Below are 54,632 nucleotides of genomic sequence, written 5' to 3'. Positions count from 1 at the left end.
TCTATTGCGCTGTTTTTCGACGGGATACTCTCCGGACGTCGCTGACCCATTCAGCGATCGGGCTTGGTAACCCGGTGGAATAAGGCGCAACAGCGCACCCGACACGACTCAGGCGAAACCCGTCCGAGCCCCTGTGTTATGGCAGCTGTGCGTGGGACGCTTTCGGGCGTGCCGGTTTCCTTGATTCCCCGGTTTACCAACCTGCGCACAGCTGCCACCCATTCGCTTGGTATCGGATGCGGCAGCTCTCGAAATCAAGGGAACTGACAATGAACAATCCATCTGATCTTAAAACCATCGGCTTCACCCCCTTCCTCTACAACTCGGATCAAGCGTTCTTCAACGTCCGCTCCGGCATCCCGATCATCGATGCCTTGTCGCAATCCTCCGACCTGCTATCCCTCGCCAAATCCTTCGCAGAAGACGCTGCCTTCATCAGAGACACCGACCGCCATGCCTGGGCCGCGCATTACCTGACGGTGATGGGCAAAGCCTTGATTGATGATGTGATTCAGGCGTTGATCCCACGACCTGCGCGCACGAAGACCGAGCCTGAAGCAGAGATACCTGAAAGCTTGTAGAGGTTTGAAGATCAAAAGATCGCAGCCTTCGGCAGCTCCTACATTGGAATGCGAAACCTGTAGGAGCTGCCGAAGGCTGCGATCTTTTGATCTGAAGTTGCCGCCCACAAAAAACCCCCCGCCAGCCACAAGGCTGACGGGGGCTTCTGCTATAACGCGAAGTTACATTTCTACCTGCGTCCCCAACTCAATCACCCGGTTCAGCGGCAGATTGAAGAACCTCAGGTTGCCGTTGGCGTTCTTCAACATGAACGCAAACAGCGCCTCACGCCAACGGGCCATGCCTTCGAGTTTCGAGGCGATCACCGTTTCGCGGCTGAGGAAGTAGGTGGTACGCATCGGGCTGAAGTCCAGGTCATCCAGATGGCACAGCTTCAGCGCCTGCGGCACGTCCGGCTCGTCGGTGAAGCCGAAGTGCAGGATCACCCGGAAGAAGCCTTCGCCGTAGGAGTCCACTTCAAAGCGCCGCGCTGGCGGTACACGCGGGATGTCTTCGTAGACCACCGTCAGCAACACCACTTGCTCATGCAGCACCTGGTTATGCAGCAGGTTGTGCAACAGCGCGTGCGGCACGGCGTCGGAGCGCGCGGTGAGGAACACCGCAGTGCCCTGCACCCGGTGCGGTGGTTGCACGCGGATGCTGCTGATGAAGATCGGCAGCGGCAGCGCGCCTTCGTCGAGTCGCTCGACCAGCAATTGCTTGCCGCGTTTCCAGGTGGTCATCAGCACGAACAGCGCAATACCGGCGATCACCGGGAACGCACCACCCTGGACGATCTTCGGTACGTTGGCGGCGAAGTACAGACCGTCCACCAGCAGGAAGCCGATCAGCACAGGCACCGCAAGGATCGGTGGCCATTTCCACAGCAGCAGCATCACCGCCGACACCAGAATGGTGGTCATCAGCATGGTGCCGGTCACCGCCACGCCGTAGGCCGAAGCCAGAGCGCCTGAGGATTCGAAGCCGAGCACCAGCAGCACAACGCCGACCATCAGCGACCAGTTCACCGCGCCGATGTAGATCTGGCCCTGCTCATCGCTGGAGGTGTGCTGGATGTACATGCGCGGGATGTAGCCGAGCTGGATCGCTTGACGCGTCAGGGAGAACGCGCCGGAAATCACCGCTTGCGAGGCGATAACAGTGGCCAGGGTCGACAGCCCCACCAGCGGAATCAGCGCCCAGCTTGGCGCCAGCAGGTAGAACGGGTTACGCGCCGCTTCCGGATTGTCCAGCAACAGAGCGCCCTGACCGAAGTAGTTCAGTACCAGCGCCGGCAGCACCAGCAGAAACCACGCACGGGCAATCGGCTTGCGGCCGAAGTGGCCCATGTCGGCGTACAGCGCTTCGGCACCGGTCAGCGCCAGCACGACCGCGCCGAGGATCGCCACCCCCATGCCGGCATGCACCATGAAGAAGCGCACCGCCCACACTGGGTTCAGCGCATGCAGCACTTCCGGGGTGTGGCTGATGCCATACACACCGAGGGCACCGAGGACGAGGAACCAAGTGACCATGATCGGCCCGAACAGAATGCCGATCCGTGCCGTACCGTGACGCTGAATCAGAAACAGCGCCACCAGCACCACCAACGACAGCGGCACTACCCAGTGATCGATGCCATCAAACGCCAGGCCCAGACCTTCGATCGCCGACAACACGGAAATCGCCGGGGTGATCATGCTGTCGCCATAAAACAGCGCCGCACCGATCAGCCCGCAGACCACCAGCAATGAACGCAGCTTCTTGCGCCCGCCCGCCGCGCGACGCGCCAGCGCGGTGAGTGCCATGATCCCGCCCTCACCCTGGTTGTCGGCGCGCAGGACGAACATCATGTATTTGATCGACACGACCCAGATCAGCGACCAGAAGATCAACGACAGAATGCCCAGCACCCCATCGTGATTGACGGGCACGCCATAGCCGCCGGAAAACACTTCTTTGAGGGTGTACAACGGGCTCGTGCCGATGTCGCCGTAAACCACCCCGACTGCCGCAACCAGCATGCTCAGCGGTTTTGCAGCCGAATGCTCGGCGCCCGCCGCCTGACTACTTGCCTGACCCATCCAACACTCCTACTTCTCAGAACCGGCTTCTTTGAATGAAGCACTATGCTTTGTGGTGCAGCATGCGCTGTTTTACCTGTTGTTACAGACGTTTTGTTGACTGTAAAAAATTGGTAAAGCTCAACGGCGCGAAGCATAGCGCAGCACTCGTCGTATTTCCCTGCATAAAGCTGGTCAAGTGCGTTGCTCATCGCTAGAATTGCGCACTTTTTGATCAGAGGCGCACCCTAAGCGCCCATCCGTCGGCTTTCCCACACGGCAAGCGACGTCACAAGATACCGAGGTTAGACATGTCCACCACTCCTGCGCCGGCCAATCCAAAGGTTGGCTTTGTATCTCTGGGTTGCCCGAAAGCACTGGTCGACTCCGAGCGCATCCTGACCCAGCTGCGCATGGAAGGCTATGACGTGGTGTCCACCTACCAGGACGCCGACGTGGTTGTGGTCAACACCTGCGGCTTCATCGACTCGGCCAAGGCTGAGTCGCTGGAAGTGATCGGTGAAGCGATCAAGGAAAACGGCAAGGTGATCGTCACCGGTTGCATGGGCGTGGAAGAAGGCAACATCCGCGACGTGCACCCGAGCGTGCTGGCCGTGACCGGCCCGCAGCAGTACGAGCAAGTGGTCAATGCCGTGCACGAAGTCGTGCCGCCGCGTAAAGATCACAACCCGCTGATCGACCTGGTGCCGCCGCAAGGCATCAAGCTGACCCCGCGCCACTACGCTTATCTGAAGATTTCCGAAGGCTGCAACCACAGCTGCTCGTTCTGCATCATCCCGTCGATGCGCGGCAAACTGGTCAGCCGTCCGGTCGGTGACGTGCTCGACGAAGCCCAGCGTCTGGTCAAATCCGGCGTTAAAGAGTTGTTGGTTATTTCGCAAGACACCAGCGCTTATGGCGTTGACGTGAAATATCGCACCGGTTTCTGGAACGGCGCGCCGGTGAAAACCCGCATGACCGAACTCTGCGAAGCGCTGAGCACCCTCGGTGTCTGGGTGCGTCTGCACTACGTTTACCCGTACCCGCACGTTGACGAACTGATCCCGCTGATGGCCGCCGGCAAGATCCTGCCGTACCTGGACATCCCGTTCCAGCACGCCAGCCCGAAAGTCCTGAAGTCGATGAAACGCCCGGCGTTCGAAGACAAGACCCTGGCGCGGATCAAGAACTGGCGCGAAATCTGCCCGGACCTGATCATCCGTTCGACCTTCATCGTCGGCTTCCCGGGCGAAACCGAAGAAGACTTCCAGTACCTGCTGAACTGGCTGACCGAAGCCCAGCTCGACCGCGTCGGCTGCTTCCAGTACTCGCCGGTGGACGGCGCTCCGGCCAATGATCTGGATCTGGAGATCGTTCCGGACGACGTCAAGCAAGACCGTTGGGATCGCTTCATGGCGCACCAGCAGGCGATCAGCTCGGCCCGTCTGCAGATGCGCATCGGCCGCGAGATCGAAGTGCTGGTGGACGAAGTCGACGAGCAAGGCGCGGTCGGCCGCTGCTTCTTCGACGCTCCGGAAATCGACGGCAACGTGTTTATCGATAACGGCAGCAATTTGAAGCCGGGCGACAAGGTCTGGTGCAAGGTGACTGATGCTGACGAATATGATCTGTGGGCTGAGCAGATCTGATCTGATCTGAACGTCAAAAGCCCCTCACCCTAACCCTCTCCCAGAGGGAGAGGGGACTGATCGAGGTGTTCTTTCGAATTACACCGACCTGAACGTTCGAGTCGAACTCAGGTTTTGAACAGCATGAAGATCAGCTCCCTTCTCCCTCGCGCTCTCCCAGAGGGAGCGGGGACTGATCGAGGTGTTCTTTCGAATTGCGGCGACCTGAAATATCGAGTCGAACTCAGGTTTTGAACAGCATGAAGATCAGCTCCCTTCCCCCTCGCCCCCTCTGGGGGAGAGGGTTGGGGTGAGGGGGAGAGTTCTTGCTGGCGACAGAGATAGCCAGCCAGACACCGCAACAAATACAGAAAGCCCCGCTCTTTTTACAAGATGCGGGGCTTTTTTACGGCTATCGTTTAGCGGGGGACGGACTCCCTTGAAACGGACAAGAGGCAGACGGGCATGCGTCACCATTCGGTCATCCATACGCCGAAACTCAGCGATTATCAGGAACTGACCCGGGTCTGGGAGGCCTCGGTTCGCGCCACCCATGATTTTCTGCCGGACAGCTATATCGAACTGCTGCGTAATCTGGTGCTCACGCGTTATCTGGATGCGGTGATGTTGATCTGCACCAAGGACGCCAATCAGCGCATTACCGGGTTTGCCGGTGTTGCGGCGGGCAAAATTGAAATGCTGTTCATCGATCCGGATTATCGGGGGCAGGGCTTGGGCAAGAAACTGCTCAACTACGCGATGCAGCACCTGAATGCCGATGAACTCGACGTCAACGAACAGAATCCGCAAGCGCTGGGCTTCTATTTCAAGCAGGGGTTCGAAGTGATCGGCCGCTCGGAGGTCGATGGCATGGGCCAACCGTATCCGTTGTTGCATATGCGTTTGCGACAAAATCAGCAACGCTCAGGCAACGGCTGACACAACACAACCCCATGTAGGAGTGAGCCTGCTCGCGATGCAGGCGCCGCGGTCAGTCAGATACACCGCGGTGATGCAATCGCCAGCAGGCTGGCTCCCACAGGGAATTGCGAACAGCCTGAAAATGGAACCGGGCTTAACCGGCGCCAGGCAGGTACAATGCCCACCCCTTTTTTGTTACGGCCCTGTCATGACTGACCCGATTCGCCTCTCCAAACGCCTCATCGAACTGGTCGGTTGCTCCCGCCGGGAGGCCGAGCTGTTCATCGAGGGCGGCTGGGTCACCGTGGACGGCGAAGTGATCGACGAACCGCAGTTCAAGGTCGGCGACCAGAAGGTCGAGCTCGACAAGGACGCCAAGGCCACCGCACCAGAGCCGGTGACCATCCTGCTCAACGCGCCGGCCGGCATGGGCATCGAGGCCGCCATGCAGTCACTCAGCGCCGAGACCCTCAGCGAAGAGCACCGCTACGGCAAACGTCCGTTGCGCGGGCACTTCCTGCGCCTGACCGCCAGTGCCGATCTGCAGGCCAAGGCCAGCGGGCTGCTGGTGTTCACCCAGGACTGGAAAATCCTGCGCAAGCTCACCGCCGACGCCGCCAAGATCGAGCAGGAATACGTGGTCGAAGTTGAAGGTGACATGGTCGCCCACGGCCTCAATCGCCTGCAGCACGGCCTCACCCACAAGGGCAAGGAGCTGCCGCCGGTCAAAGCCAGTTGGCAGAACGAAAACCGCCTGCGCTTCGCCATGAAAAACCCGCAGCCGGGAATCATCGCGCAGTTCTGCGAAGCGGTCGGCCTGAAAGTCATCGGTATTCGCCGGATCCGCATCGGCGGTGTGTCGATCGGCAAGGTCCCGGTCGGCCAATGGCGCTACCTGTCCGGCAAAGAGAAGTTCTAAGACTTCCCCTGCCGCCACACATTCCGGCAGCGCGCCTGCGCGTTGCCCACAACGAAATATCAGGATTGCCCACATGGTTCATAACGACGTACTGCGCAGCGTGCGCTACATGCTCGACATCAGCGACAAGAAAGTTGTCGAGATCATCAAACTCGGCGGCATGGAAGTAGCGCTCGCTGACGTGGTGACCTGGCTCGACAAGAAAGAAGAAGACGAAGAAGGCTTCGTGCGTTGCCCGGACGAAGTCATCGCGCACTTCCTCGACGGCCTGGTGGTCTTCAAGCGCGGCAAGGACGAAAGCCGTCCGCCACAGCCGATCGAAGTGCCGGTGACCAACAACATCATCCTGAAAAAGCTGCGCGTGGCGTTCGAGCTGAAAGAAGACGACATGCACGCGATCCTCAAGGCTGCCGAGTTCCCGGTGTCCAAGCCTGAGCTGAGTGCGCTGTTCCGCAAGGTCGGCCACACCAACTACCGCCTGTGCGGCGACCAGTTGCTGCGCAACTTCCTCAAGGGCCTGACCCTGCGCGTTCGCGGCTGATCACGAATTCAGCTTTAAACCAGCGGTGCGGCTTTCGCGAGCAGGCTCGCTCCCACAAGGGCTTTGTGTACACCACCAATCCATTGTGGGAGCGAGCCTGCTCGCGAAGGCGGACTGACAGCCAACACCGCACTTGAAGCCCTGCGGGTTATCATCCCCACCTCGCTCCTGCCTCGACTCCAGACCATGACTTACAGCGTCTCCCCCATCGGTTTCGTGCGCTCCTGCTTCAAGGAGAAGTTCGCCATCCCACGCCAACCGCAACTGGCCCCCGCCGCCCGTGGCGTGCTGGAACTGGTAGCACCGTTCGATCAGGGTGACGCCGTGCAAGGTCTGGATCAGGTCAGCCATGTCTGGCTGCTGTTCCTGTTTCATCAGGCGCTGGAAGATAAACCACGGCTGAAAGTGCGCCCACCACGCCTGGGCGGCAACAAGTCGATGGGCGTGTTCGCCACCCGCGCCACCCACCGCCCCAATGGCATCGGCCAGTCAGTGGTGAAGCTGGACAAGGTTGAGGTCAATCGGCTGTTCATCTCGGGGATCGACTTGCTCGACGGCACGCCGATTCTCGACATCAAACCCTATGTGCCTTACGCCGACATCATCGCTGACGCCGCCAACAGCATCGCCAGCGCGGCGCCACAACTAATCGACGTGCAGTGGACCGACGCCGCGCTGCAACAGGCGCACGGACATGCACAGCGCCTTGGCGAGCCTTTGGTCGAGTTGATCGAGCAGTGCCTGGCTCAAGATCCGCGTCCGGCGTATCAGACGCCGGCGCCGGAGCGTGAATATGGCGCGCAGTTCTGGGACCTGGACGTGCGTTGGCATTACCCGACGCCCGAGCAGATCCGGGTGCTGGAAGTGATTCCCGCCACGGCGTAAACCCCGGAAACGAAAAAGCCCGCGTTGCCTTCTCAGGCAACGCGGGCTTTTTAATGCAATACAAATCAATGTGGGAGCGAACCTGCTCGCGAAAGCGGTCTGTCATTCACATGTGCATTGAATGACACAATGCCTTCGCGAGCAGGCTCGCTCCCACAGGTATTTCGTTTTACTTCTCGACGAACGCACGCTCGATCAGATAGTCACCCGGCTCGCGCATACGCGCCGAGATCTTCAGGCCGAAGCTGTCGAGCACTTCGCTGGTCTCGTCGAGCATGCTCGGGCTGCCGCAGATCATCGCGCGGTCGTCCTGTGGGTTGATCGGTGGCAGACCGATGTCGCTGAACAGCTTGCCGCTGCGCATCAGGTCGGTCAAACGGCCCTGGTTCTCGAACGGCTCGCGGGTCACGGTCGGGTAGTAGATCAACTTGTCACGCAACGCTTCACCGAAGAACTCGTTCTGCGGCAGGTGCTCGGTGATGAATTCGCGGTAGGCGACTTCGTTGACGTAACGCACACCGTGAACCAGGATCACTTTTTCAAAGCGCTCGTAGGTTTCCGGGTCCTGAATCACGCTCATGAACGGCGCCAGGCCAGTACCGGTGCTCAGCAGGTACAAGTGCTTGCCCGGGTTCAGGTCGTCGAGAACCAGGGTGCCGGTAGGCTTCTTCGAGATGATGATCTCGTCGCCTTCCTTCAAATGCTGCAGCTGCGAGGTCAGCGGGCCGTCCTGCACCTTGATGCTGAAGAACTCCAGATGCTCTTCCCAGTTCGGGCTGGCGATCGAGTAAGCGCGCATAAGCGGGCGGCCGTTGGGCTGTTGCAGGCCGATCATCACGAACTGACCGTTCTCGAAGCGCAGGCCCGGATCGCGGGTGCACTTGAAGCTGAACAGAGTGTCGTTCCAGTGATGAACACTGAGGACACGCTCGTGGTTCATGTTGCTCATGTACGTTTGACTCCTGGAGATTGGGTCTGCGCTGGCTTTTGAAGGCGACGGTGCGCAATTGCATCGCATTCTAATAGCGACGACAATATCTGTTAACTGGATTATTAAGATAAGGGTTATCGGTTATATCGATATGCGATTTACTCTCCGTCAACTGCAAGTCTTCGTCGCCGTCGCCCAGCAGGAAAGCGTATCCCGTGCTGCGGGTCTGCTCAACCTCTCGCAATCGGCAGCAAGCACCTCAATCACCGAACTGGAGCGCCAGTCCAGCTGCCAGCTGTTCGATCGCGCCGGCAAACGCCTGAGCCTCAACGCCCTCGGCAAACAGTTGTTGCCACAAGCGGTGGCCCTCCTCGACCAGTCCAAGGAAATAGAAGACCTGCTCAACGGCAAATCCGGTTTCGGCTCGCTGTCGGTGGGCGCCACCCTGACCATCGGCAATTACCTGGCGACCCTGTTGATCGGCGGCTTCATGCAGCGCCATCCGGAAAGCCAGGTAAAACTGCACGTACAGAACACTGCCAATATCGTGCATCAGGTCGCTCACTACGAAATTGATCTGGGTCTGATCGAAGGCGATTGCAGCCACCCGGACATCGAAGTGCAGAGCTGGGTCGAAGATGAGCTGGTGGTGTTCTGCGCGCCGCAACATCCGCTGGCCAAACGCGGCAGCGCGACCATGGAGGAGCTGACCCATGAGGCGTGGATTCTGCGTGAACAAGGCTCTGGCACGCGACTGACCTTCGATCAGGCCATGCGGCACCATCGCAGTGCGCTTAATATCCGTCTGGAGCTGGAGCACACCGAAGCGATAAAGCGCGCGGTGGAATCAGGGCTGGGGATTGGCTGCATCTCGCGGCTGGCGCTGCGCGATGCGTTCCGGCGCGGCAGTCTGGTGGCGGTGGAAACGCCGGACCTGGATCTGTCCCGGCAGTTCTACTTCATCTGGCACAAGCAGAAATACCAGACCTCGGCCATGCGTGAGTTTCTCGATCTGTGCCGCGCTTTCACCGCCGGGGTCCAGCGCAGCGACGAGATCGTTTTGCCGAGTATCGCTTAAAGCAGAATCACCGCCCACACCAGGGCGATCATGCTCAGGGCCACGAATTGCGCAGCGCTGCCCATGTCCTTGGCGTTCTTCGACAGCGGGTGCAGCTCCAGGGAGATGCGGTCGATGGCCGCTTCTACCGCCGAGTTCAGCAACTCGACGATCAGCGCCAGCAGGCAGACGGCGATGAGCAAGGCCTGTTCGACGCGGCTGACATTGAGGAAGAACGTCAGCGGAATCAGCACCACATTGAGCAGCACCAGTTGGCGGAACGCCGCTTCGCCGGTGAAGGCTGCGCGCAGGCCGTCCAGCGAGTAACCGGAAGCGTTGAGGATGCGTTTCAGGCCGGTCTGGCCCTTGAAAGGTGACATAAAGTAAAAACCAACCAAAAAGGAGTGGGAAAGCTAGATCAACAAAAGTCAAAAAAGCGTGAAGACGCCAGCCATTATTGGCTCGGAATTGACTCAAGTTGTTGCAGAAGTAATGCCGCTTGTGTCCGGGTACGCACATTCAGCTTGCGAAAGATCGCCGTGACGTGGGCCTTGATGGTCGCTTCGGACACGCTCAGCTCATAGGCAATCTGCTTGTTCAGCAAGCCTTCACAGACCATGGTCAATACGCGGAACTGCTGCGGGGTGAGGCTGGCCAGGCCATCGCTGGCGGCTTTGGCTTCGTCGGAAACGCTGACCGCTTCGAACGCCTGCGGTGGCCAGAACACGTCGCCATCGAGCACTTTGCGCACCGCTTCCTGAATCACGCTCAGGTCGCTGGACTTGGGAATGAAGCCGCTGGCGCCGAACTCCCGGGACTTGACCATGACCGAGGCTTCTTCCTGGGCCGAGACCATCACCACCGGGATCTGCGGGTATTGTCCGCGCAGCATGACCAACCCGGAAAAACCGAAAGCACCGGGCATGTTCAGGTCCAGCAGGACCAGATCCCAGTCAGCCTTTTCGGTCAGGCGCGCTTCCAGTTCGGCGATGCTCGCCACCTCCACCAGCCGTACATCCGGGCCAAGGCCCAGCGTCACCGCTTGATGCAGTGCGCTACGAAATAGAGGGTGATCATCGGCAATCAGGATGTCGTATGTGGCCATTTTTCAAATGATCCTGTTTTTGATGGCAGACCCGACGCATTCGGGCCTCACCAAAGCAACTCAAGAGACCAGCGTAAAGCGGTCTCCACAGGGGCACGTTCAACGCCAATCACTTGCAAACACGGCGTTTCAAACCTTGGCCGCACCCTAATCGGCGCCAAGCATGCCCAGCGAAGCCGGGGTGGTCAAGCAGCACGGCCGCCGCGGTGTGAAGTATGGGCCACTATGGGGCCAACACCGCTTGCGGCTTTCGTATATAAGGCAACAACTCGGCGTGGGCCGGGGTCGACTCGTTCATGTCCAACTGTTGTTTGGCGCCCAGATAATGCTGGCTGAACACATCGAAATAAGCGTCCAGTGCTGAAGCGGCGTCGCTGTCCCCCGCCAACTCCAGGCACAACGCTGCGACTTCGGCGGTGCACAGGTGCTCGCTGCGGGTGGAACGGCGCAGGCGATAGCGCGAGAGTTTGTCGGGCAGCAGGCTGAGTATCGGCAAGCGATCGAAATACGGACTCTTGCGGAAGATTTTGCGCGCCTCGGTCCAGGTCGCATCCAGCAGGATGAACAGCGGACGCTTGCTGCTATCGGCAGCGACGGTGTTGGTCACCCGCGACGGCTCGACGTATTCGCCGGGAAACACCAGGTACGGCTGCCATTGCGGGTCATTGAGCAGTGCCAGCATCTGCGGGTCAGGCTCGGTGCGCGACCAGATGAACGCGTGGTTGTCGCGCACCACATCGGCAATCAGCCAGCCGGTGTTACTCGGTTTGAACACTTCCTTGCCGGTCATGATCAGGCACACGCCGGAACGGGTTTCGACCGTCGGTCGCCAGGCGCACAGGCAATGGCTGATGATCACCCGGCAATCGCGGCAACGCTCGGAGCGAAAACCACGGGCCTGAATCGGCTTGATACCCTCGTCCTCGCGCTGATCGCGCAAGCGGGCTACGGCGTTGGGGGCATGATGGGTCACGGGCAACGCCCCACAGCAGGGAAACTCGACACGCACAGCACTCGGCAAGGCAATAAAGGCCGGCAGTTTAACAGAGCGGCGAGCGCAAACCTGTACCCTCCCGACCGGCTCCCCTATAATCCGGCGCCACTGAACGCACAGCCACGGGGCTGGTCGAACCACCAGTCACTGAATCAGGAGAGTTTCATGCTGCGCCTTATCGTTCCTACCGCGGCCATCGCACTGGCTTTGTCCTTCAGCGCACAAGCGGCGTCCCTGAAAGAGCAGAATCTGAACAAAGAACTGCGCAACATCGCCGAACAAAGCAGCGTCGGCACGCCACGGGCGATCAACGAAGACATTCTCGATCAAGGCTACACCGTTGAGGGCGTTACCCTGATCAACCACCTGAGTGTGCAGGCAAGCCACGCCGAAAAGATGCGCTCTGATCCAAAAGCCGTGTATTTCCAGCTGGGAGCTTCGGTGTGCAATAACCCGTCGTACCGCAAGCTGATGGCCAAGGGCGCGATCATGCGTTACGACTTCTCTGAATATAAAACCAACAAGGCCATCGGCTCGGCCAGTTATCAGGATTCCGACTGCCCGAAAGCGGCCCCGGCGAAGAAGAAGTAATCACCCGGTATTGGCGCGCCGCTGTTCATCCTCGGCGCGCAATTCGGCCACCAGGGCCTGCAAGTAGCGAGAACGTCGCTCTCCACCTGCCAACCGACGGCAGCACTCCTCTTCGAGACTCACTTGATTGGTCTCGGCTGACGCTTTCAGCATCCGATACAACTGCGTATCGATTTCCAGAATCACTCTGGCCATCTATCCCGCCTCCTTGCCACCCACGAATCCTTGAAAAGCGCGCACCTTGTGAACGGTTGCTGACCTAAAGCTGTCGTACGGTGCCTGTAAGTTAGTAAATCAGAGCGATTGCTCTACGGCGTACGTTCGGACGAGCGGTGAACTTCCTTTGCCAATCGACAAGCAACGGTTGCCAGAAAAGACGTCGCGGCGTAATGATCAACTCAGCGCAATGGCTCGCGAGGGTCTAGATTCAAAGTATTCCCGATCACCTGTTCACGGCAGAAAAAGGAGCTGCCGAGTGTGTGTTATTTGCAGCGCGGCACTGACGCCGCACGTCAGGGCCACAAGCTCTGTGCAGAAGGAGACGTTGAATGCCTTACCAACCGAATGACCTGCTCAGCCGTCATTTTCAGGAAAGCGGCCCCGACCTCATCAGCAAGGTCGAAGAACAACTCAACCAGGTTTCCCCCAATAGCCCGAACCTGCCGATTTATCGCGACATGATCCTGACCGTGCTGCGCATGGCTCAGGAAGATCACAACCGCTGGAACGCCAAGATCACCCTGCAAGCCCTGCGCGAACTGGAGCAGGCGTTCCGGGTGCTGGAACAATTCAAGGGACGACGCAAAGTCACCGTGTTCGGCTCGGCGCGCACGCCGATCGAGCATCCGCTGTATGCAATGGCCCGGGAACTTGGCGCGGCCCTGACGCGCTCGGACATGATGGTCATCACCGGTGCCGGTGGCGGGATCATGGCCGCCGCACACGAAGGCGCCGGTCGCGATCACAGCCTCGGGTTCAATATCACCCTGCCCTTCGAGCAACATGCCAACCCGACAGTGGACGGCACCGGTAACCTGCTGCCGTTCCATTTCTTCTTCACCCGCAAGCTGTTCTTCGTCAAGGAAGCCGATGCACTGGTGCTCTGCCCTGGCGGGTTCGGGACCCTGGACGAGGCACTGGAAGTACTGACTCTGATCCAGACCGGAAAAAGCCCATTAGTGCCGGTGGTGTTGCTGGATACACCCGGCGGAACGTTCTGGCAGGGCGCACTGGACTTCATTCGCCAGCAACTCGAAGACAATCGCTACATCCTGCCCACCGACCTGAAACTGATGCGGCTGGTCTACAACGTCGATGAGGCCGTGGAGCAGATCAATCAGTTCTACAGCAACTTCCACTCCAGTCGCTGGCTCAAGCGCCAGTTCGTGATTCGCATGAATCACAAACTCAGCGACCAGGCGCTGGAGCATATGCAGGAAGCTTTCGCCGACCTGTGCCTGAGTGACCAGTTCCATCAACACGCCTACAGCGGCGAGGAACACGACGAAGCGCAGTACAGCCATCTGGTGCGGTTGGCCTTCGCGTTCAATGCCCGGGATCACGGCCGACTCAGGGAGCTGGTGGATTACATCAATCTCCCGGAGAACTGGGCCCACACCAAACCGCAGACCACACAACGTACACGTGAGCCATCCAAGGTAATTTGAAGGCAAAAAAAAACGGCCCGCTATTTTCATAGCGGGCCGTTTTTAGTGAAGCGTCTTAATCGTCCATCCCTCTGCCGCTGAACAAGCGGTTGATCATCTCCATCGAAAAGCCCCGATACGCGAGGAACCGGCCTTGTCTGGCCCGCGCCTTGGCATCAATGGGCAACTGCCCGGAGAATTTTCGCTGCCACGTATCCCGAAGCTGCCCCTGCCAGTCGATACCGCTTTCGCGCAGGGCGAGTTCGATATCGGCGCGCTGCAAACCGCGCTGGCCCAACTCTTCGCGAATACGCAAAGGGCCGTAGCCGGAACGGGCACGGTAGGAAACAAAACTTTCAAGATAACGGGCTTCGGAAAGCAGCCCCTCTTCCGTCAAACGGTCGAGGGCTGTTTCGATCATCTGCGCCTCAGCGCCACGCTGACGCAGTTTGCGCGTCAGTTCGACTCGACCGTGCTCGCGTCGAGCGAGCAGGTCCATGGCGGTTCGCCGCACCGCGACGAGGGTATCGAGTACGGCGGTGGTCATCGCTGCGATCAGATATCAGCGTCAGCCAGGTCGTCTTCGGTCTCTTTGACCGCAGAAGCCTTGGAGTCAGCGATCACTGCTGGTGTCAGCAGTTTGTCACGCAGTTGCTTCTCAAGCTTCGCTGCGACTTCCGGGTTGTCTGCCAGGAACTTGGCCGAGTTGGCCTTGCCCTGACCGATCTTGGTGCCTTCATAGGCATACCAGGCGCCGGACTTCTCAACGAAACCGTGCAGCACACCCAGGTCGATCATCTCGCCATTGAGGTAGATGCCTTTGCCGTAAAGAATCTGGAACTCGGCCTGACGGAACGGCGAAGCCACCTTGTTCTTCACAACCTTGACGCGGGTTTCGCTACCAACCACTTCGTCGCCTTCCTTCACCGCGCCGGTACGGCGGATGTCGAGACGGACCGAAGCATAGAACTTCAGCGCGTTACCACCAGTGGTGGTTTCCGGGCTGCCGAACATCACGCCGATCTTCATGCGGATCTGGTTGATGAAGATCACCAGGCAGTTGGCGTTCTTGATGTTACCGGTGATTTTACGCAGCGCCTGGGACATCAGACGAGCCTGCAGGCCCACGTGCATGTCACCCATTTCGCCTTCGATTTCAGCCTTCGGTACCAGAGCGGCCACGGAGTCGACGATGATCACGTCTACGGCGTTGGAGCGCACCAGCATGTCGGTGATTTCCAGTGCCTGCTCGCCGGTGTCCGGCTGGGAAACCAGCAGGTCGTCGACATTGACGCCCAGTTTGCCGGCGTACTCAGGGTCGAGGGCGTGTTCGGCGTCGACGAATGCGCAGGTCGCGCCGGCTTTTTGAGCCTGGGCGATCACGGACAGTGTCAGCGTGGTTTTACCGGAGGATTCAGGACCGTAGATTTCAACAATACGGCCTTTTGGCAGACCGCCGATGCCGAGTGCGATGTCCAGCCCCAGAGAGCCAGTGGAAATGGCCGGGATCGCCTGACGGTCCTGATCGCCCATACGCATTACGGCACCCTTGCCGAATTGACGTTCGATCTGACCCAGGGCCGCAGCCAAGGCTTTCTTCTTGTTGTCGTCCATTAAAGTCCTCACGTAATCAATAAGGCCTGACGGCCAACACCTGTATAAGTAGCCAGTATTATTCCACAGCGTTCGCGGATCGCCTACCCCTGATTTTCGATTTCTCGTGCCGCTAGTCGCAACAGCCCCTCTAGCGCGGCCTTCACCGTTTGTCGGCGGACTTCGTCGCGGCCACCTGAGAAGTGCTGGACCTCGCTGGAAACCGCATCGCCCACGCCCCAGGCCAGCCACACGGTGCCCACCGGTTTGTTCGGTGTGCCGCCGTCAGGGCCGGCCACGCCGCTGACCGCCACGGCAAACCGCGCCAGGCTGTGCTTCTGCGCGCCACGCACCATCGACTCGACCACCTCGCGACTGACCGCCCCCACCGTGCCGAACAATTCGGCAGGGACATTCAGTTGCTGGGTTTTCTGGCGGTTGGAGTAGGTCACGTAACCGGCCTCGAACCAGGCCGAACTCCCCGGAATCCGCGTGATCGCTTCAGCAATCCCGCCACCGGTGCAGGATTCGGCAGTGGTGACGTGGGCATTGAGCAATTGCAGACGTCGGCCAAGGTCGGCGGCCAGTTGAGTGATCTCTTTCACGGTGCGCTCCGGATCGGGTGGAATACCTTCACCGTACACGAGCCGGTTGCGCTTTCAATACACAGACTCATTCAAAATGTTCAGGCGCCAGCGCTCTGACATAGGCCTGACACGCCTGCAGGGCAATCAGTCCACGGTCGCCGGTGTCGGTGATGGCGATAATTCGTTGAGCATGCGCCGGGTCAAGTCGGGCGCGTACGGTTGCATGATCCACGCCGCCGGGGCCGGTGGTGGCTGGCACCCCGCAGCCTTGGGCAGCGTCGCCTGCGTCGATAAGGACTGACAGGCGCAGATCAGCAGTGGCAAGACGATCGCGCAGGCGATCCTGATCACGTTGGACATCGCTCATGGCTCGATAGTGGGTTTGTTCACTGGCGGCGAGGCGTTGCTCGAGGGCCAGACGCTTGTCCTGCTCAGCCTGCTGCGCGGTGGCGGCGGCCGAGGTCAGTTGATTGAGGGTGTCGGCCTGCAGTCGCGCCTGCTCGGCCAGTTGGCGGCCATAGCGCCAGTCCTGAACGTGCCAGGCCAGCGCGGCCGCAATCACAGCCAACGACAGAACGCCGATTACGCGCCAGGAGATGGACATAGCACTGCCCTCGCCCGCGCCCAGATGTCGAGGCGATCCTGCAAGCCATTCAACCCGCCGTTGATCCGGCGGGTGATGCTGTTGAACTGCTCGCGATCCGCCAGTTCGTTCAAGCCGTTCAGCTCCCAGAACCATGCGGCGGATTCCGCCGCCCATTGCGGCTGCTCCAGCAACTCCGGCAGCGACAGCAAGCGTTCGTCACCGAACAGGCCGAGACTGCACTGACGATAATTGCTGCGACCGGTGATCTGGATCAGCCCGCGACCGCGATACTTCTGGCCGTCGCCGTCCGCCTCCGGGGTGTTGCCCAATCGAAGCGCCAACGTGCCAGTGTCGTATTTGCTCAGATACTGGTTGTTGCCCAGCTCCCGCACGTACTGCAATTGGCCCGACTCGTGGCCGATTTGCGCGAGAAATGCAGCGACACGCTTGGGCGTATCAATGCAATGGCTGGCCATGGCGCTGTTGAGCGCAGAAACAAAAACGCCCGCTTGGCTGCGGGCGTTGGGCATGATGGTTTTAAGGTTGTCTTCTGTAATTTGCATAATGCGTAATCCTCCCTGGATGTTCCGATTGAATCATGGTTGAGCGCTAATACCCGCCAGCCATTTTTTTGCCAGAGTTGTCAGGGTGTTGTTCGGTGCCGCGACTATGGGGGCCGCGAACACCCAGCCGAGAGTGCCGAAGTTGGCGCTCCAGTCGATTTGCGGTAACGGTGTCATGTCACTGATGTCGGCCCACAGCAGATCCGGATGGAACATCTCGGCCATGTTGCCGTCAGTCGAAAACAGTTCGACCACGGTGTTGTTGACGATACGTGCGTAGGTTTTCATCAGGCGTACTCGTAGATGATTACGGTGCCAGCGGCTCCGGAAGCACCCGGCCTGCCTGGTTGGCTGGGGGCGTTGGCAATGCCGCCAGCCCCGGAACCGAACCCGGAGCCAGGTGCCGCGATTGCTCCCTGCGCACTGCTGGCAACACCACCACTGCCCAAGGGCGAGTTGGCACCATGCCCGGCCAAGGTCGACGCGTTGATGGATATACCTGTCGAACCGGCAGATCCGGCCATGTTGACGATGTTTCCACCTTTCGCAGCCTGGCCCGGATACCCACCGACATACAGGCCGGTCCCTGGGAAGCTGGTGTAACCCAACGAGGTCGAACCCGCACCGCCAGGCGCTGAAACCAGCGATCCCAAAGAGCTGGTTCCGCCCGCTCCGGCGTCGGTTGCGATCAAGCCTGCGGCGCCACCCCCCCCAACTGTGACGATCTGACTGGCTCCCACCGTTGCGGCCGAAAGCCAGGCTTCTGCGTAACTGCCAGAAGCCCCTCCACCAGCAAGCGAATACTGGGAAGCGGCTGTGCCAACAATGCCTGCACTCCCGCCCCCGCCACCGACCACTTTCACCCACACATTCTTCATGCCCGCTGCGGGTACGTAAGTACCGGACGCAGTAAACGTCTTAATGCCCAGTAACCGTCCGGTGAGGCCATTGCCACCGCTGGCATACACCAGCACCCAACTGTCCAGCGCCGCGCTGTAAACCACCGAACACACACTGCCGGCAACCACTTCGGCCGGGCGCAAGGCGCTCATTGCCAGACTCACCAGCGGCTTTGGCAGCAAGCCATTCGGGGCAAACGTACTCACCCCCGAGTTGGCGTTGCCGGCAGTAAAGCGCAGCGCCAAACCGTCCCTCAACGCCGTGATGGCCGGCACGTAGTTGGCCATGTACAGATTGGCCGCACCGATGTCTGCAGCATGCTTGTCTTCACCGGCCTGACTGATTTTTTTCAGCGCCTGCACCAGTTGCGTGGAGTCGATTTCGCTCGGTTCAAGCCCTGCGGATTTGACGACGTTCAACAGCTCATCGGTAACACTATTGCCCCAAGTTGCCGGGATCAACGATCCCGGCAACCCAGCAACAACATCTTCATTGACGAACTTGCCATTCACCAGCCCGACGCTGGGAACACTTTTTGGGTAGTCCATTTCAACATCCTTGAAGACTTAGACCACAGCAGCCAACCACTGCGGCGCTACCGGCCGATGCTCGCTGAACGGAAAGAAGGAGCCTTGCGGCCAGTCACGCAACTCACGGCGATAGGTTTGCAATTGCGCGTATTGCTCGGTGGTCAGCGTGGTACCGCCGCCGTCCTCCAGCTCATCGCGGTCACGGGCCACCAGACCGTCGGTGGCGGCCAGTTGCGCCGTGCGCCAGGAACGCTCGGCGTCAGCGGCTTCATCCGGCGAGGGTGGCGGCGGATCGACCAGAATCGGATAGCCGTTATCGGCACTCACGCCAATCATTTTTGGAGTGACCGCCAATTGCTGCAGCAGCGAGATCCAATAGCCCTGAGGAATTTCAATAACGTCGTCGGGAATATCCGTCGAGTTGATACCCGGCACATACGCGCTCCGGGTGCTGGCGCTGAACAAAACATTGAACGGGTTCATTCAATACCCCTTTGCAAAATAGTTCACAGACCAACCTGCGCTCACTTGAGCGGCAGCATTGCGAATTCTCAGCGTGCAGCCCTGCTGGTTGTATGCGATCACAGCAACCATCGCCGCATCGCCTCCCGAATGGGTTGCCACCAGCGAGAAATAGCCCCTTGGGAACGGGATCGGAAATGTCACGTACACATTGCCCTCGGCATTCGACATTCCCGAGCCCCACTGATCGATATTGCCGCTGGCATGTTTCTGATATCCGGGGTTGCTCACCAGTCCGGAAAACAGCGCGGCATACTTCAGACTGGCCGTGCCATGAACCGTCCAGATGCCGTTCTCTTTGACAACGTTGGCACTCTCGCCGCTGTTCATCACAATCGAGGTCAAATAGGCGCCTTGCGGGCTTATTTGTGTGCCACTCATGCAAGCGACGGTGATCACGGCATTACTGCGACAGTGAAAGCCGATCGTCGCACCGTTAGGGACCGTGGTGATATCCGGCAAGGTTACGGTGTACGCCGAGTTTCCCCCCAGACCAATCGCCCAGCCCACATCCGCTGCCGTCAGTTGCGTCGCGGCAGACACACCACGCGCCCCGGCGTAATTGCCCAGCGCGCGCTGGACAAACTCAGACGTTGCTGCCGAACGGCTGGCATCGAATGGTGCAGCCGTCTGGAACAATTGGTTGCTGCGCAGAGCGCCGAGCAATTGAGTATTCGACGCCTCACTTGGCGTCAGCCCCCCGGCCCGCACCACCCCGAGGATTTCCTGGGTAACACCGTTGCCCCAACTGGCAGGAATCAAAGAGCCCGGCGAGCCTTTGATCGGGTCTTCATCAACAAACTTTCCGTTCACCAGACCAGCGCTGGGAACACTATTGGGATAATCCATTACTTTTCTCCTGCTCTGAAAGCGAGCCATGACGGGGTCGAGGGTCGGGAAACTGTCGAAGGAAAATGACTTGAATCAGGCCAGTCGCGCAGCGCCTGGCGGTACTCCAGCAGTTCCAGATACTGCGCAGCCTTGAGCGTCGTCCCGCGCCCCAGTTCCTGCTCATCGCGATGCCGTGTCACCCACCATTCGGTGGCTGCCAGGCTGGACTGGCGCCAAGTGCGCGCGGCCGCCAGAGGCTCTTGCTCCGCGACAACGGTTTCATGGGTAACGGCCGGACTTTCCATTGCCGGCAACGTTGCAATCTCAGGGCGCAGTTCACCGATGGGCGCGCCGATTTCGATCTGCATGTCGCCCGGCACCTGCACCATCGTCTCGACGAAAGCGGGAGCAAACAGTTGGGTGATCGCGTAGTCACCGGTGTCGATCACCTCGACCGCGACACCGTTTTCCACTCGTGCATAACGGGCCATTACTCGTACTCCCAGATTTCACAGAAGGCGTCACCGCCAGCACCGCTGACGACTGACGCCGAAGCGTTGACCGAGCATGAACCGCTGCCACCCGAGCCACGGATGCCGGCGTTGCCGGCCGTGTTGGATCCGGTAAAGGATGCCCCGCCGTCGAAGGGGCTCGGAGCCCCGCAACCTGAGAGCAATCCCCAATTGGCGTTGCTCATCCCGAACCCACCCGTGATACCGCGAGCGCTGCACAAATTGCCGCCGGTAATCGCTCCGCCCACCCCGCCCTGGATAAATCCGGATGAAGTACCGGTGACCACGACCGCCAGTTTCTGCCCGCCACCGCCGCCCGAAACACTCATGTAGGCGCCAAACGAAGCGCCACCACCCGCCAGGCCTGTGGTGTTGCTGACGACACCACCGGCGCCCAGCGAAACCGGTACGCCGGCGAGCATTTGTGCGGTGACGTCATACAGGCTTTCCGCGTAAGCACCGGAACCGCCACCGCCGCCAAGGATTTGATTACCTGCCGGCACAGGCGTACACCCACCGCCAGACCCTCCCGCCCCCACCAGCCGCACACGAATCCGTCTGGCCCTGGGATTGGGTTTGTAAACCGTGATCCCGACCGTCTCGATCTGCCGGACCGCCAACAACCGGCCCACCGCATCGGTGATGCCGTACCCGGCCAAGGTGGTCGGGGTATTTTTCAGTTTGCTGAAGTCGACCAGCGCACCGATGGCCGTTGCCAACTGATCCGTCCTGGCTTCATCAGGCGTCAGCCCGGCAGCTTTGATCGCGTTGAGAATTTCCTGCGTGACGCTGTTGCCCCACGCGGCGGGGATCAACGATCCCGGTGAACCGGCCACCGGGTTTTCATCGACAAAACCGCCGTTGACCAGGCCGACGCCGGGAATACTTTTTGGATAATCCATTGCATTGCTCCCTGTGCTGCAATCAGTTGGCTACGCCTGCGCCGGGGGCGACCGGCCAAGTGATTTCATCGGGGAACCCGGCCTGTTTTTCGATACGGTTCAGCTCGACGCTGTAGAGCTTCCATTCGATCAGCAGCAGTAGTTCGTCATGGTTGGCATCGCCGATGTCTTCGGCGTATTGCAGCGGCGCGATGCGCAGGACGGCGTCGCGAAGGAGAACGTCGCGCTGGTCGAGAGATTGTTGTCTGACGCTCGCCAAGCGAGCCTGCTCATCCAGCACCCAGACGCTGTCGCGCCAGATGTGGAACTCACCAGGCCATGGCTGTGCGGTCAGGGTTTCTGGCAATTCACCCAGCTCGGTCCAGATCTGTTGAGCACCGCCATCCTTGCGATAAACCATGCCCCGGCGGTCAATCACTTCACGTGGTACACCGTTGATCAGCGCCCAGCTGCGACCGGCTTCCGGCTCAGGCAACTCGTACGCCAGCTCAACGGCATTGCCCGGCAACTGGACACCGATGCCCGGCGTGGCGATGAACTCGACAGGCCCGGACAGAGCGCCCGAACCATCAAATAGATAATTGAACATAGAGTGCCTCAGATGAGTTTGATGCGGCCGGGATAGGCCATGTTGCGAGGGCGGGATTTGAAGGCGTACAGCAGAGTCGCTGCCGGATCCATTTGGTAACTTGTATTCACTGGATAAATCGGGCCGCCATTACTCAGCCCCGAAATATATTGAGGTTCCTCTCGAGTATCTGCCCCGACCGCTGTCAGGCTGTCCGTCCAGCGTGATCCGACGGCGCCGCCGCCATTCGCCCCCATTGCATACGAGTGCGTCGACCCAGGCTGAAACGTACCCATCGCACGCCCGGAATCCACACCCCGACCTTCGTCCAGAACCCGCAGGAACTCCCCTCGCCCATCGGGGCCGCGAAACGTCGTCGCACCGTCACCAGTGGTCCATTTGCCCTCGGTGCTCGCCCGAAAGGCTTCTGCACCCAACATCCCTGATTGTTGGGCGTGATCCCACAGCCATGGCCACTCGGCGCGCTTCATGACGGTGCCATTGAGTGCACCGTATCCGCCGGGGCTGAGCATGATGGTCGTCTCGAAAAACGGCCGGCCCAGTGGAGTGTTATCAAAGCGCCCGACCGGCCACCAACTGCCGGCGCCATCGCTGCGCAAATGCCACCAGTCGCCGCCGCCCATCAATACGAAAAATGGATAGCCGCTGGCCGCCAGATGCGTATGAAAGCGGATGCGATCCGTGCCCGATGCCTGGATGACCATGCGATTGCCGCTGTTGTCCACTCGCCGAACAATCACGTCGCGCACACCGAGTGCGGCGCTGGCCGGCGGTAGCAGCAAGGTCACAGGACCCGGGCTGCCATCGATCAGGACGAGGCCGAGTTCGGCGTCGCTCAGCGTTTTCGACGCAGCCAGTCGAGTGATGACCGAACGCATCGGACTTGTGCTGCCGATAATCGACTGAATTGCCTTGAACAACTGCCCGGTATCCGCCTCGGCAGCCACCAGACCGCCGCCGGTAATCACACTCAGGATCTCCTGAGTCACGCTGTTGCCCCACACCGCTGGAATCAACGAACCCGGGGTTCCTGCCACCGGGTTTTCATCGACGAAGCGGCCATCGACCAGGCCGACGCTGGGGACGCTTTTTGGATAATCCATAGGTCTTTCGTTCCTCTGAAATAACAAATGAACCGCGTCGTCAGGCTCACTACTGAGAGCCCGATAGCGGTCTGTTTTCTGAAAATAAAAAGCCCACGGCGAAGTGGGCTTGGGTGCTGCAGAACCAAGGTTTGGCGACTAGCGGTTTTCGCTGCCGAGCAATTCGCGAATCGCCGCCAATGCGTCATCGCCAGCACTGCGCGCCAGATCGAGATTGCCTTTAGCTGCATGCGCGCGGATCTGGTTTTTGGCCTTCAGGCGCAAGGTGCGCAGGGTCAGCAGATGGTCGGTGAGCTGATCGGCCTTGCTCAGGATCTGCTCGGCAGCCTGTTTGGCCGTGCGACCTTTGACCACCCATGCTGCGACTGACAACGGCACTTCCTTTTTTGGATAACCGGCGTCCTGATAAGCCTGCGCGTCGGCAGCGGCCTGCGCATACTCCATGGCTTTGAGCGGGTCGCCAGCCAAAGCGGCGCGTGCACTGTCAGCCGCCGCGTCGACTTTGGAACACAGCTGCTCGGCTTCCTGCAGTTCCAGCTCAGCGACTCTGGAGGCATTCAGCTGCCATTTTTCTCCATCCCAATCATGGGCACTGGACGGCTGGGCCGGACGCAAGCCTTCCTCGAACTGATGCAGCTCTTGAATGATGATCATCGGATCAACTCCCAGGAAAAATTCACATTCACCGCCGCAGCGAAGTTGACCGCGATGCCATTGGCATAATCGGCCGGACCGACACTTTTGAGCCCCATGCTGAACAGCAATTCGTCACTGGCGGCAGTGCCTGCGCCCCAGGTGTGTTCGGCCTGATAGGCCTGCCACAGCGAGCGCAATTCGTTGTGATCGAAGCTGGCGGTCAATGTCGACACCGTTGTATCGCTGACCACGTTGCTGGAAAAAATCAGCGCCGCGCCACCGGGCGTTGCCCAGCCATCCCAGTTGTTGGACGTACCGACGGTCGGGTTCAGGTAGCAGTAGTTACCCCCCAACCATCCGGTCGGCGCAAAGTTCACGCTGGTAATCCCGGTCGGATGTGGCGTCGGGTTACCCACCACCAGCCGCGCCGCACGGGCGTGCGGATCAAGTGGCAGATAAACCACGCCATTGCCATTGACCGTCTGCGTCCACGACAACCGACTGCGGTTGTAGATGGCTCTGACAGTGGGTATCGAACCCGGCCCCGCCGTGACGACCCACGCCAGGCAGAGATCCAGTGGCGTCGACTGGAAGCCGCCACCCGCCGCACCATTGACCGTGCCCTTCAAGCCTTCCGGGGTAGCGTCATAGACCGTGCCGCGCTGCATGTAAAAAGTCAGCGCGCCCCCCATGACCTGCGCCCGCAAAAAGTAACCGGAGCTTGGCAGCAGATCGGGGCTGCTCCACACCTGGGTGGTGAACGTACGCGCACGCCCCAACTGCCCGGCCACCACCTCCTGACCAAGGCTGATCAGCACACCGGCCGGTATCGATACCCGCCCGCCACCCGTGGAAACCGCTGCCGGAGTGATCGCCAGACGACCGTCCGGCGTCGCCACCGTCGCGGTCGGCAAAGAGCCGATCGGCAACGCCGAATCCAGATTCCAGCCCTTGGCCGAAACGCTCTGAATCGCCTGCAGCAACTGATCGTATTTCTTCTCGTCCGGGGTCAGATCCCCGGCCTTGATCACGTTGATGATTTCCTGCGTAACACCGTTGCCCCAATCTGCCGGAATCAACGATCCCGGTGTTCCCATCAGCGGGTTTTCATCGACAAACTTGCCATTCACCAGACCGGCACTGGGCACACTGTTCGGATAATCCATCCCGTCACTCCTTCCTAGTCATAGTTGATGTGCACCTTGGTATGCGCCGGCGCACTGCGGTGAATCAAACATTCCAGCGCTGACCCCGGATTAACGCCGAAGCGCTCGCCCCAGTAGCTCGCGCCGAAACGCCGGCCGAGCAGCAAGCGGCCGCCGGTGTTGAGCGTCCACATGAATTGCGCTTCCCAGGTGCCCCAGTGCGCCGCGCCGAAACGCGAGCGGCCCATGCGCGGGGCTTCGTGTTCGGTGATGGTGGCGTTGGGGTAGCCCTGGCTTTTGGCGATGTCGAGGTAATAACCGACCGCCTGACTGCCGACCGCGAGCAAACGACGGCGCACGGCGAGGCGGCGGTCGTCGAACAGCGGTGTGGCGCCCAGGCAGGGATCGGGCAACTCCATCACCCGTTCCCAGTCCGGCACCAGTTCACTGACGCCCGCCGGGTCCATCTCGTTGAGCAGGTCGGCGGCACGGGCGTCGAGGCGCGCCAGTTCGACGGCGACGCCTTGCAGCACTTCCTCGAGCTCCGGCACGCGTTCCGGATCCCACGCCGGACCGCTCGGCAGCAGCGCGCGCAGCTGCGCCTGGTATTGCGCGGCGGTTCTTATGCCCCCCATACGCAACCTCCGAAGGTGAGCAGTTCGCTTTGCCCGGCAGGCACGTCAGCGGCTGGTGCGGTCAGCGTGTGATCGTACTCACCGCCGGCGCTGCTGATGGCTTCGCGGATATGGCTGATCAGCAGCGGCACACCCAGATCGGCCTCGCGGTTGTGCAGGTCGCGCAGCTGCGCTTCGACGGCGGCGCGCACGGCAGTGGTGTCCGGATTGACGCTCTTGAAGCGATACACCACCGGTACCTGAATCGGCCGCTGCACATGCACTTCCGCCGTCACCGGGCGCAGCGGTTCGATGTAGTCCTGAACCTCCGCCAGTTGCTCATCGTTGGGCACCGGTTGCGGGTCTTCGTCACGCATGATGAACACCGTCACCGTGCCCGGCCCGAGCAAACCGCCACGGCACCAGGCCCGCGTCACACCCGGCACTTCCAGTGCCCAGGTTTCGTAGTCGCTGGCCGAACCGCCGTGCGGGATCACGCGATAGGAACGGATCACCCGCGAGCGCAGCGACTCCAGACTTTCCCGCGCTACGCCACCGCTGAGGCCGGGGGCGAGCACCACAAAACTGTTGCCGACGACACCGGTAATCGGCTGCACCGGGGTCAGCGCCAGTCCGGCGTCGGCATTACCCAGGCTGCCAGCATCCAGCGCCGCGATAGTGGTGCTGTTGCTGCCATTGACGGTGGTGCGCGCGGCAGTGACTTTGTAGGTGCGGCCATCGCTCGCTTGCAGCAGCGTATCGACATCCAGCACCGCACCGGCGGTCGCGGTAAAACTGACGCTGCCGGTGGCGACTTGCGCCGGTTTGCGTGGCTGGTTCAGGCGCAGGGCGGCGATGCGCTCCAGGGTCGACTCGTCGGCCTTGTCCGGCAGGATCTGCTCGGCAATCCAGTCGAGATAACCGTACAGGCCAAAAGCGGCGCCACCGAGAGTACGGGCCAGCACTTGCGCATCGGACTGGCGCAGCGAATCGCCGGCCAGGTCGCTTTGGGTGCGCTTGATCAGCACCGGCAGCGAAGGGGTTTCAAACGGCATAGATCACCTGCCAACTGTTATCGGGGTTGATGTCCAGACGTTCGCCGTCGGCCAGGGTCAGGACCGTGCGCAGGTTCAGGCGCTGGGCGTCGAGGCGTTCGCTGATGATGTCGATGGCGCTGCAGTGGCCGTCGTCGATCAGCCATTGCAGGGCTTCGCGGGCATAGAACTCGGCGTCCATCTGGGTCTGTCGGGTCAGCTTGACCCGGCGCAGCAGCCACAGCCGCGAGCCGATGCGGTCGTCGGCAACGGTGGGAAACGTGTCGCCCCACCAGCCGAAGCGCTCCTCGTCGTCGAGGGCGTCGTCATCGGCGGCGCGGCGCCAGGTGAACAGGCTGATGAGCACGGCGCGGGTCAGTGCGGCGTGGAGGTTCTGGCTGATGAACATCATTTGCCTCCTGCCGGCGCACCGGTCTGGCCGCTACCGGCCTGCACGCCCACATGCACGTGTTTGATCTGGCTGATGCCACCGGCGAGCTGATCGCCGGTGGAGACGATCTTGCCGGTCTGGTTGATCACCGGCGTGTCGAAGTTCACAGCGCTGCTGGCGCGGATGTTCAGCGTGGCGGTTTCGATGTCGATGATCCGCCCGCGCTTGAAGTGAATCTTGTCGCCCTCGTCGGTGTAGATCGCCACTTCACCGGCGGCCAGCGACTGCAAGCGATAGCGGCGGTCGGCGACTACCAGGGCGATGGCGTGGGAGCGATCGCCACCGAGAAACGTGACGATGCCTTCGGCGCCGGCCAGCGGGTTGCTGGTGAAACCGTAGGGTTCGAAATGCTCCATGTCGTCGTTCACCTCGCCGGCGGTGAGGCGCATTTGCAGCGATTGCAGCTTGGATGCCGAGTTGGCGAGCACGACAGTGCCGCGCGCCAGCAGGCGTGTCAGTAGGCTCATGATTTGTCCTCAAGGAGCAGACCCGACACGGACAAAATGTGGGTTCGGAGTCAGGCTCAGGTTTTTTTCGGGGGTGTTGGATCTGGATCGAAGGTATGCGGCGGTGCCACTTGCAGCGTGGTCACCGAGCCTTGTGCCGATAGCGAATAAGTGACCTTGGAGATCAGCATGTCGCCATCAAACCCAAGCACCGGATCCGTGACCTTGACCAGCGTGTTGTGGCGCCACAGATCGCCGTTGGACTGGCGCCAGCCCTGCACCTGATAGGTGGTGGTCTGCGCCCGGCCCATGCGGGTGGCGCTTTCCCACTGGGCGCGCTGCTGGGCCAGTTCGAACGTCAGCGCAGTGCCCTCGTTGATGATGGTGGTGCGTCGACGTTTGAAGCTCAGGTCGGCCGCGCTGGACTCAACCTCGCTGACCGCCGCCCCGCTCTTCTTGTCCGAACCTTTCTGCTGGCCGATCACCCGGTATTCGGAGAACACCTGGCTCTGATCCATCGGCGCGTTGGCCGACAGAATGTTCTTGCCCAGCTCCAACGCATCACTGGCCCGACCACCGCTGCCGGGTTTGGCCAATACCAGCCGGCCCTGCGCGTCATCGGTGGAAAACACCCGGAACAACGAGAGCAACCGGTCGATCGACTGGAACACCGTTTCGCCCGGCACGATGGTGTGTTTGGCAAGCCGCGCAGTCTCGGGAATCTCATTGACCACCATCAGCGAGTAGTCCATGGCCAGCGCCTGAACGATGCTCAGCAACGGTTGCTCCTGCCATTGATTGGGCCGGTTGGTGGCCGCGCAATCGACCAGGTCCTGGGTCTTGGAACTGCCTTCAATGCTCAGGCTGATCTGGCGCCCGTCATAGCTGATCGGGGCCTTGAACACGTAGCCGGTGAGCACCAGGTCCTGGCCGATTTTCACTTCGCAGGGGTCACCCGGCTTGATCCGCTGATCCACCGTCTGCCCTGGCCACTGCCAGGTGATGTCAAGTTTGAAAGTGCGGAACTGGCGCTCCAGATCAGCAGTGATTTCCACGCTTTTCCAGCCGCCGTATTCCATGTTGTTGACGGTCAACGTGACGCGGTTATCCATCTCGCTCATGGCTCACTCTCCCGACACTTTCACATCGTTGGGCGAAAACCCCGGATGGGTGATGCCATTGCGTTGAGTCACTTCGTTCACCCGCGTCGCATCGCCAAATTGCTTGTAGGCCACCACCAGTGCCGGAAAACTTTCCTGGAACGATTTGCTGACCTGTCGCACACCGGACGACGCCACCGCCTTGAGGTGCGCAATCAACGCTTCTTTCACGTCGCTGATCGCCTGGAAGTGTGCAGGGTCGGCCTTGTCCAGCATCGGATTGATCGCCACCGCCACGGCGTCACGCAATGCCTGCATGTCGTCACTGACCGGGACTTCCTGACGGGTCACCGGGCTTGTCGCCTGCTGCCCTACCGTGGGTGTCGATTGCAGCTTCACCGGCGTTGTCGCCACCGGCATCGACGCCACCCATTGCGCCACTTTGACCAGCATCGTGTCCTGCACCAGATCGGCCATGGCTTGCGCCGCCGCATTGGTGTCCTTGCCGGTGGTGATCTTCGGTGCATCAGCCTTGCGAATGGCTTCGAGTTGTTGGGACACGTCGGCAATCACGCCACGGTAGCCCTCCTTCGCGAACGCCTTCAGCTCCTTGATATCGCCGAGCAAGCCCTTGAACTCCGCGGCGACTTCCTTGGGCAATTCCTTGACGGCTTTGACCAGTTCGGTGATCTGCCGGTATTGCTCGATCAGCGGTTTGAGTTGCTCTTTGATCACCTCATAAACCCCGGTCAGGCTGTTGCGCAGATTGGCGATGCCGATCCGCGCAGCCTTGATCAGCGTCATCGCCTGTTCGAAGCGCGCCACCGCCGAACCCAGCAGCGTGTCAGCCTTGGCCAACAGGACTTTTTGCGTACTGACAGTGGCGGTCGGAAACGGCAACGGCCGGTCGGGGTAGAACTTCAGACTGAAGGTCACCAGCCCGCCGTCCTGGCGGGTGTGGGTCATGTCGCATTCGCCGACCTTGACTTGCAGGCGTCCCAGCCAAGGGTGCACCAGTTCGCCACTGCCCTGCTCCAACGCCTTGAGCAGCTTGTCGCGCTGCTCCAGGCAATCGGTGCCGATGATGAAGGCCGTCAGGTCGTGGGTCTTGGCCTGCTGGCCAAGGTCCTCGAAATACGGCAGGTCGCGTTGCGGATATTCGTGCAACTGACCTTTGCGACCGACCGGGGTTTTCGCCTGATCGATCCAGAACCCGACACCGCGAAACGATGCCGGCAACAAACGGTCACGCCAGTTCATTGGAACCTCCTGCCGACAGCGAGCGATAGCCGATGCGCGATGACAGCGCCAGGCCCGGTTGATTGCTTTGCGGTTGATCGGTGCGCATCCCGGGCGGAGCATTGACGAAGCTCACCGTGAGGCCGCCTTCGAGTTGCGTACGATTGTTGGCGGCGCTTTGCTGGATCAGCGCGCTGGAGGTTTGCGACAGTGAGCCGCCCTGCAGAGCAGGTTTATCCTGAGCAATGTCGGAGCCCGACAATGCATTCGACGCTGACTCGCTGTTGCCGCCAAAGAACGCCGGCGCGAGCTCACCCTTACCTTCGGCATTGGTTTTCTTCTGAGCTTCGGACAGTCCTTCGATCTTGCCGGTAATCTTGGTGACAAACCCGCCGAAGCTGCCACCGAGCATTTCCCTGATCGGCGCCATGTACGACTCGATTTTGTCCGCAAACTCACGGATACGATCGGTCAGCGGCGACCACTTCAAATCAAACATTTCCAGCGGTGAACCCATGAACGGCAGGCCGAAAATCGCGCCCAGCGCCATCATCACCGCACGAATGGATTCTGTTTTCTCGGCAAAGAACGCAGGCACCTGGCCCCAGAGTTCGTTGATCCTGTCCATCGGAATGTAGTCGTTGAAGATCCCGCGCAACGTCTCCTTGAGTGGCACAACCAGCGCTGCCAGCAAGTCCCAGATGGCCGCGAACAACCCTGTGACGGGCCCCCAGTTATTCACTATCAGGCCCAGTGGCGTCCAGCCAAAACCCTCCTTCAGGGCCGCAAAGGTCGAGGCCACGTTTTCCTTGATGCGCCCAAAAATTGCCGCAAATATCGGGCTGATTGTCCCCCAGTTGTTGAGGATCATCCCTTGAGGAGTCCAGGCGAACATCGATTTGTAGAACTCGATCACGGGCACCGCTAGGGCCTTGAGACCTCGCCAGAATGCGGCCAAAAACTCGGTGACCGGCCCCCAGTTACTGATCAACATCCCCAAAGGCGTGTAGCTGAACATCGTCTTGAAAAACTCAGCCATCGGCATCACCACCGGAGCGATTTTCTGCCAGAGCCCGATAAAAAACGTCGAGATCGGTTTCCAGTAAGCCACGATCAAACCGGCGGCCAAGGCAATGCCGGTGGCAATCAGCATGATCGGATTGGCCTTCATCACCATGCTCATCACATCGAACACCTGGGTCGTACCGGCCACGGCGGTTTGCATCGCCGAAAACGCGATCGCCCCCGCCGCCAGGCCCTGCACCAGTTCCGGGTTGTCATCGAGCAAACTACCGAAACCGGTCAGCATCGGCTCAAGTCCAACGACCACGGCACCGACCGCCGGCACCAGCGCGGCATTCACCGCATTGGAAACCTTCTCCATCGAAGCACTGAACACATTCATGTTCTGCGCAGCGACTTTCGGCGCGGAGGGCAGGTCGACGGTTTTCGCCGTCTCGCTGACTTCGGTCAATTTGCCCTGAAACGCCGCCGCCGATTTGATGCCGTCCACGAACGGCGTGATCACGCTGCCGCCCTTGAACAGACCGCTGATATCCAGTTTGCCGAGGCCAGTCTGCTCGAGGTTTTTCTTGAAGCTCTCGACCTTTGCCCGAAGGGCGCCGAGTTTTGGCGACAGTTCATCGATGCCCGTGATCAGCACCGGAGTTTTCACTTGCTTTTCTTCGTCTGCCATCACTGCACCTGCTGCATCGCATTGATCCGTTGCGCGTGCTCCAGCGATTCGCGGAGCACATCCAGTGGCCTGGCCATCATCTGTTCGGGGTCAACCTTCCAGAACCAGGCCAGGTCATAGGCGACTGCGATCAGGTCGGTGATGGCTCCGACGCCGCACTCATGAAAAAACTCGCAACGGCCCAGCTCAGCGCGTTGAGGTCAGCCAGATCGAGCTGGTTGACCGACGACGGTGGAATACCGGCGCACACGGCGATGTATTTGGCCGCCACGTCCATGTCGAGGCTGACTTCTTCGCTCTTGTCGATCTTGTACGGCAGCGCCTTGATCGCTCGCACTTCCTGCACCGTCGGACGGCGCAGGACGAGTTCGGTCAGGGGCTCGCCGTGAGCTTCGATCGCAACCTGAAGCTTCACGGCGCCGCTCATTGCCAGGTCCCCTTGATGCCTTCGAACTTCAGCTCGATGGTGGCGTCATCGCCTTTGGAAACAGGTTCTTCAACCAGGTAAGCGCCGGCCAGCACGTAGACTTTGCCGTTGCTGAATTCGCAGGTGACAGTGATGTCGGTGCCTTCGATCAGCTTCTTCAGCGGGAAGTCGGCGGTGTGCAGCGCGGTCACTTTGAACGATGGCGCGACGTCGGTTTCCTTGTAGAAACCCGGTACGACGGTTTCGCGTTTGACGGCCATCAGCGGGGCTTCGCAGCCGCCGTTGATAGTCAGTTGTGCACCGTCCACTTTGACGTAGCAGGTGCCTGCAATCACTTGACCCATGGTGTTACTCCCTTCAAATAAAAAGCCCACGCGAGGTGGGCTGAATGCTTACGGCCAAACGCGGTTATCAAGCCGCGTCGTCGTACTGCAGGCGGAATTGGTTGAGCAGTGCGAACACGCGCAGACCGTTGATGTAATCCGGCGGGAACAGCACGTTCACGCGGCTCGGGTCCTGCACGTCGCGCTCGACGATCAGGTGCTCGGCGAACAGCTCGGCGTTCTCCACGTGGCCTTCCAACTCCAGCTTGGCGTACTGCGCGATCAGCTCTCCGCGAATGGTCGCCGGGGTGACGATCGGCTGGCCGGCGCCGAAACGGGTGCCGTCGGAGGCCAGTTTGTGGCGACCGTATTTGCTGGTGATCACGCTTTGCAGACGACGCACGATGAACGCCGACTGGTGCATGGTTTCGCTGTCCAGGTAGGAGTTATCGGCCTGGCCATAAGCGTTCTTCTGGTAGGTGGTGATCGAACGCTGGATGCGCACGTAACCGCCTTCGTAGTAGGCAGTGGCGATGCCGTAGTTGAGCAGCGACTGACGCTCGGTCAGGGTGAAACGCTCACTCGCCGGTGCAGGGTCAACGCCCGGCAGGCTACCGCTTTGGGTCGGACGGCTGGCATCGGCGGAGATGAACACCGCAGTGCGCGCAGCCAGTGCTGCAGCTTGTACCCAGAACGGTTGCGGTACGCCCGGTTCCAGCGCCTGAATGGTCATGTGCTGATCGTTACGCGCCTGGCCTGCGGCGACCAGCGTGCCGACGGTGCCGCGCTTGGCGCTGTAGACATGACCGAACAGTTGCTTGGCCCACGACCAGCGACCGGTGCTGTCATCCATGACGGCTTGCCAGGTGTTGAGGGTCGACAGGTCCGACCATGGCAGTGCGATGAACTCGAAGGGCTCGTCGCCCAGTGCGGCAACCGCAGCCACCTGGTCCGGCACGCCGGCGCCACCAGTCATGGCGGTGATGGCGGTGGTCAGGCCGGCCGGGGTTTCTTCGCCGTTGCTCTTGCCCAGACGATTGAACTGCAGACTGATGTCGTTACCGCTGTCGCCAGTCCATTTGGCGTTCAGGGTGACCACACCTTCGGCAGCGGCAGCGCTCACCGGCAGATCGGCCGTGGCGTTGATTTTCTGCGCCAGTGCAGTGGCCGCCTGAGCCGCGGTGGCACCGTTAACCACGGTGGCCTGCACACGCACACCACCGACGTACAGGTTGAGCACGCCAGCCTGAGTCGCGGTGCCGGTCAGGGTCAGCACGCCTTTGGCGATCGCGCCTTCAGCGTTGTGCAGCGGCAGGCACCAGATCTCACCGATCGGGTCGGCCTTGCGGAAGGTCTCGTACATCGAGGCGAGCATCGAGCCCTGACCGCCGATGCTTTTCGCCAGCGCAACGCTGGAGACCAGTACCAGTTTGCCGACTTCGGTCGGGGCGATGTTGTCGTTGACCTGAGCGACGATCAAACGACGCAGGGTCGAGCTCGCGCTATTGGCGGCCGAGTTGTCCATTTCGGCATAGAACAGCGGTACACGAATGTCCGCGGGGATGTTGCTGAATCCGATCGCCATTATTTGGCTCCCTGTGGTTTAGCCGCTTTTGCGGTTTTGAGTGTGATATCGCCGTCGGCCAGACGTCGGCGCCACCAGGCGCTGTCCAGCACTTCACGGCCTTCGAGGGGCAGCAGATCGCCCGCTTCCGGGTCAGGCACGGCACGGCCAGCGGCCGGCAGTACGGTGATGCGATTGCTCATGGGGTTACGTCTCCAGAGAAAGTCAGTTCCACGCGCCCGTCAGGGCCCGGGTGTTTCAGGTTGGGGTCGGCCGGGTCGATCGCGTCGACCCGCACGGTGACCCCGGTAAAGGACGACAAACCGTCCAGTTCACGTTCGTGCCAGCTTTCCGCAGGCTGACTGGGCAGATTGCGGCCGAGCTGGAACTCGGCAAAAAAGCGCAGCCGATAGAAGGCGCGGCTGCTGTTGATCGAGACCATTTCGCCGCCGTCATAAACGATGGCGCTGTAGTCGGTGCCCGGCTTGAACCCCACCAGCGCGCGCCACAATTCGGCGCGCAGGTCGTGCAACAGATCCAGCGCTTTTGTGCCGTCGCTGGCGTCAAGCGCCAGGACGATTTCGAAGCGGTCGCGGATCGGTTGAGCGGTGAGGTTTTGCGCGGTGCTGTTACTGGCCTCATCAGTCAGCGGCAGCACATGGGCCGAAGGTGTCGGCAGATCGGCATTGCCTTGCAGCAAGGCCAGATCGACACCCACCGCAATGTGATTGGCAAGGCCTGGGCATTGCGCACGCAGTTGCGTGAGGATCGGGGTGATCTTCATGGTGGTGTTCCAGATTATGAAAATGACCACAGGCCCCTGTAGGAGTGAGCCTGCTCGCGATGGCGGTGGGTCAGACACATTGATTTTGACTATGGCACCGCTATCGCGAGCAGGCTCACTCCTACAAGGGATTCGTGTCGCTGCGGAATCAGTCTTTGGACTCGGCCTTGGGGTCAAGGCACGATGCATCGATCACGCAGCGATAGCTGTTCTCGCGATTGCCACTGGCCGTGACCTTGTCGATCGACCAGCGTCCGCGCATGAAGTCCGGCCAGGTCTCATCGAGCCGCACCAGGCCTTCGGCCGACAGCCGTGGATCGCCGGGACAGGTGATCTTCACCTTGTACTTCTGGCGCAGCATCTTGCGCACTTCGCCCTCGCCGACGGCGATGGCATCGGCTTCGTTGGGTTGCTTCTGGCGGATGGTCTTGAACGGCGCAAGCCCGGTTTCGATCCAGCGCAAGACGCCTGCCGCACCATCCCAGAAACAGGTCTTGCAACCCTTGGTCTGCTCGCGGGCAGATTCCTCCAGCGTGGCGCTGATGAACGCGTGATCGCCAGGGCGATTGTTACTGGTCACCGATAAAGTCACGTCCGCCAGCACCTGGCCCGACAACGACTTGGTCTGGCCGGGACGGGCCAGCACGTACACGTTGTCGTAGGGTTTGGTCACCGCGTTGTACTTTTTCGCGAGGCGCGTCAGAAAGCTCATGTCAGTTTCGTTGGACTGGTCGATGTGCTCGATCCTGATCATCGCCACCTCGGGAGCGACGCGCGGTGAGAAGCCATGGAGCGATACCAGTTCGTGAAACAGCGCACCCAATGTGGTCGGGCCATGACTGGCCGTGCGGCGTTGCTTGAAGCCCGTCTCATCATCCTTGCTGAACGGCGCCGCAGTGGCCACCAGTGTCAGGCGAAACGGGAACAGCGTCGGCGTCAGGCGCGTCACTTTGAACTGGCCCTTGTCGACCAGTCCCGATTCCAGATAACCGACCTCCAGGCCGATTTTCCCGCCCAGGTTCGGCAGCCCCTCAAGGCCTTCGAGATCAATCGTCAAGGTCAACTGATCGGACTCGAAACCGGCAGCGTCGATGTGCTCCCAACTGATCAGGCGTTGATTGAGCAGGGCCGAATGGGCCCCGTAGAGTCTTATCGCCGGGGTAAAACCCAGTGCCATGCGTCCTCCTTAATCCCAGGCCGTCAGCGGCTTGATCGTGGCCGATTTCGAATCGAGTTCCGGCAGTACGACCCAGACCCCGGCGGGCAGCACCGGCCCCTGTTCAGCCAGGCTCGGATTGAGTTTCCACAGGGCTTCTTCGGCGGCGTCATCACTGCGCCCGGTTTCGCGGTAGAGCAGCAGATTCACCGAATCACCGGCCACGCTTCGTACCTTACGCATTGTTGAACTCCGTTAATCCGACCACCCACTTGATCACCATCGCGGTGCCGTCATCGATGACCTCGCTCTGGTTCTCGTCGATGCTGTTGATCCGCCACAGGCCCCAGTTGCGACCGATACCGTCAATCAACGGCAGCGGCACACGCAGTGCCTGTAGTGCGCGTAATTCATCGAGTCGATCCATGGCCACGGCATACATCGAGGTGCCGCTGATGGTCAGCGTCTCCGCTTTCTGCCCGGTCTGACTGGACTTCGGTTTGCTGGTCAGGATCTGTATGTCGCTCCAGCCACCGTCGGACTTTCGCGCCAGCGTGCTGTAAGCGAAGTTGCGCGAGAGGCCGAAGATGAAACTGCCCAGTGCCATTTGTTGTTTCATGTGGCGACTCCATCGGTCAGGGCTGCGTCACGGCGGGGGGCGAGCGGGGTGTTGGTCAACAGCGGCAGGAACTGGCCGTGGAATTGCCCGCTCAGTTGTTGGCCGATGATCGTACGAATCTGCTCGGCAGTATCTGGCGCCGGGCAGGTGACCTGGATCAGTGGGGAGAAGGTGACTTGCTGGTTTTGCGTCTGCGCGCTCGGCAGTTCTTTGGCAACCTCTACCGGCGGGGCGAGTTGGTTCGGTGCAGGCGTCGCGAGTTTTTCACCCAATGCGCTTCCCCACTGATTGCCATAGTAGGTGCCAGCTGCTCCGCCAACCCCTCCACCGACAAGTGCCCCGGCAGGACCGGCGAAAGCCCCCAGGAAGGCACCAACGCGCGCCCCCAGGTAATTTCCAGCAACCCCACCCACCAGGCCGCCCGCTCCTCTAGCTGTTTGTTTGCCATCGGCATCGAGCAAGCCGTTGACCACGTCCATACCGGAGTCGAGCATCATCAACGGCATACTCAGAGGGCCAGCTACACGACCGATACGGGCACCTTGACTGACCAGACTTCGGCCTGGACCGGATGTCAGGTATTTAGCTCGGTCAAGCGCAACGGATCCCAGAGTCTTGGCATTGTTAAGCCCAGCGGACCCCCAAGTCTTGGCATTGTTCAGCGCAACGCCCCCCCAAGCCTTCGCACCGTTAAGCGCTGCGGAACCCCAGGATATGGCAGTTGTGCCGACGAACTTGAGGTTGTCGATAGTGGTTGTCGTTCCTCTAATGCCCTTGGCCAGCATCGACCCAGCGACCTGCACGCCCTTAATACCGGCAATACTCAAAATCAACGTACGCGCGAGCTCCGGTGATTCTTCAGCCATGCTGCTCAAGCCATCAGTCGCCCAAGCCATCACCCCGGTGAGCCTGTCAAAATCAGCCAGCACAGCAGCGCCAGCGGAGCTAAAGAGACGATCTTTCTGAGCGGTGAAAATGTTCCAGCCCGTTTGCGACGTATCAGACAGTGCCCGCGCAGCCTGATTGACTGCCCCGCCCTCCTCGCCTCGCGCCGAAGATGCGTACTGCTGTTTATCTTTGACGAGATCAAATGCACCTCGCACATCAGCGCTGCGCTCGAGCATTTTCACAACCGGCTGGTCGATCGAAAAAAGCGTCATCGCCAGGCTGGCTTGCTGCTCGGGGGATTTTGTCTTCAGCGCCTCAAGCACCTTGAGAATCGCGCCGGGGGCATCCCCTTGCATTTGCGCAGCGAGGGACTTTGGATCGAGGTCGAGTTGAGCGATCACCGCTTTCTGACTAACTGATGCGTTGTCGCCCAACGCCAGCGTCGTGGTGATCTTCTCCAGTGCCACTCCGGCGTCAGCCCTGTTGACGTTGACATTGAGCATTGCCGCAGCAAAAGCCGCAGTCTGTTCGGGACTCAGCCCCGCACCTTTTGCCGAAGCGCCGTAGTTGCTGAGGATCGAACCAATGTCAGCCACCGTGGCACTCAATCGGCTTCCCAGCACGCTGGTGGCATCGGCGAGGTCGAGGGTCTTTGCTCGGTCGAGCCCCATTGAGGTGCGCCAGCCGATCAGCAGATCCGCAACATCCGGCGCCTTCATCTCAAAGGCTGTGGCCGTGATGCCAGTGTCTCGAGTGAAATCACTGAGGTCTTTTTGCCGAGCGGCTTCATTCTTCTGTTCGCTGCCAACTCCACCCTTGACACCGGCATACATCACGCCTGCCAGATCCAGCACCGTGGTACCGCCGGCTGCCACTTTGCGCTCGGCGGCCATTTTCTCCAACGACACCCGCAACGCATCGCGTTGATCGCCCTCAACGCCTGCAACCCGTCCCAGTCGCGCCATCGCGCTATCAAGGTTGATCGCTGGCTGCAGGTATTTGAAAGGTTGCGTTGCGCCATTGACGCCTGACGGTTTCGACTCAGCTCCCACGGCCGCGCTGCCCGCTAGTGCTGGCCGGTCATTGAGAGACTGTTGCAGCGAGCGCTGTGAAATCAGCACAGCGTGTATCGACCCCAACACATCCCTGAGCTGAACCTGCTCGGCGGTCAGATTGCGCAACTCGCTGGTGGCATCGGCCAGCGCCAGGCTTAGCCCGGCGATCCCACCGTCAAGGTTCGACGCAGGTGCTGCTGCAGACATCGTCGGGACCATTAAGGCGGCTGTCTTGCTGGCCGTGCTCAATTCCCTGGTCTCTTGATTGATCTCAGCGAAGGTCAACGCATAGTTATCATCTGCCATGCCGCTCTACTCCTGTTTCACGCCAAGGCGAGTGATCGCTATGTCGTAGCGGCGCAACGCCTTTTCGGCGTCCCATTCCAGAATCTCCGCCTCACTTACCGGGTAAATGAGCGGGACGATATCGAGGATTACTTCGATGTCGCGTTCCGAAAGTAGGCCGCCGGCTGGTTTAAAAAATCGTCGATGCGCACCTGCAATTGGGTCCAGTCAGGGACGCTCATCTGGGCAAGATCGGGGATCATCAGACCGGTGCAATGGGCAGTGATGAATTCGGCGCGTTCCTTGGCCGTTTTCAGTTTCTTCATCACCTTGGTGGCGCGCAGTGCGGGCATTTCCAGCGACAGCGAGGTCACGGTGCGGCCGGTCACGGCGAGCGGTTGCAGCAGTTGCACCTGGTCGGGATCGGCGGATTTTTCCGCGTCCTCGACCTGCTCCAGAAAGTACGACGCCGGACGGGTCGACATCTCGTGCACGTACTGGGCGATGCTCACGTAGTCCGGGCGTTTGAGCTGGTCGAGTTCCTTGACCGACAGGCCGGTGGCGAGCAGTGCCAGTTCGAAGAACTGGTCGTCTTCGTCATCGCCGGCGCGTTCCAGCGCTTCTTTCTGTGCGGCGTAGAACAGCGGCTTGAGCTGGATCTGCTCGATTTGCGCGCCGTCGTCACCGGTGATCGGCGACAGCAGGTCATGCTTGGGTGGCATCCACGACATGTATGAATTCCTTGGTGATTCTTTTTTAGGAGGTATCGCTATTCCCTTGTAGGAGTGAGCCTGCTCGCGATAGCGGTCTTTCAAGCACATTGATGTTGCATGTGCTGACCTCATCGCGAGCAGGCTCACTCCTACAGGATTTGTGCTGTGCCGTGGGTTACGGCATCAACACCGCACGACGCGCATCACCGAGGATGTCGACGCCGTTGAGCACGAACTTCTGGGTACGCACGTCGATGTCGATCACCGGGATGCCGTTTTCCAGGCGGTTGTAGGTGCGGCAGGAGAAGTCCAGTGTCGTCAGGGCTTTGCCACCCATTTTGATTGCGTCTTCACCCATGGTTTTGAGCTTGCCGCCGATGGTGTGGTAGGTGAACCAGGTGTTGCCGTCCTGATCCTGACCGGCTTCACGCACGTTCAGCAGGATGTCGTCGCCCAGTTTCACGCCCATCGCCAGCAACACTTCAGCACCGGTGCCTTGCAGCTTGAGCGTGGCATTCAGCGCCTTGGCGCTCTTGGCCATTTCCTCAACGATGAAGCGCCCGCCCGTCATGTTCTCCATCTCGAAGTCGATCTTCGGCGGCGTGAATTCTTCAACGGTCGCCGACAACGGCAGGCCTTGCAGGGTGGCCGCGATGGCCTGTCTTACGCGGTTGGTAAACATTAGAGAACGTCCTCCAGGAACTGCTCGATGATTTCATCGCGGGCGTTGAGTTGATAAACCATGTGTTCGTTCGGCGCGTAGCGGCCGTAGTCGATGACCACGTACCAGGTGCCGTTCTTGTACTTCTCGACGCTGTTGAGTTCCGGGTGCAGGTACACGCTGCCGCCAGGGATGGTTTCGTCGGCGACCAGGGTCTGCAGCCAGTCGTTGATGCGCTTGACCTCTTGATCCATGAAGGATTTGGTGAGGTTCTTGGCCATGGCTTTCTGGCCGGCCTTGACCAGCTTGCGGCTGATCGCATCTTCCAGACCGACGTAGCTGATGAACTTGCCGGTGATCGAGCGGTTACCCAGCAGCGAGAACCCGCCGAGCACGGTGCGGGCGTAGTAGCTGACGCCGTAGCGGTTGAGCAGATCGCCTTCGGTGGAGGTGTCGAGGATGTTGTACTCAACGACACGGGACACGTCTTCGGCGTAGGTCACCTGGTTGCCCGGGCTCTCCCACTGTTTGACCTTGGCCAACGCGGCAATCGCCAGGCTGGAAGGCGACAGGAAGACGTTTTTCTTCGCCGCTTTCGAGTACACGGCCGGCATGTTGTGCACTACCAGGCAACGGTCGAAACCCAGATCAGCGCCGCCCAGTTCCTGGCTGTAAAGCACCTGATCGGCAACGGATACGTCCTTGCCGTCCAGCACCACGCGGGCCTTGATGCGCTTGCCGAACGAGGCGAACTCGCTGGCCACCGCTTTGGTGCCGGTGAAGCCCGGCGCGCCGATGATGGTCAGGTCTTCCGGGACACTGCCCAGTGCAGCCAGACCCAGTTTGCGGCCGGTGGTTGGATCAACACCGCCGATTACCGCGTTGACGGTGTCGGCCGGGGTCGCGCCCGCTTCGACGATCACTACGTACACCGGCACCTTGACCACTTTGAGGATCTGGTAAACCGCGTGATACAGGGTGCCCTCTTCGGCGCCGGTCGGATCGAGCAGCGCGTGAGTGGTGAAGCTGTTGATGCGGAACGGTGCGTTACGCGGAATCAGCGGATCGGCTTTCGGCGCGGTGCCGACCAGACCGATGACGTTGTCACCCAGGCCACCCATGGCCTCGGGGGATTCGGTGGCATTGACGGTAATGCCGTTGTGCTCGAAGTTCAAAACCTCAGCCATGGTTAGTCAGCCTTCTTGGCAGCGGCCTTTTTGGCCTGGGTGGAGGGTGTTTTCAGTTCCAGTCGACCGGCGCTGTGCAGGGCACTGGCCTCGACGTCGAGCAGATCCAGGTCTTGACCGACGCTCGACCAGTGCCCACCGCCGGTGGGGAATGGAACGAGCACGGTGTAGGTTTGGCGGGTTGCCATTTTTCGTTTCTCCATAAACGGGAAAGCCCCTCGTGGGGAGGGGCTTTGGCGGGTGTTGAATGTATTGGGCGGATAAGAAAACGCGCCGGAGTGCGGGGCGTTTATTCGGGCTGTTCGGCGATCCAGGCCGGTACTACCGGGCGTGAATCTTTGGATGGAAAATCGGGCGATTGTGGCCAATCACGCAGGCTACGAAGGAAAAACAGGAGTTCGCTGAACTGTTCTGGAGCTAGAGTAGGCCGCTGATTAATTTCGACTTGGTCACGATGTCTCTCACGTAACCATTTGACTCTTTCAAACTCCAAATCTCTCCACACACGCTCTTCGGCAGCTAATACTTCTACCGTGGGCTCTGGCGGATTAACCCAAATTGGGAGCCCCTCCGAGTCATGGCTGCGAACTTTGCCAGGACTGGATGTGCCCAAAACCTCGGCAAACCGTGATTCAGTAATCAATACTGCGTCTGCCGGCATCTCTTTGTGAATACCTTCAAGATAGGTACAACCTGTCGACTTGCTGTAGTAACGCATATTTTTTTCCTCTATCGGCCAACCGCAAACCAGTAAAACTGGGCCGTCGCCGATGTACCGCTATGCGACCAATTAAAATTTGTCTTAGTCCAGTTACCAAGCTGCCAAGGGCTGCCACGTCCAGCACCGACTTGTGTTGCACCATCGGCGTAATTGATCAGCACCGCGAAAGGGAACACAGGAAAGGCCAATGGAAACGCTTGAGTATTTAATGCACCCGAAGCAACGGCCGGAGAGAGCCCCCACTGCATAATGAGACTTCCCATCCACTTCGGGAAAACGATGTAGCCGTTTGAGGTAAAACTTGCTGAAAATCCAAAACGTAGCTTTTTTGGGGTGACGATTGTCGTGTCATCAACACCGTCTTCTGTTTGTGTTTGCGTGGCAACTTTCGCCGTACCTTGATGGAACTCAGTCGCTTGCTGCGCCAAAACGGCCAACCCGGCAATATCAATGCTTCCCTCGTTGACCGGGGCGTTCCACGCTTTGATGCACCACATGACAGCGATGTTGCGAGGGCGAGACACACCTAAAGCACTTGCATTTACCGGCGTCGAGCCCGTGGTGAAAACTGCGTTACTGACGGAATAGTCCAAAGCTGTATGCGGATCAAGGCCGTGTAACTTGCCTATATCCGCATCCGATGCGGTGTTGTGCCAGAGACCGGAAACTGCGGGGTTAACATTAGATGGGTCAAAGGACTGCAAAGTACCTTTTTGCCAACTCCCCAAAGTTCGGCCCGCATCCACCCCGCGCCCATGATCCCAACCACGCAAGAACTCACCGCGTGATTCCGGCAAGCGGAAGTTACCGGAACCCTCATCGCCCCTGTTGTAAGTGGTACTGAGAAACGCCGCCAAATCCGGATAGGTCGCAATGCTCTGCACACTGCCATCCAGCTCCAGATAACCGGGCGCAACGATCCCCGTCGGGAAGGCCAAAATAGCACCCACCGGAACCGCGGATTTGAGGCGTTCGACTTCCTTGGCCAGTGCGGCTACATCGATGGTTCCCTGATTGACCGGGGCGTTCCAGGCTTTGATGCACCACATGACGGCGATGTTGCGTGGGCGTGTTTCGCCGGTACCCAGCGAAATGGCTGGACCGGTCTTCAGCCAGCTGTCCTCACCGGAAGGGTAGTAAGTTGTATTGGTGCTTACAGAGTTTGTTCCAGCAATACCGATAGCTTCCGCTCCGTACGGCCAACTTCCCGCACCGGCACCCATGCCACGTGCACTCTGAATCGACGCAACTGCCGCCGTATCATTCACACCCGTTACATGTGAGTGCCCCTCTGCCTGCATGGACTGCAGACTACCTAGACCGCGCCCCGAATCCACCCCACGCCCATGATCCCATCCGCGCAAGAACTCACCACGCGCCTCAGGCAAACGGAAATTCCCGACACCCTCATCGCCCTTGTTGAACTTGCCGCCCAAGTAGGCGCTCAAGTCCGGGTAAGTCGCACTGCTCTTGACGCTGTTATCCAGCTCAAGAAAACCCGGCGGTGGGGCATCAACCGGGAACGCGACAATCGAACCTACCGGCAACGCCGACGCCTTGGCAATCAACGCCTCGACTTCAGCTTTGGTGTACGAATCCTTGATCCCGAAACCAGCCAAGGTTTCAGGATTCGCGCCAGCAGTCGCCCGACCATATTCGTCTACCGTCACGCTCTTGTAAGTGCCAGCGGCGATCCCCGTACGCCCGGCCAGCATCTTGAAGGTCAGCGCCGTGGTGCCGAGGGTGATCGGCGCATTGGTGGTCAGGTGCCACAACGAATCACCGTTCGCCGTGCCCTCCTCCACCATGACCGTCAGGCCCGGCGTGACCTTGGCACTGCTGTTGGCATCGGTTGCCCGTACCCAGTCGCCATTGGCGACGATCCACAGGCCGTTGTCCTTGGCCAGGGTCTGGTTCGTCAGCAGCAAACGGTCGCCGGCGATCACGGCCACGCCGTCGATTTGCTGCGCACCGCTCAACACGATGTTGGTGGATGCAGCAACGCGCACCGATTGCTTGCCATCGAGTTTGCCGAGTTCTTCGGCGAGATAACTCATGACCCAGGCACGCGTGGCCTTGACCACGGTGTCATCGATCAGCAGCGTTACCAGCGACGCATTGCTGGTCTCGAAAATCGAGCGAATGTAGAACTCTTTGCCCGAACCCGAGGTGGCCAGAACCGGCTTGAACGACTCAGGGGATTTGACGATGGCGTAGAGAATCCCGGTGTCGGTCCACAGCCCGGCTTCACGCACGTACCAGCCGCCAACATCCGGCGGAATGGTCACTTCGGCAAGCAGCCAGCTCGGGTTTTTCTCGTCTTGGAACAGCGCGTTGAGCGGCCCGCGCCAGACTTCGCGCTTCAGCGCCGTGGCAGTCGCGGCCGGGTTGTAGACCGAGCCGCCGCCGTCGCCGACGGAAATCTGCGTCAACTTGATCGGCACGCCCGCGGCTTTGCACGCCGTTTCGTAGGCAATCCCTGCGTTGGTGAGCAGGGTGTAATAGTCAGCCATTCAGGCCCCCTGGGGATAAATAGTGGATGTTTCGACGGTGTACAAAGCTGCGGCCATGAACGCCTCGCCAGAGGTCTCAAGCCCTTCGATGAACACCGGATAGATCGTCGTCAGCTCACCGCAAAAAGTCGCGGCGGCGATGGAGTGACTGCCGAACGCGCTCAAGCCAACTGTTACCGAGAGAATGTCCCGTTCACTCTTGGCATCCGCCAAACGGCGGTCGAGTCGGGCGTCGATTTCTTCGCTGTAGGGTTGGTCGCTGAACGCGCGTACGGTGAAGCTGTAAGGCACACCGGGCGGCGTCTGTTCGTACCAGGCGCGGATGTCGGGGCGCAGTTGCAAACCCTTGGCCGCGTTTTCCAGTGCCTTGCGAGTACCGGCTTGGCGCGCAGTGGGCCAGGCGAGTTCGACGGTCAGGCGTTTTTCCGCTTCCGGTGCGGCGGTGCTCCACTCCGCGACGCCGCGATCCGCCGCCAGATACGGCAGAAACGCCACCGGCGTTTCGTTCGGATTCATCAGTTCGGGGAACGGCGGCGCGATGCGATCAAGCAGTGCGCCGAAGCCCAGATCCAGTCCACGTTCGAGTGCCGAGCTGTTGGCCGGCAACAAGGTCGGGCGTTGCGTTGGCTCATTCATAGCGTCAGCACCTCGACCTCGACCGCCGTGCAGTACGGTGCCTGAAACGCAGTGGTCACGATCGGCTCCAGCGGTTCAAGAATCTGCAGTTGCACGGCGCCAGCGCTGTGCAGTGTGTAGTCGATCCAGCTCGGATCGACCCGGCCTTCGAGGCGATGACAACTGTCGGCGTAGGATTGCAATTGCTGCTGCGCGGCGACTTTGGTCAGGCCTGAATCCGGGCCGGAATTGATCTTCGCTAGCACGCGAATCTTGTAGCGCTGAATGTCGGCAGCCTTGACCGTAACCTGATCGGTTTCCGGTCGAACATCGGGGCGAGCGAAGTGCTGACGCACGCCATCCAGCAAGGCTGCAGACGGGGTGCCATCGCCGTCTCGCGACAGCACCGTAACCTGCACTTCGCCGGGCGCGGTACGCCGACCATTACCGTCCTTGACCTGTGCCGCGAGGCCGTCCGGGTTGAAGGTGTAGGTGACATTCACCACACCGGCATCGGTGGATTCGACCTTCACCGTTGGCCGTTCGCCGAGGGTGAACACCTCGCGGCGATACTGCATCCGCGAACCCGCAGCCGGCGCATGCGGCGCCAGGTAATAGCGCAGCCGGGCATCGTCGTCGCTTTCATGAATCGGTGGTACCGGCGGGAATGCCGCCGGGTCGCCCGGGTCGAGCAACTGCCGTTCCAGACCCATGTCCGCCAGCCGTGCGTCGAGGTTGCTGCCGGTCGCCCACCACGCCAGCATCTGCTTGATGCGGGCGTTGTATTTGCGTTCGTGGGTTTGCAGGCGCACACAGAAGGCTTCGAGCGCCAGGGTCAGCAGTTCGCTCTCGTTATCCAGACTGGTCTTGAGTTTTGCGGCACTGTCCGGCGCGCGGGCGCCGACATATTCGACGACGAAGGTCTTGAACTCGGCGAGCAGGTCTTCGAAGGCGTCGACGGTGATCAGCGCCGGTTCGGCCAACTGGTTCTGGCCGGGGATCAACATGCTCATGTCACTACCTCGAAAGTCTGTTGACGGTTTTTCCAGGTGCCGGCGAAACGCAGCAGCAGACCGGCGCCCTGGCGGCTGGCGACGATCACTTGCGGCTGAAAATCGCTGATCCCGTTCTGCGCGTTGTAGAACGCCTGAGCCGCGTGGCTCTGGGCCAGGAGCAGAACGTCGTCACCGAGGTTCTGCCCCAGCAGCGTGGGGATCAACGAGCCATAAAGGGGCCTTTTTTGCCGGGTGCCCAGCGGCGTGGTCAGGGCCCGGGTCGCGCGCTGCACAAATTGCAGCCAGTCGTCGACCGTGGCCCCGCTGTCTCTATCGATTCCGATCATGGGAAGCTCTTGATTCAGGGACTGATGACACGGCCCTGGTGATCCACCAACGGGCCGCTGAAGTGCACGCCCGAGGCGTCAATGGTCAGGCCGACCGCGCCCAGTTGCAGGCTGATGACCTGCGGCGTCATCACCAGCCGTGCCGGGCCGATGCTCAGTTCCAGCGATTCTCGGGAACCAGTGAAAGCCGCCGGCCCGTTCTGCCAGTGCAAGGTGTGGCTGGCGTCGTCGTAGCCGCTTTCGCTGCCGTCGACATGCACCCGTCGCGTCAGCGTCGGTACCGTCGCCGCCGGCGGAAAGCGCTCGCTGTTCAAGCCAAACAACGCCACGCTCTGCGCCCCGCTTTCACCACTGCCGTAGTTGAACAGCAGGCACTGCTCGCCCACGGAGGGAATCCGCGATTCGCTCTGGGCGCCGGCACTCGGGTTGAAGAACTTGATGGCCGGCGTGAGCAGCCCACCGTGGCTGACCTGACAGGTGTTGCTCGCCGCATCGATTGACTGACAAATGCCGATGCGACAGAAACTCTCGGCGCGTCGGTGCAGGTCGTCGATTTCCGCTTCCATCTCCGCCAGCCGCTCGATGATCGGCCCCAGTTGCATGCGCAGTAATGCGTCGAACATCAATCAGGCCTCCAGCGCGGTGTATTGATCCGGATCGTCGATGTTGCTGACTTCCCAGGTACGGGCGAATTTCGGCGTACCGAGCGGGTCGTCGAGCAGGGTCGGGCCGAGGTAAAGGGTCTGGGTGAAGGTCAGGGTCCACGCCTTGATATGCTGATCAGCGCGAATAAGCACTGACGGCAAACCATCAATGTTCATCGGCAAATCACATTGATCGCCGGGCAGGCCCCAACGGTTGTCGGTGATCAGGTTTTTCAGCACGGCGATCAGATCACAGGCGGCAAAAGCGCTGGCGGAAACGGCCGGGATGACTTGCATTGAGACCGTCAGGACATGCGCGATGCGTCCGTCAGCGGCACGTGCGCCGGGCGCATTGCGGTCGAAGTCGATCAACACCCAGGCCTGAGCGCCAGGCGCGGTGAAGTCGTCGTGATTGCCAACCTGTACATTCAGGTCGGCAGCGTTGCGCAAAGTTGTCGCCATCGCCGTGAACAGCTGCGAAGGCTGCTGGATCGGAGCGGGCATGCATGACCTCCTTTTCATTTGTCCACGCACAGCCCCGCCGCAATGAAAGCAGCGCGGCTGGAAAGTGGTGGGTTACTGTGGATCGCGAGGCGGCGGTACTTCGCAAACGCCAATGCGCTTGGCAGCCCAGCGTTCGTACAGGCCGATAGCCACGTCGGCCCCGGCCATCGCCGTCAAGCAGCCGAACGCGCCAGCGGCCCAGATCGACATGCCGGCGGCATACAGCAACATGATTGCCGACACGCCGCAGATCATGCAGGCGCCGGAGCGCAGGGCCAGGCGCCGCAGCAATGGCCAGCCGCGGGCGCCCTCCTTGTCGGCACGCCACATTTCGCCGGACACCCCGCCCACGACGGCGAGGAGGATGACCAGCCAGATCGGCATGTCCGCCAACGCTTGTTGCTCGTTTGTCATGTCACGCCTCCTGGTTCCAGTTGATGAGTGTTATGTGTTGGGTTCAAGCGATGTCTCTTCAGGTAGGCATTCCAAAAAGCCCGGCATAGCGCCGGGCTTTTCAGTAATGCGCTCCTTCGCCTTCCTTCAGATCCTGTGTTCAAGAAGGAAGCTGACTTTTCGGCGCTACTGGCGCGGTACGAGTCCGTTCAAATTGTTTTTCCGACCGCGGTCCCTGCCCGCCGGATAACTGCTCTTGGTGCTTTACGCTGCACACCCGGGTCAGTTGCCAACCCTCTGAACCGTTGAGGCCGGTTCATCGCTGCCTGTTCTTGTGGAACTAAAGAGCTGTCTTGCCAGCCGCTTTGTCGAGCGGCTTGGTGGCAAGAATATGCATGAATGCATATCCAGTCAATGCGTAAATGCATTAATTTATGCACAATAAATGCGCAGACGCATGAAAGCCCCGCCGTTCAAGGGTTTGAGGTTTTTGCGCGGACGAAAAAAAACCCGCCGAGGGCGGGTTCTATCTGAAGGGGTTCAAGCTAGCGGGCGTACATGCCCCACCAGAAGACGTGACCGAGGATGACGATCTGCTCTTCCTGCATATCCTGGAAGCTGTAGTCCTCGTCCGGATGCTCATCGCGGTTGAAGCTGCGCAGACGAATGCCGGTTGGCAGGCGGTAAAGCTGTTTTACCCGCAGTTGACCGTTGTGATTGATCGCGTACAGGTCACCATCGATGATGTCACCGATGCCACACTTGCCCGCATTCACACCGACAGTGGCGCCGTCACGCAGCACCGGCAACATGCTGTTGCCGCGCACCGTCACGCATTTGGCCTGGTCGAACTGCACACCGTTATGGCGCAGGCTGCGCTTGCCGAAGCGCAGGCTAGAGCGCTCGCTCTCTTCGATGACGAATCTTCCTGATCCAGCAGCCAATTCAACCTCGCGAAGAAAGGGCACCGACACCTCGTCGTCATCGACAGGGGTATCGTCGTCCCACAGGCTTATATCCTTGAGTTCTGCATGCACGTCATCGCGCGCGCCGCCGGTCGCGGGGGCGACGTCTGCGCGGCCGCGCAATTGATCGGTGCTCACATTGAAGTATTCGGCAATCTTCGAAATGTGTTTATCCGAAGGATCGACGATCTTCCCGCTGAGAATCCGCGAGAGCGTTGATTGAGGCACGCCGGTGCGACGGTGGAGCTCCGTGGGGGAGATCCCGTGCTGGTCGAGCAGTGCTCTTAAGACGGAGGATACGTTGCGTTTTTGCATAACGCGCATAGTGCTTGAAGTTTTTGATGATGACAAATGCTGATTTGCATAAAATGTGCATAATTCACAATTAAACGCAGAAAAGTGTCAGCGGGCCGTCATGCCTGCGTCGAGCAGACTGCCCATGGTAACCTTGCGCCCATCACGGAAAAGCCCGGCCGTTGCCCCCGCTTTTGCCCTACATCTTTTAACGAGTTGCCTGACAATCCGATGAATAAAGCCGTCTCCGACCTGTCCTCCCACACCCCGATGATGCAGCAATACTGGCGCCTGAAGAATCAGCACCCGGATCAGCTGATGTTCTATCGCATGGGCGACTTCTACGAGATCTTCTATGAAGATGCGAAAAAGGCTGCCAAGTTGCTCGACATCACCCTGACCGCGCGCGGTCAGTCGGCGGGGCAGGCGATTCCGATGTGTGGGATTCCTTACCACGCGGCGGAAGGCTACCTGGCGAAACTGGTCAAGCTCGGCGAGTCGGTGGTGATCTGCGAGCAGGTCGGTGACCCGGCAACCAGCAAAGGCCCGGTTGAGCGTCAGGTGGTGCGGATCCTCACGCCGGGTACAGTCAGTGATGAGGCGCTGCTCGATGAGCGCCGCGACAACCTGATCGCCGCGTTGCTGGGTGACGAACGTCTGTTCGGTCTGGCCGTGCTGGACATCACCAGCGGCAACTTCAGCGTGTCGGAAATCAAAGGCTGGGAAAATCTGTTGGCGGAACTGGAGCGGGTCAACCCGGTCGAGTTGCTGATCCCGGATGACTGGCCAAGAGACCTGCCGGCGGAAAAACGCCGTGGCGTCAGTCGTCGCGCACCGTGGGATTTCGAGCGTGACTCGGCGCTGAAAAGCCTCTGCCAGCAGTTCTCCACCCAGGACCTGAAAGGTTTTGGCTGCGAAAACCTGACCCTGGCCATCGGCGCTGCTGGCTGCCTCTTGGCCTACGCCAAGGAAACCCAGCGTACCGCCCTGCCCCATCTGCGCAGCCTGCGCCATGAGCGTCTGGATGACACCGTGGTGCTCGACGGCGCGAGCCGCCGCAACCTGGAACTCGACACCAACCTGGCCGGTGGCCGCGACAACACCCTGCAATCAGTGGTCGATCGCTGCCAGACCGCGATGGGCAGCCGTTTGCTGACCCGTTGGCTAAACCGTCCGCTGCGCGATCTAACCGTGCTGCTGGCGCGCCAGACGTCGATCACCTGTCTGCTCGACGGCTATCGCTTCGAAAAGCTCCAACCGCAGCTCAAGGAGATCGGCGACATCGAGCGGATTCTGGCGCGGATCGGTCTGCGCAATGCGCGGCCCCGTGACCTCGCCCGCCTGCGCGATGCCCTCGGCGCCCTGCCGCAACTGCAAGTGGCGATGACCGACCTGGAAGCGCCGCACCTGCAGCGCCTGGCGACCACCACCAGCACCTACCCGGAGCTGGCAGCGCTGCTGGAAAAAGCCATTATCGACAACCCGCCAGCGGTGATCCGCGACGGCGGCGTGCTGAAAACCGGTTACGACAGTGAACTCGACGAACTGCAATCGCTGAGCGAAAACGCCGGCCAGTTCCTGATCGATCTGGAAGCCCGGGAAAAGGCCCGCACCGGCCTGGCCAACCTGAAAGTCGGGTACAACCGCATTCACGGCTACTTTATCGAACTGCCGAGCAAGCAGGCGGAATCCGCTCCGGCAGACTACATCCGTCGCCAGACGCTCAAAGGCGCCGAGCGTTTCATCACGCCGGAGTTGAAAGAGTTCGAAGACAAGGCACTCTCGGCCAAGAGCCGTGCGCTTGCGCGCGAGAAGATGCTCTACGAGGCGCTGCTGGAAGATCTGATCAGCCAGTTGCCGCCGCTGCAGGACACTGCCGGTGCGCTGGCGGAACTGGATGTGCTGAGCAACCTCGCCGAGCGTGCGCTGAATCTTGATCTGAATTGCCCGCGTTTCGTCAGCGAGCCGTGCATGCGCATCACCCAGGGTCGTCACCCGGTGGTCGAGCAGGTGCTGACCACGCCGTTTGTGGCCAACGACCTGAGCCTGGATGACAACACCCGGATGCTGGTGATCACCGGCCCGAACATGGGCGGTAAATCCACCTACATGCGCCAAACCGCTTTGATCGTGCTGTTGGCGCATATCGGCAGCTTCGTGCCGGCAGCCAGTTGCGAACTGTCGCTGGTGGACCGGATCTTCACCCGGATCGGCTCCAGCGACGACCTGGCCGGCGGCCGCTCGACCTTCATGGTCGAGATGAGCGAAACCGCCAACATCCTGCACAACGCCACCGAGCGCAGCCTGGTGTTGATGGATGAAGTCGGACGCGGCACCAGTACATTCGACGGCTTGTCCCTGGCTTGGGCTGCGGCCGAGCGTCTGGCGCATCTGCGTGCCTATACTCTATTTGCGACGCACTATTTTGAACTCACCGTGTTGCCGGAAGCCGAGCCGCTGGTAGCCAACGTGCACCTCAACGCCACCGAGCACAACGAACGCATCGTGTTCCTGCACCACGTGTTGCCGGGGCCTGCCAGCCAGAGCTACGGCCTGGCCGTGGCGCAACTGGCCGGCGTGCCGAGCGAAGTGATCGTGCGTGCCCGTGAGCACCTGAGCCGACTGGAAGACACCGCATTGCCGCATGAAGCGCCCAAGCCTGCCATCAAAGGCAAGCCGGCCGCCCCGCAGCAGAGCGACATGTTTGCCAGCCTGCCGCATCCGGTGCTGGATGAGTTGGCGAAAGTGGATCTCGATGACCTGACCCCGCGTCGAGCGCTCGAATTGTTATATGCACTTAAGAACCGGATCTAAGCACCGAAGAACCGGATATAACGCAAACGGCTTCAAGCTGTTAGAATCTCGCGCGGTTTGGGATGCTGCTGGCTAATAGCCTGGCTGGCAGACATCGCTCCCGAACCTGGCGACCCCAACCGTGAAGGGGCAACGCTGCCGCCGCCTGAGGAGAAAATTAGAAATGACCTTCGTCGTCACCGACAACTGCATCAAGTGCAAGTACACCGACTGCGTAGAAGTGTGTCCGGTGGACTGCTTTTACGAAGGCCCGAACTTCCTGGTAATTCACCCGGACGAGTGCATCGACTGCGCCCTGTGCGAACCAGAATGCCCGGCCGTGGCCATTTTCTCCGAGGACGAAGTTCCGGAAGAGATGCAGGAGTTCATTCAACTGAACGTTGAATTGGCTGAAATCTGGCCGAACATCACCGAGAAGAAAGAATCGCTGCCGGATGCCGAAGAGTGGGATGGCGTCAAAGGCAAGATCAAAGACCTCGAACGCTGATCTGTCGCGCGTTCTGAAAAGGCCCCTTGCGGGCCTTTTTGCTTTTCTGCCTTTAGCTTTTTACGGGCAAAAAAAAGGGGCGGTTTGACCCGCCCACATTTTTTCCCTATTCCCTGTATTCCTTTTCATCGTCCTGATGAATCGCCTCCTGCGATGTCCTTTCCCCTCATCCTTGAAGGGCGTGTCTGTCCGTCGACACAACCCCGATACTAAAGAATTCCCTGCCCGGAGCAATCGACCCTGATGGCCGAAAAGCGCTGTAATAAGCACTTCACATTAAAAAATAAATATACAAATCAATAGGTTAAAAAGCACCGCCAAGTGCAATCGACGTCTGCCGTCCTGGAAAAATAGGGAAGACTTACGAAAGAGTAAGCCAAGGCTTACACCGAGAGACTACAAACGATAAAAATGCCGACCGTATGTCTGGCAATGAGTAGCGTGGTGAGGGCGCTTGCTCCCGCCAGACTGCGCAGCAGACCCTGTTCCAGATAAAGCGTGGCCACTTCATGCCCCAGCGGGAGCAAGCTCCCTCGCCACAGGAAATCCCATTCGATGCTCGAGCAGACAACAAAAAGCCCCGAACCAGTCGGGGCTTTTTGTGGGCGGTCGATCAAAGGCGCTTACTGAAACAGCGACTCGCTCGACAGGCCATTCTTCTCGAGAATTTCACGAAGGCGCTTGAGGCCCTCCACCTGGATCTGCCGCACCCGTTCCCGGGTCAGGCCGATCTCCAGGCCTACATCTTCCAGCGTGCTGCTCTCATGGCCGCGCAGGCCGAAGCGGCGTACGACCACCTCGCGCTGCTTGTCGGTCAGTTCCGAGAGCCATTGATCGATGCTTTGCGACAGGTCGTCATCCTGCAGCAGCTCGCATGGATCGGTCGGACGGTCATCCGTCAGGGTGTCCAGCAGGGTTTTATCCGAATCCGGACCCAGCGAGACGTCGACCGAAGAAACCCGCTCGTTCAGGCCGAGCATGCGCTTGACCTCGCCCACCGGTTTTTCCAGCAGGTTGGCGATTTCTTCGGGTGAAGGTTCGTGATCGAGCTTTTGCGTCAGCTCCCGTGCCGCCCGCAGGTACACGTTGAGTTCCTTGACCACATGGATCGGCAACCGGATGGTCCGGGTCTGATTCATGATCGCGCGCTCGATGGTCTGACGAATCCACCAGGTGGCGTAGGTCGAGAAGCGGAAACCGCGCTCGGGATCGAACTTTTCCACCGCGCGGATCAAGCCGAGGTTGCCCTCTTCGATCAGATCCAGCAGCGACAGCCCCCGATTGACGTAACGCCGAGCGATTTTTACAACCAGCCGCAGGTTACTTTCAATCATGCGCTTGCGCCCGGCAGGATCGCCACTTTGCGACAGGCGCGCAAAATGAACTTCTTCCTCCGGGGAGAGCAGTGGGGAAAAGCCGATTTCGTTGAGGTACAGCTGCGTGGCATCGAGTGCCCGAGTGTAGTCGATGTACTTGTGTTGTTTAAGTGAAGCGGAGTGTTTGGATTTGGAACGAACGGAAGGTGGAGCAGCCCCTTCATCATTCGACATCGAAGATTCCGAATCGATGCCGGTCTCCATAAGGAGAACCTCATCGTCGATGTCAAACTCCGGCACTTCTTTACTGAGAGCCATTGTTATAGTCCTTTGGTGAGTTCGACCCCAAGCTCAAGCGACGCCTTTATCCTTGGCAGCGCTGGAGCCTGTCCCCTCTACGCGACGGAACAGGCTGGCCTCAAATCAACGTCTGGGCAGGAACTGCAGCGGATCTACTGGTTTACCTTGTCGGCGAATCTCAAAATGCAGTTTCACCCGGTCTGTACCCGTTGACCCCATTTCGGCAATTGTCTGTCCGACCTTGACCTGCTGCCCCTCCCGAACCAACAGCCTGCGGTTATGTCCGTAGGCACTGACGTAGGTTTCGCTGTGTTTGATGATGACTAATTCGCCGTAGCCCCTTAAGCCACTCCCGGCGTAAACCACCGTCCCATCAGACGCAGCTAAAACAGGCTGTCCCAAATCTCCGGCGATATCAATTCCTTTATTCAAACTACCGTTTGAAGAGAATTTTCCAATCAGAATGCCATTAGATGGCCATCCCCAGCCGGTCGGGGCTGGCCCCGGTGGAGGCAGCGGGGCCGGTGCCGGTTTGCTCGCGACGGACGGTGCAGCCCCCGCAGAAGCGGCTCCGGAACCGGTCACCGTGGTGGTGGTCGTGCCGTTCGCCTGGCGCCGGATTACCGTGGTTTTGCTCGACG

General features: G+C 60.1%; 63 protein-coding genes (1 of these 63 only partly in view). 11 read left to right on the top strand and 52 right to left on the bottom strand.

The window, feature by feature from the left end:
• Positions 1 to 269 precede the first annotated feature (269 nt).
• A complete protein-coding gene (locus PseAD21_RS11205; protein ID WP_178082120.1) occupies positions 270 to 581 on the top strand; it encodes a DUF3077 domain-containing protein in 312 nt (103 codons plus the stop codon).
• A 162-nt stretch (positions 582 to 743) separates the two neighbouring features.
• Here PseAD21_RS11205 and PseAD21_RS11200 read toward each other — a convergent pair whose 3' ends face one another.
• Entirely contained in the window at positions 744 to 2,585 is a 1,842-nt protein-coding gene (locus PseAD21_RS11200) for a potassium transporter Kup (RefSeq protein WP_371859053.1), read from the bottom strand.
• A 350-nt stretch (positions 2,586 to 2,935) separates the two neighbouring features.
• Between PseAD21_RS11200 and rimO the strand changes: the two genes are divergently transcribed.
• The 5 genes from rimO (at position 2,936) to tsaA (ending at position 7,518) form a co-directional block, all read left to right on the top strand.
• Positions 2,936 to 4,273 carry a 30S ribosomal protein S12 methylthiotransferase RimO gene (gene rimO / locus PseAD21_RS11195; RefSeq protein WP_102355718.1) on the top strand — a complete coding sequence of 446 codons (1,338 nt, stop codon included), beginning with the start codon at positions 2,936 to 2,938 and terminating at the stop codon, positions 4,271 to 4,273.
• Between the two features lie 444 nt (positions 4,274 to 4,717).
• Positions 4,718 to 5,191 (top strand): GNAT family N-acetyltransferase, encoded by a 474-nt coding sequence (locus PseAD21_RS11190; RefSeq protein WP_102355717.1) that lies wholly within the window; start codon positions 4,718 to 4,720, stop codon positions 5,189 to 5,191.
• Between the two features lie 190 nt (positions 5,192 to 5,381).
• A complete protein-coding gene (locus PseAD21_RS11185; protein ID WP_102355716.1) occupies positions 5,382 to 6,092 on the top strand; it encodes an rRNA pseudouridine synthase in 711 nt (236 codons plus the stop codon).
• A 73-nt stretch (positions 6,093 to 6,165) separates the two neighbouring features.
• Positions 6,166 to 6,633: a DUF1456 family protein gene (locus PseAD21_RS11180; protein WP_102355715.1), complete on the top strand. Its 468-nt coding sequence runs from the start codon at positions 6,166 to 6,168 to the stop codon at positions 6,631 to 6,633.
• 186 nt (positions 6,634 to 6,819) lie between these two features.
• Entirely contained in the window at positions 6,820 to 7,518 is a 699-nt protein-coding gene (gene tsaA / locus PseAD21_RS11170) for a tRNA (N6-threonylcarbamoyladenosine(37)-N6)-methyltransferase TrmO (protein WP_102355713.1), read from the top strand.
• Positions 7,519 to 7,687: 169 nt separating this feature from the next.
• On the opposite strand, the gene fpr is transcribed toward tsaA, so the two are convergent.
• A complete protein-coding gene (gene fpr, locus PseAD21_RS11165; RefSeq protein WP_007908723.1) occupies positions 7,688 to 8,467 on the bottom strand; it encodes a ferredoxin-NADP reductase in 780 nt (259 codons plus the stop codon).
• Between the two features lie 133 nt (positions 8,468 to 8,600).
• On the opposite strand from fpr, the gene PseAD21_RS11160 reads away from it, so the two are divergent.
• Entirely contained in the window at positions 8,601 to 9,527 is a 927-nt protein-coding gene (locus PseAD21_RS11160) for a LysR family transcriptional regulator (RefSeq protein ID WP_025110814.1), read from the top strand.
• On the opposite strand, the gene PseAD21_RS11155 is transcribed toward PseAD21_RS11160, so the two are convergent.
• From PseAD21_RS11155 to PseAD21_RS11145, 3 genes are all read right to left on the bottom strand, one after another.
• The gene (locus tag PseAD21_RS11155; RefSeq protein ID WP_003222276.1) at positions 9,524 to 9,886 is read right to left on the bottom strand and encodes a diacylglycerol kinase; all 363 of its coding nucleotides are present in this window, start codon (positions 9,884 to 9,886) and stop codon (positions 9,524 to 9,526) included. The two genes, PseAD21_RS11160 and PseAD21_RS11155, sit on opposite strands and share 4 nt — an antisense overlap.
• Positions 9,887 to 9,960: 74 nt before the next feature.
• Positions 9,961 to 10,611 carry a response regulator transcription factor ErdR gene (erdR, locus tag PseAD21_RS11150; protein ID WP_095119237.1) on the bottom strand — a complete coding sequence of 217 codons (651 nt, stop codon included), beginning with the start codon at positions 10,609 to 10,611 and terminating at the stop codon, positions 9,961 to 9,963.
• A 223-nt stretch (positions 10,612 to 10,834) separates the two neighbouring features.
• Positions 10,835 to 11,584 (bottom strand): tRNA-uridine aminocarboxypropyltransferase, encoded by a 750-nt coding sequence (locus tag PseAD21_RS11145; RefSeq protein ID WP_102355712.1) that lies wholly within the window; start codon positions 11,582 to 11,584, stop codon positions 10,835 to 10,837.
• A 186-nt stretch (positions 11,585 to 11,770) separates the two neighbouring features.
• On the opposite strand from PseAD21_RS11145, the gene PseAD21_RS11140 reads away from it, so the two are divergent.
• Positions 11,771 to 12,196, top strand: a complete 426-nt coding sequence (locus PseAD21_RS11140; RefSeq protein ID WP_102355711.1) for a PA3611 family quorum-sensing-regulated virulence factor — start codon at positions 11,771 to 11,773, stop codon at positions 12,194 to 12,196.
• On the opposite strand, the gene PseAD21_RS11135 is transcribed toward PseAD21_RS11140, so the two are convergent.
• Positions 12,197 to 12,391: a hypothetical protein gene (locus PseAD21_RS11135; RefSeq protein ID WP_102355710.1), complete on the bottom strand. Its 195-nt coding sequence runs from the start codon at positions 12,389 to 12,391 to the stop codon at positions 12,197 to 12,199.
• 353 nt (positions 12,392 to 12,744) lie between these two features.
• Here PseAD21_RS11135 and PseAD21_RS11130 point away from each other — a divergent pair, with 353 nt between their 5' ends.
• A complete protein-coding gene (locus PseAD21_RS11130; protein WP_102355709.1) occupies positions 12,745 to 13,863 on the top strand; it encodes a TIGR00730 family Rossman fold protein in 1,119 nt (372 codons plus the stop codon).
• Between the two features lie 55 nt (positions 13,864 to 13,918).
• Here PseAD21_RS11130 and recX read toward each other — a convergent pair whose 3' ends face one another.
• The 44 genes from recX to PseAD21_RS10910 all read right to left on the bottom strand — a co-directional run bounded on the left by recX (position 13,919) and on the right by PseAD21_RS10910 (position 49,104).
• Complete coding sequence (gene recX, locus PseAD21_RS11125) at positions 13,919 to 14,389, bottom strand: recombination regulator RecX (protein WP_102355708.1); 471 nt, start codon at positions 14,387 to 14,389, stop codon at positions 13,919 to 13,921.
• 8 nt (positions 14,390 to 14,397) lie between these two features.
• A complete protein-coding gene (recA, locus tag PseAD21_RS11120; RefSeq protein WP_102355707.1) occupies positions 14,398 to 15,456 on the bottom strand; it encodes a recombinase RecA in 1,059 nt (352 codons plus the stop codon).
• 83 nt (positions 15,457 to 15,539) lie between these two features.
• Positions 15,540 to 16,040 carry a CinA family protein gene (locus PseAD21_RS11115; protein ID WP_102355741.1) on the bottom strand — a complete coding sequence of 167 codons (501 nt, stop codon included), beginning with the start codon at positions 16,038 to 16,040 and terminating at the stop codon, positions 15,540 to 15,542.
• A 67-nt stretch (positions 16,041 to 16,107) separates the two neighbouring features.
• Positions 16,108 to 16,626: a lysis system i-spanin subunit Rz gene (locus PseAD21_RS11110; protein ID WP_102355706.1), complete on the bottom strand. Its 519-nt coding sequence runs from the start codon at positions 16,624 to 16,626 to the stop codon at positions 16,108 to 16,110.
• Positions 16,605 to 17,171, bottom strand: a complete 567-nt coding sequence (locus tag PseAD21_RS11105; RefSeq protein WP_102355705.1) for a glycoside hydrolase family 19 protein — start codon at positions 17,169 to 17,171, stop codon at positions 16,605 to 16,607. Before PseAD21_RS11105 ends, PseAD21_RS11110 begins: the two co-directional genes overlap by 22 nt.
• Before the next feature lie 33 nt (positions 17,172 to 17,204).
• On the bottom strand, positions 17,205 to 17,459 hold the full coding sequence (locus tag PseAD21_RS11100) for a hypothetical protein (RefSeq protein ID WP_102355704.1): 255 nt from the start codon (positions 17,457 to 17,459) through the stop codon (positions 17,205 to 17,207).
• Complete coding sequence (locus tag PseAD21_RS11095; RefSeq protein ID WP_102355703.1) at positions 17,459 to 18,619, bottom strand: hypothetical protein; 1,161 nt, start codon at positions 18,617 to 18,619, stop codon at positions 17,459 to 17,461. Before PseAD21_RS11095 ends, PseAD21_RS11100 begins: the two co-directional genes overlap by 1 nt.
• Positions 18,620 to 18,637: 18 nt before the next feature.
• On the bottom strand, positions 18,638 to 19,084 hold the full coding sequence (locus PseAD21_RS11090) for a phage tail assembly chaperone (protein ID WP_102355702.1): 447 nt from the start codon (positions 19,082 to 19,084) through the stop codon (positions 18,638 to 18,640).
• Positions 19,085 to 19,972: a phage tail protein gene (locus PseAD21_RS11085; RefSeq protein WP_102355701.1), complete on the bottom strand. Its 888-nt coding sequence runs from the start codon at positions 19,970 to 19,972 to the stop codon at positions 19,085 to 19,087.
• Entirely contained in the window at positions 19,972 to 20,445 is a 474-nt protein-coding gene (locus PseAD21_RS11080) for a phage tail assembly chaperone (RefSeq protein WP_102355700.1), read from the bottom strand. The genes PseAD21_RS11085 and PseAD21_RS11080 overlap by 1 nt, the downstream gene beginning before the upstream one ends.
• Entirely contained in the window at positions 20,445 to 21,368 is a 924-nt protein-coding gene (locus tag PseAD21_RS11075; protein ID WP_102355699.1) for a hypothetical protein, read from the bottom strand. The genes PseAD21_RS11080 and PseAD21_RS11075 overlap by 1 nt, the downstream gene beginning before the upstream one ends.
• A gap of 22 nt (positions 21,369 to 21,390) precedes the next feature.
• Complete coding sequence (locus PseAD21_RS11070; protein WP_102355698.1) at positions 21,391 to 21,957, bottom strand: tail fiber assembly protein; 567 nt, start codon at positions 21,955 to 21,957, stop codon at positions 21,391 to 21,393.
• Positions 21,958 to 21,965: 8 nt separating this feature from the next.
• Positions 21,966 to 23,060, bottom strand: coding sequence for a phage tail protein (locus PseAD21_RS11065; RefSeq protein ID WP_102355697.1), 1,095 nt, complete (start codon positions 23,058 to 23,060; stop codon positions 21,966 to 21,968).
• Positions 23,061 to 23,198: 138 nt separating this feature from the next.
• Positions 23,199 to 23,714, bottom strand: coding sequence for a phage tail protein (locus PseAD21_RS11060; protein WP_102355696.1), 516 nt, complete (start codon positions 23,712 to 23,714; stop codon positions 23,199 to 23,201).
• Positions 23,711 to 24,862, bottom strand: a complete 1,152-nt coding sequence (locus PseAD21_RS11055) for a phage tail protein (RefSeq protein ID WP_102355695.1) — start codon at positions 24,860 to 24,862, stop codon at positions 23,711 to 23,713. The genes PseAD21_RS11060 and PseAD21_RS11055 overlap by 4 nt, the downstream gene beginning before the upstream one ends.
• 14 nt (positions 24,863 to 24,876) lie before the next feature.
• Entirely contained in the window at positions 24,877 to 25,476 is a 600-nt protein-coding gene (locus PseAD21_RS11050) for a YmfQ family protein (RefSeq protein ID WP_102355694.1), read from the bottom strand.
• Positions 25,464 to 26,510, bottom strand: coding sequence for a baseplate J/gp47 family protein (locus PseAD21_RS11045; RefSeq protein WP_102355693.1), 1,047 nt, complete (start codon positions 26,508 to 26,510; stop codon positions 25,464 to 25,466). Before PseAD21_RS11045 ends, PseAD21_RS11050 begins: the two co-directional genes overlap by 13 nt.
• Positions 26,500 to 26,898, bottom strand: a complete 399-nt coding sequence (locus PseAD21_RS11040; protein WP_102355692.1) for a phage GP46 family protein — start codon at positions 26,896 to 26,898, stop codon at positions 26,500 to 26,502. Before PseAD21_RS11040 ends, PseAD21_RS11045 begins: the two co-directional genes overlap by 11 nt.
• Positions 26,898 to 27,407 (bottom strand): phage baseplate assembly protein V, encoded by a 510-nt coding sequence (locus tag PseAD21_RS11035; protein ID WP_083366843.1) that lies wholly within the window; start codon positions 27,405 to 27,407, stop codon positions 26,898 to 26,900. The genes PseAD21_RS11040 and PseAD21_RS11035 overlap by 1 nt, the downstream gene beginning before the upstream one ends.
• A 56-nt stretch (positions 27,408 to 27,463) precedes the next feature.
• Positions 27,464 to 28,507 (bottom strand): phage baseplate assembly protein, encoded by a 1,044-nt coding sequence (locus PseAD21_RS11030; protein ID WP_102355691.1) that lies wholly within the window; start codon positions 28,505 to 28,507, stop codon positions 27,464 to 27,466.
• 3 nt (positions 28,508 to 28,510) lie between these two features.
• A complete protein-coding gene (locus PseAD21_RS11025; protein WP_102355690.1) occupies positions 28,511 to 29,746 on the bottom strand; it encodes a DNA circularization protein in 1,236 nt (411 codons plus the stop codon).
• Positions 29,733 to 31,421, bottom strand: a complete 1,689-nt coding sequence (locus tag PseAD21_RS11020; protein WP_102355689.1) for a phage tail protein — start codon at positions 31,419 to 31,421, stop codon at positions 29,733 to 29,735. Before PseAD21_RS11020 ends, PseAD21_RS11025 begins: the two co-directional genes overlap by 14 nt.
• 130 nt (positions 31,422 to 31,551) lie before the next feature.
• The gene (locus PseAD21_RS11015; RefSeq protein WP_003222226.1) at positions 31,552 to 31,848 is read right to left on the bottom strand and encodes a phage tail assembly protein; all 297 of its coding nucleotides are present in this window, start codon (positions 31,846 to 31,848) and stop codon (positions 31,552 to 31,554) included.
• Positions 31,845 to 32,192, bottom strand: coding sequence for a phage tail tube protein (locus PseAD21_RS11010; protein WP_007964335.1), 348 nt, complete (start codon positions 32,190 to 32,192; stop codon positions 31,845 to 31,847). Before PseAD21_RS11010 ends, PseAD21_RS11015 begins: the two co-directional genes overlap by 4 nt.
• A 67-nt stretch (positions 32,193 to 32,259) precedes the next feature.
• A complete protein-coding gene (locus PseAD21_RS11005) occupies positions 32,260 to 33,756 on the bottom strand; it encodes a phage tail sheath subtilisin-like domain-containing protein (RefSeq protein WP_102355688.1) in 1,497 nt (498 codons plus the stop codon).
• Positions 33,756 to 33,938 carry a DUF2635 domain-containing protein gene (locus PseAD21_RS11000; RefSeq protein ID WP_003222219.1) on the bottom strand — a complete coding sequence of 61 codons (183 nt, stop codon included), beginning with the start codon at positions 33,936 to 33,938 and terminating at the stop codon, positions 33,756 to 33,758. The genes PseAD21_RS11005 and PseAD21_RS11000 overlap by 1 nt, the downstream gene beginning before the upstream one ends.
• A complete protein-coding gene (locus PseAD21_RS10995; protein WP_102355687.1) occupies positions 33,935 to 34,519 on the bottom strand; it encodes a hypothetical protein in 585 nt (194 codons plus the stop codon). The genes PseAD21_RS11000 and PseAD21_RS10995 overlap by 4 nt, the downstream gene beginning before the upstream one ends.
• Positions 34,520 to 34,667: 148 nt before the next feature.
• A complete protein-coding gene (locus tag PseAD21_RS10990; RefSeq protein ID WP_102355686.1) occupies positions 34,668 to 35,696 on the bottom strand; it encodes a phage tail protein in 1,029 nt (342 codons plus the stop codon).
• A gap of 9 nt (positions 35,697 to 35,705) precedes the next feature.
• Positions 35,706 to 35,918: a tail protein X gene (locus PseAD21_RS10985; RefSeq protein ID WP_102355685.1), complete on the bottom strand. Its 213-nt coding sequence runs from the start codon at positions 35,916 to 35,918 to the stop codon at positions 35,706 to 35,708.
• On the bottom strand, positions 35,911 to 36,294 hold the full coding sequence (locus PseAD21_RS10980; protein ID WP_102355684.1) for a phage tail protein: 384 nt from the start codon (positions 36,292 to 36,294) through the stop codon (positions 35,911 to 35,913). Before PseAD21_RS10980 ends, PseAD21_RS10985 begins: the two co-directional genes overlap by 8 nt.
• Positions 36,291 to 38,543: a phage tail tape measure protein gene (locus tag PseAD21_RS10975; RefSeq protein ID WP_102355683.1), complete on the bottom strand. Its 2,253-nt coding sequence runs from the start codon at positions 38,541 to 38,543 to the stop codon at positions 36,291 to 36,293. Before PseAD21_RS10975 ends, PseAD21_RS10980 begins: the two co-directional genes overlap by 4 nt.
• A gap of 128 nt (positions 38,544 to 38,671) precedes the next feature.
• Positions 38,672 to 39,253: a phage tail assembly protein gene (locus tag PseAD21_RS10970; protein WP_102355682.1), complete on the bottom strand. Its 582-nt coding sequence runs from the start codon at positions 39,251 to 39,253 to the stop codon at positions 38,672 to 38,674.
• 157 nt (positions 39,254 to 39,410) lie between these two features.
• Entirely contained in the window at positions 39,411 to 39,917 is a 507-nt protein-coding gene (locus PseAD21_RS10965) for a phage major tail tube protein (protein WP_102355681.1), read from the bottom strand.
• Positions 39,917 to 41,083 carry a phage tail protein gene (locus tag PseAD21_RS10960; RefSeq protein WP_102355680.1) on the bottom strand — a complete coding sequence of 389 codons (1,167 nt, stop codon included), beginning with the start codon at positions 41,081 to 41,083 and terminating at the stop codon, positions 39,917 to 39,919. Before PseAD21_RS10960 ends, PseAD21_RS10965 begins: the two co-directional genes overlap by 1 nt.
• Positions 41,084 to 41,085: 2 nt before the next feature.
• Complete coding sequence (locus PseAD21_RS10955; protein WP_007964321.1) at positions 41,086 to 41,271, bottom strand: hypothetical protein; 186 nt, start codon at positions 41,269 to 41,271, stop codon at positions 41,086 to 41,088.
• A 101-nt stretch (positions 41,272 to 41,372) separates the two neighbouring features.
• On the bottom strand, positions 41,373 to 41,801 hold the full coding sequence (locus PseAD21_RS10950; RefSeq protein WP_102355679.1) for a phage tail protein: 429 nt from the start codon (positions 41,799 to 41,801) through the stop codon (positions 41,373 to 41,375).
• Between the two features lie 11 nt (positions 41,802 to 41,812).
• Positions 41,813 to 44,317, bottom strand: coding sequence for a phage tail protein (locus tag PseAD21_RS10945; protein WP_256588121.1), 2,505 nt, complete (start codon positions 44,315 to 44,317; stop codon positions 41,813 to 41,815).
• Complete coding sequence (locus PseAD21_RS10940; protein ID WP_102355678.1) at positions 44,318 to 44,953, bottom strand: phage tail protein I; 636 nt, start codon at positions 44,951 to 44,953, stop codon at positions 44,318 to 44,320. It lies immediately after the preceding gene.
• Entirely contained in the window at positions 44,950 to 45,945 is a 996-nt protein-coding gene (locus PseAD21_RS10935; RefSeq protein ID WP_102355677.1) for a baseplate J/gp47 family protein, read from the bottom strand. The genes PseAD21_RS10940 and PseAD21_RS10935 overlap by 4 nt, the downstream gene beginning before the upstream one ends.
• Positions 45,942 to 46,274 carry a phage baseplate protein gene (locus tag PseAD21_RS10930; protein ID WP_038357957.1) on the bottom strand — a complete coding sequence of 111 codons (333 nt, stop codon included), beginning with the start codon at positions 46,272 to 46,274 and terminating at the stop codon, positions 45,942 to 45,944. Before PseAD21_RS10930 ends, PseAD21_RS10935 begins: the two co-directional genes overlap by 4 nt.
• Positions 46,275 to 46,288: 14 nt before the next feature.
• Complete coding sequence (locus PseAD21_RS10925) at positions 46,289 to 46,897, bottom strand: phage baseplate assembly protein V (RefSeq protein ID WP_102355676.1); 609 nt, start codon at positions 46,895 to 46,897, stop codon at positions 46,289 to 46,291.
• Positions 46,898 to 46,900: 3 nt separating this feature from the next.
• Positions 46,901 to 47,422, bottom strand: coding sequence for a hypothetical protein (locus PseAD21_RS10920; RefSeq protein WP_102355675.1), 522 nt, complete (start codon positions 47,420 to 47,422; stop codon positions 46,901 to 46,903).
• Positions 47,423 to 47,494: 72 nt separating this feature from the next.
• Positions 47,495 to 47,836, bottom strand: a complete 342-nt coding sequence (locus PseAD21_RS10915; RefSeq protein ID WP_083366861.1) for a phage holin family protein — start codon at positions 47,834 to 47,836, stop codon at positions 47,495 to 47,497.
• Between the two features lie 524 nt (positions 47,837 to 48,360).
• Entirely contained in the window at positions 48,361 to 49,104 is a 744-nt protein-coding gene (locus PseAD21_RS10910) for an XRE family transcriptional regulator (RefSeq protein ID WP_081794880.1), read from the bottom strand.
• A gap of 201 nt (positions 49,105 to 49,305) precedes the next feature.
• On the opposite strand from PseAD21_RS10910, the gene mutS reads away from it, so the two are divergent.
• Both mutS and fdxA read left to right on the top strand, forming a co-directional pair.
• Positions 49,306 to 51,888, top strand: coding sequence for a DNA mismatch repair protein MutS (gene mutS / locus PseAD21_RS10905; protein ID WP_102355674.1), 2,583 nt, complete (start codon positions 49,306 to 49,308; stop codon positions 51,886 to 51,888).
• 163 nt (positions 51,889 to 52,051) lie between these two features.
• Positions 52,052 to 52,375 carry a ferredoxin FdxA gene (gene fdxA / locus PseAD21_RS10900; RefSeq protein WP_007908827.1) on the top strand — a complete coding sequence of 108 codons (324 nt, stop codon included), beginning with the start codon at positions 52,052 to 52,054 and terminating at the stop codon, positions 52,373 to 52,375.
• Between the two features lie 623 nt (positions 52,376 to 52,998).
• Here fdxA and rpoS read toward each other — a convergent pair.
• Both rpoS and PseAD21_RS10890 read right to left on the bottom strand, forming a co-directional pair.
• Positions 52,999 to 54,009: an RNA polymerase sigma factor RpoS gene (rpoS, locus tag PseAD21_RS10895; RefSeq protein WP_038357938.1), complete on the bottom strand. Its 1,011-nt coding sequence runs from the start codon at positions 54,007 to 54,009 to the stop codon at positions 52,999 to 53,001.
• A 105-nt stretch (positions 54,010 to 54,114) separates the two neighbouring features.
• A protein-coding gene (locus PseAD21_RS10890; RefSeq protein ID WP_102355673.1) for a peptidoglycan DD-metalloendopeptidase family protein crosses the window boundary here: on the bottom strand, positions 54,115 to 54,632 show its 3' portion. Its footprint extends 364 nt past the window's final position; the window shows 518 of its 882 coding nt (coding positions 365–882); its start codon lies beyond the right edge, outside the window — the gene reads right to left on this strand; its stop codon occupies positions 54,115 to 54,117.

Source organism: Pseudomonas sp. AD21 (assembly GCF_002878485.1).
In the GTDB taxonomy this organism is placed as follows: domain Bacteria; phylum Pseudomonadota; class Gammaproteobacteria; order Pseudomonadales; family Pseudomonadaceae; genus Aquipseudomonas.
The sequence above is the reverse complement of the archived record's forward strand: the minus strand, read 5'-3'. Positions and strand labels throughout refer to the sequence as shown.

Bases quoted from the DNA above. Each gene is read 5' to 3' on its own strand.
- fpr (WP_007908723.1), bottom strand. From the start codon at position 8,467: ATGAGCAACATGAACCACGAGCGTGTCCTCAGTGTTCATCACTGGAAC.
- PseAD21_RS11085 (WP_102355701.1), bottom strand. From the start codon at position 19,972: ATGGATTATCCCAATAGTGTTCCCAGCGCTGGTCTGGTGAACGGAAAG.
- PseAD21_RS11080 (WP_102355700.1), bottom strand. From the start codon at position 20,445: ATGGCCCGTTATGCACGAGTGGAAAACGGTGTCGCGGTCGAGGTGATC.
- PseAD21_RS11205 (WP_178082120.1), top strand. From the start codon at position 270: ATGAACAATCCATCTGATCTTAAAACCATCGGCTTCACCCCCTTCCTC.
- PseAD21_RS10925 (WP_102355676.1), bottom strand. From the start codon at position 46,897: ATGTTCGACGCATTACTGCGCATGCAACTGGGGCCGATCATCGAGCGG.
- PseAD21_RS11095 (WP_102355703.1), bottom strand. From the start codon at position 18,619: ATGGACTACCCAAAAAGTGTTCCCAGCGTCGGGCTGGTGAATGGCAAG.
- PseAD21_RS10965 (WP_102355681.1), bottom strand. From the start codon at position 39,917: ATGTTTACCAACCGCGTAAGACAGGCCATCGCGGCCACCCTGCAAGGC.
- PseAD21_RS11200 (WP_371859053.1), bottom strand. From the start codon at position 2,585: ATGCTGGTTGCGGCAGTCGGGGTGGTTTACGGCGACATCGGCACGAGC.
- PseAD21_RS11160 (WP_025110814.1), top strand. From the start codon at position 8,601: ATGCGATTTACTCTCCGTCAACTGCAAGTCTTCGTCGCCGTCGCCCAG.
- PseAD21_RS10955 (WP_007964321.1), bottom strand. From the start codon at position 41,271: ATGGCAACCCGCCAAACCTACACCGTGCTCGTTCCATTCCCCACCGGC.
- PseAD21_RS11135 (WP_102355710.1), bottom strand. From the start codon at position 12,391: ATGGCCAGAGTGATTCTGGAAATCGATACGCAGTTGTATCGGATGCTG.
- PseAD21_RS11075 (WP_102355699.1), bottom strand. From the start codon at position 21,368: ATGGATTATCCAAAAAGTATTCCCGGCGTCGGCCTGGTCAACGGCGGT.
- PseAD21_RS10995 (WP_102355687.1), bottom strand. From the start codon at position 34,519: ATGAAGATCACCCCGATCCTCACGCAACTGCGTGCGCAATGCCCAGGC.
- PseAD21_RS11055 (WP_102355695.1), bottom strand. From the start codon at position 24,862: ATGGATTATCCGAACAGTGTGCCCAGTGCCGGTCTGGTGAATGGCAAG.
- PseAD21_RS10910 (WP_081794880.1), bottom strand. From the start codon at position 49,104: ATGCGCGTTATGCAAAAACGCAACGTATCCTCCGTCTTAAGAGCACTG.
- PseAD21_RS10950 (WP_102355679.1), bottom strand. From the start codon at position 41,801: ATGCGTTACTACAGCAAGTCGACAGGTTGTACCTATCTTGAAGGTATT.
- PseAD21_RS10920 (WP_102355675.1), bottom strand. From the start codon at position 47,422: ATGCCCGCTCCGATCCAGCAGCCTTCGCAGCTGTTCACGGCGATGGCG.
- PseAD21_RS11000 (WP_003222219.1), bottom strand. From the start codon at position 33,938: ATGAGCAATCGCATCACCGTACTGCCGGCCGCTGGCCGTGCCGTGCCT.
- mutS (WP_102355674.1), top strand. From the start codon at position 49,306: ATGAATAAAGCCGTCTCCGACCTGTCCTCCCACACCCCGATGATGCAG.
- PseAD21_RS10940 (WP_102355678.1), bottom strand. From the start codon at position 44,953: ATGAATGAGCCAACGCAACGCCCGACCTTGTTGCCGGCCAACAGCTCG.
- recX (WP_102355708.1), bottom strand. From the start codon at position 14,389: ATGACCACCGCCGTACTCGATACCCTCGTCGCGGTGCGGCGAACCGCC.
- PseAD21_RS11040 (WP_102355692.1), bottom strand. From the start codon at position 26,898: ATGTTCATCAGCCAGAACCTCCACGCCGCACTGACCCGCGCCGTGCTC.
- tsaA (WP_102355713.1), top strand. From the start codon at position 6,820: ATGACTTACAGCGTCTCCCCCATCGGTTTCGTGCGCTCCTGCTTCAAG.
- PseAD21_RS11015 (WP_003222226.1), bottom strand. From the start codon at position 31,848: ATGAGCGGCGCCGTGAAGCTTCAGGTTGCGATCGAAGCTCACGGCGAG.
- recA (WP_102355707.1), bottom strand. From the start codon at position 15,456: ATGGACGACAACAAGAAGAAAGCCTTGGCTGCGGCCCTGGGTCAGATC.
- PseAD21_RS10915 (WP_083366861.1), bottom strand. From the start codon at position 47,836: ATGACAAACGAGCAACAAGCGTTGGCGGACATGCCGATCTGGCTGGTC.
- PseAD21_RS11065 (WP_102355697.1), bottom strand. From the start codon at position 23,060: ATGGATTATCCAAAAAGCGTCCCCAGCGTCGGCCTGGTCGATGGCCGC.
- PseAD21_RS11050 (WP_102355694.1), bottom strand. From the start codon at position 25,476: ATGGGGGGCATAAGAACCGCCGCGCAATACCAGGCGCAGCTGCGCGCG.
- PseAD21_RS11070 (WP_102355698.1), bottom strand. From the start codon at position 21,957: ATGTTCAATTATCTATTTGATGGTTCGGGCGCTCTGTCCGGGCCTGTC.
- PseAD21_RS11045 (WP_102355693.1), bottom strand. From the start codon at position 26,510: ATGCCGTTTGAAACCCCTTCGCTGCCGGTGCTGATCAAGCGCACCCAA.
- PseAD21_RS11030 (WP_102355691.1), bottom strand. From the start codon at position 28,507: ATGAGCGAGATGGATAACCGCGTCACGTTGACCGTCAACAACATGGAA.
- PseAD21_RS11005 (WP_102355688.1), bottom strand. From the start codon at position 33,756: ATGGCGATCGGATTCAGCAACATCCCCGCGGACATTCGTGTACCGCTG.
- PseAD21_RS11090 (WP_102355702.1), bottom strand. From the start codon at position 19,084: ATGAACCCGTTCAATGTTTTGTTCAGCGCCAGCACCCGGAGCGCGTAT.
- erdR (WP_095119237.1), bottom strand. From the start codon at position 10,611: ATGGCCACATACGACATCCTGATTGCCGATGATCACCCTCTATTTCGT.
- PseAD21_RS11010 (WP_007964335.1), bottom strand. From the start codon at position 32,192: ATGGGTCAAGTGATTGCAGGCACCTGCTACGTCAAAGTGGACGGTGCA.
- PseAD21_RS10945 (WP_256588121.1), bottom strand. From the start codon at position 44,317: ATGGCTGACTATTACACCCTGCTCACCAACGCAGGGATTGCCTACGAA.
- rpoS (WP_038357938.1), bottom strand. From the start codon at position 54,009: ATGGCTCTCAGTAAAGAAGTGCCGGAGTTTGACATCGACGATGAGGTT.
- PseAD21_RS11185 (WP_102355716.1), top strand. From the start codon at position 5,382: ATGACTGACCCGATTCGCCTCTCCAAACGCCTCATCGAACTGGTCGGT.
- PseAD21_RS11190 (WP_102355717.1), top strand. From the start codon at position 4,718: ATGCGTCACCATTCGGTCATCCATACGCCGAAACTCAGCGATTATCAG.
- PseAD21_RS11025 (WP_102355690.1), bottom strand. From the start codon at position 29,746: ATGAACTGGCGTGACCGTTTGTTGCCGGCATCGTTTCGCGGTGTCGGG.
- PseAD21_RS10970 (WP_102355682.1), bottom strand. From the start codon at position 39,253: ATGTCGTGGATGCCACCCAAGCATGACCTGCTGTCGCCGATCACCGGT.
- PseAD21_RS11110 (WP_102355706.1), bottom strand. From the start codon at position 16,626: ATGTCCATCTCCTGGCGCGTAATCGGCGTTCTGTCGTTGGCTGTGATT.
- fdxA (WP_007908827.1), top strand. From the start codon at position 52,052: ATGACCTTCGTCGTCACCGACAACTGCATCAAGTGCAAGTACACCGAC.
- PseAD21_RS11060 (WP_102355696.1), bottom strand. From the start codon at position 23,714: ATGATCATCATTCAAGAGCTGCATCAGTTCGAGGAAGGCTTGCGTCCG.
- PseAD21_RS10960 (WP_102355680.1), bottom strand. From the start codon at position 41,083: ATGGCTGAGGTTTTGAACTTCGAGCACAACGGCATTACCGTCAATGCC.
- PseAD21_RS11020 (WP_102355689.1), bottom strand. From the start codon at position 31,421: ATGGCAGACGAAGAAAAGCAAGTGAAAACTCCGGTGCTGATCACGGGC.
- PseAD21_RS11180 (WP_102355715.1), top strand. From the start codon at position 6,166: ATGGTTCATAACGACGTACTGCGCAGCGTGCGCTACATGCTCGACATC.
- PseAD21_RS11130 (WP_102355709.1), top strand. From the start codon at position 12,745: ATGCCTTACCAACCGAATGACCTGCTCAGCCGTCATTTTCAGGAAAGC.
- PseAD21_RS11100 (WP_102355704.1), bottom strand. From the start codon at position 17,459: ATGAAAACCTACGCACGTATCGTCAACAACACCGTGGTCGAACTGTTT.
- PseAD21_RS10980 (WP_102355684.1), bottom strand. From the start codon at position 36,294: ATGAAACAACAAATGGCACTGGGCAGTTTCATCTTCGGCCTCTCGCGC.
- rimO (WP_102355718.1), top strand. From the start codon at position 2,936: ATGTCCACCACTCCTGCGCCGGCCAATCCAAAGGTTGGCTTTGTATCT.
- PseAD21_RS10975 (WP_102355683.1), bottom strand. From the start codon at position 38,543: ATGGCAGATGATAACTATGCGTTGACCTTCGCTGAGATCAATCAAGAG.
- PseAD21_RS11035 (WP_083366843.1), bottom strand. From the start codon at position 27,407: ATGAGCCTACTGACACGCCTGCTGGCGCGCGGCACTGTCGTGCTCGCC.
- PseAD21_RS10985 (WP_102355685.1), bottom strand. From the start codon at position 35,918: ATGCGTAAGGTACGAAGCGTGGCCGGTGATTCGGTGAATCTGCTGCTC.
- PseAD21_RS10935 (WP_102355677.1), bottom strand. From the start codon at position 45,945: ATGAGCATGTTGATCCCCGGCCAGAACCAGTTGGCCGAACCGGCGCTG.
- PseAD21_RS11155 (WP_003222276.1), bottom strand. From the start codon at position 9,886: ATGTCACCTTTCAAGGGCCAGACCGGCCTGAAACGCATCCTCAACGCT.
- PseAD21_RS11140 (WP_102355711.1), top strand. From the start codon at position 11,771: ATGCTGCGCCTTATCGTTCCTACCGCGGCCATCGCACTGGCTTTGTCC.
- PseAD21_RS10990 (WP_102355686.1), bottom strand. From the start codon at position 35,696: ATGGCACTGGGTTTTACCCCGGCGATAAGACTCTACGGGGCCCATTCG.
- PseAD21_RS11105 (WP_102355705.1), bottom strand. From the start codon at position 17,171: ATGCAAATTACAGAAGACAACCTTAAAACCATCATGCCCAACGCCCGC.
- PseAD21_RS10930 (WP_038357957.1), bottom strand. From the start codon at position 46,274: ATGATCGGAATCGATAGAGACAGCGGGGCCACGGTCGACGACTGGCTG.